The following is a 57,671-nucleotide window of genomic DNA, read 5'->3' as shown; positions in this document are numbered from 1 at the left end:
GCGGAGCGTATTTAAGCTCTTTTTCGGCTTTGGCAAAGCGTTCTTTTAGTTTTTCTTCACTATCGGTACCGCGACCGGTTAAACGCTCTATTAAAACTTCTAATGATGGTGGTTGTACAAATATGGCAAGTGCTTGTCCGTCGTATTTGCGTTTAAGGTGCATGCCGCCTTCTACGTCGATATCAAATATCACGGTTTTGCCTTTTGCCCAGATACGCTCAATTTCTGCACGGAGCGTGCCGTAAAAAGTGCCGGTGTAAACCTCTTCAAACTCAACAAATTGCTTTTTGGCAATACGGTGTGTAAACTCGGCCAGGCTGATAAAGTAATAGTCTTTACCATCTTCCTCATCGCCGCGTGCCTGGCGTGTTGTTGCCGAAATTGAAAATTCAAGCTCGGGCATTTTGCCAAGCAGGTGATGCACTATAGTAGTTTTACCCGCTCCAGACGGTGCCGAAAATATGATGAGTTTACCGTTAGGGTTCATTAGTTTATTAGCTCATTAGTTCATTGGGTTTTGGCGGCGCATAGTTACCGGCTTGCAACCAATGAACTAATGAACCAGTGAACCAATAAACTACAATACGTTTAACAGTTGTTCTTTAATTTTTTCAAGCTCTTCTTTCATGCCTACTACCAGCTTTTGGATAGTGGCATCGTTTGCTTTTGAGCCGAGGGTATTTATTTCACGACCTATCTCCTGCGATATAAAGCCCAGCTTTTTGCCATTGGCATCGGCATTTTTAAGAGTTTCAATAAAGTATTCGCAATGCGTTTTCAGGCGTATTTTCTCTTCGGTTATATCAAGTTTATCTATGTAATAGATCAGTTCCTGCTCAAAGCGGTTTTGGTCTATAGCCTCGCGGTTGGTAGCTTCGGCTAAAAAAGTATTTAGTCTTTCGCGTATCAGCGGAACACGTTTAGGGTCTTCCAGTTCAACCAGCTCCAGGTTTTTGAGGATGATGTTGATGCGGTATTTTACATCGTTTTCCAGTACGTTGCCTTCATCGGCTCTGAACTGCTGGAAAGCAGCCAATGCCTGCTGAAAGGTTTTTTCAACCTGTTTCCATTCATCTTCAGATACGGTTTCCTCGTCGTATTTTACTACTTCGGGTAAGCCAAGGGCAAGCTGCATAAGGTTAGTAGCGGGTTCGTTAAGTTCCTCGCTTACATCTTTCAGTTGCTTGTAGTAGTGTTTTAATAGTGTTTTATCAATGCCGGCAGCTTTTACAGAAGCATTTACCTGCTCAACATTTATAGATAGGTTCACTTTACCGCGCTCGATAAGCTTACTGCAATCATTACGCAGTTGAAATTCTTTTTCAGAAAATATTTTGGGCAAGCGAAGTGAAAGTTCAAGAAATTTGCTGTTCAGGGATTTGATCTCAACGGTATATTTAGTATTACCCGAGTCAAAACTGGCAATTCCATACCCTGTCATGGATTTTATCATGCGCAAAGATAGGGTTTTACTATTAAAGTTTGAAAAGTGGGAAAAAGTCCGGAAGTGGGAAAAGTCCGGGAAGTCCGAAAGTGAAAAAAACAAATCCAGAAGTAGATGCTAACTTTCGGACTTTTCGACTTCCGGACTTTCCGACTCCTCCCCTTTAACACTTTTTCACATTTTGTTTAAAATAGAGTGGCTATATTTACGTTCATATAATTGTTAATGCGATTTAGTTTATACCTGCTTATACTAATTTGCCTGTGCTTGTCTGTTACTGCATCTGCACAGGAATTTACCCTTAAAGGGGTTATCTCCAAAAAAAACACGCCCCAGCGCGTAGCACAGGTTTCCATCAAAAATCTTAATACCAAGGCCATAATTTTAAGCGACGATCTGGGTTGGTTTACTATAAAAGCTTCGGTGGGCGATACCTTAACGTTTTCGAAAGAAGATTATACACCTCAAAAGGTGGCTGTGCTCAACCAAAGCGATATGCCGATATACCTGCAGCCCATGATTGTTTTAAGCGAGGTGAAAATTGCGGGGCAATCAAAAAAACAGGAAATTAATGCCATAATGAATGATTACCGTAAGCAGGGTACGTTTTATGCAGGTAAGCCACCTGTACTATCCTTTATTACAAATCCCCTAACCGGTATTTATGAATTATTTGGTGCTACACCCAACCGGGCGCGCAGGTTTGCGCAGTTTTCAAAAGGCGAGCTGGAATTGGCCGAAATAAACAGGCGATACAACGTTGCCTTTGTAAAGCAGATCACCCGAATTCCATCTGATAGTTTGGCCCAGCGGTTTATGAATTATTATACCCCATCTTTTGAGGATTTAAAAGGATGGAATGATTATGACCTGGCAAAACACATCCAAAAATCATATGATTATTACAAGAAAAGCGATGAAAAAGATAGGCTGGAACTGCTAAATTCACCAACGTTTATTAAAAGCGACACTTTTAAACTATCACAACCAGGAGAGACGTTGAAAAATAATAAAAAACATTAACAACGACGTTCCTGAATCTGTCCGGAAAAGAAAACCGCTTAATAATTTCAGCAATAAAGTAAGATGGGGATTAAATAGCTAAAGCTTCGCAGGCTTTTTCAGCGGCAAGTTTTTCCGCATTCTTTTTGCTGAATTCTTTTCCGGCACCCATTACCTCGCCATCAACAAGGGCCTGCACGGTAAACAGCTTGGTGCTTTCGCCATCCTGGTTGGTTACCAGTTCAAAGGTAATATCACGGCCATGACGCTGGCACCACTCAATAAGTTTGCTCTTGAAATTGGTTTCGGTTTGCTCCAGCTTGTGAATATCAATATGCGATTTGATGATATGGTTTATCAAAAAATTCTTGGTAAAATCATACCCTTTATCCAGATAAACAGCACCAATTAACGCTTCAAAGGCATCACCAAGTAATGAGCCTTGCCGGCTGGAGTTTAGCATGCGGCTATCGTACTCAATCAATTTATCGAAGCCCAGTTTGCGGCCCAACTGGTTAAGGTTTACGCGGCTTACAATTTTTGAGCGTAGTTCTGTTAAAAAGCCCTCATCCTCATACGGATAAAGCTTAAATAAAACTTCGGCCACAACGCTGCCCAGTACGGCATCGCCTAAAAATTCAAGGCGCTCGTTGCTGTTTTTTACTCCCTTTTTTACGTTTTGGGCTACAGACTTATGCCTGAACGCCAAACGGTATAAAGACAAATTGCCCGGCACAAAACCGAGCAAATTCTTTAAAACCTTTACGTATTTTCTATTGGGCGATATATAGAGTTTGTAAAACCGACTGATAGGCATTAAACCACAATTAATCTTCGTATTTCTTAAATATAACAGAAGCATTATGGCCGCCGAAACCAAATCCGTTGCTTTGAACTATATTAATATCCCTTTTTTGTGCTTTGTTAAAGGTGAAATTAATTTTAGGATCAAATGATGGATCATCGGTAAAATGGTTAATAGTAGGGGGTATTATACCATTCTTTAAAGCAAGTATAGAGGCAATTGCTTCAACCGCGCCGGCAGCACCAAGTAAATGGCCTGTCATTGATTTGGTTGAGCTGATATTTATACGGTAAATATCGTCGCCAAAAACATCCTGTATAGCTTTAATTTCCTGCGGATCGCCAATTGGTGTAGATGTTCCGTGAACATTTACATAATCAATATCGGCAGGTGTAAGGTTGGCATCTTCAAGTGCTGATCGCATTACCAACGCTGCGCCAAGCCCATCCGGGTGTGGTGCTGTCATGTGGTAAGCATCTGCGCTCATTCCGCCACCCATCATTTCGGCATAAATTTTAGCGCCACGGGCCTTTGCATGCTCCAGCTCTTCTAAAATTATAGTACCGGCGCCTTCACCAGCTACAAAACCATCCCTGTCCAAATCAAACGGACGTGATGCCGTTGACGGATCATCATTACGGGTTGATAATGCGTGCATAGCGTTAAAACCACCAATACCTGCTTCATTAATGATTGCTTCAGAACCACCGCTTATAAACATATTAGCTTTACCCAAACGGATATAGTTAAATGAATCGATAAGTGAATTGTTTGATGAAGCACAGGCAGATACGGTTGAAAAGTTTGGCCCGCGCAAGCCATATTTGATAGATATGTGCCCGGGGGCAATATCAGCTATCATTTTAGGAATAAAGAACGGGTTAAAGCGCGGTGATCCATCGCCTTTGGCAAAGTTCATCACTTCGTCTAAGAACGTTTTTAAACCGCCTATGCCCGATCCCCAGATAACGCCTATACGGCTGGTATCAAGTTTTGAAAAATCCAAACCGGCATCCTTTACGGCCTCTTCTGTTGAGAAAAGGGCGTATTGAACAAACGGATCTAATTTACGGGCATCTTTCCGTCCCAAAAAACCGTCCGCATCGAAGCCTTTCACCTCGCATGCGAATTTAGTTTTGAACTTTGTGGTATCAAAACTTTTAATAAAGGCAGCGCCACTTACTCCATTGATTAAGCCGTTCCAGTATTCTGAAACGGTATTACCAATAGGAGTAAGTGCTCCAAGCCCGGTTACTACAACTCTTTTGAACTCCATTTAATCCAGTTAGGGAGTCTTATTTAACGTTTTTTTCAAGGTAAGCAACTGCCTGACCTACAGTACCGATAGTTTCAGCCTGATCGTCAGGAATAGCCACGTTAAATTCTTTTTCAAACTCCATGATTAATTCCACGGTGTCTAACGAGTCGGCACCAAGGTCGTTGGTGAAACTCGCTTCTGGTGTAACTTCACTTTCGTCAACACCCAGTTTTTCTACGATAATAGCTTTTACTCTTGAAGCGATATCAGACATAGTCTTTATAGTTTAATGATTAATAAAAATTCAGTGCAAAGAAAAATAAATTCTGTCAATAATCAAATCTAAAACTTTTACAATATATTTCGATAACAAAATTTTATTCAAACGGTTTGTATTTGTATTTTTGACGGCGTAAAAGTAATGATTTTGAACAGGAAATTTTTAAAGTTTGAGATCGATTTTGATTTTGTGTTGATTGCGGTAACAACTTCGCTTAAAGATTACCGTATATGTTATCTTATCAATAAGTTTTTAAACTTTAATTTTATTAAATCAGAAGATCTGGCCGTTGATATTTCTCAAGGGAGCGAGCCTGTTTTGTTTTCATTATACCATTATAATTGGGAAACAACAGAAACAGATTTCTATTTTATAGGTAATAAAGGCTCTGACGGCTATTTAGTGCCCGAAATTAAAAGCGCCGATTACTTTTTAATGATCAGGAATTATATTGATGATGACGACCTGGAAAGCCTGATTATGAGCCTTAATAAGATCCCTGAAATTGTTGCGGCGGTAAAGATTGATCCAAAAAAAATAAAATCACGCGAAAATCTGTTATTTTAGCGCAAAAATTTATAAAAAGTGTTGTTGGTACACTAATGAAAAAACAAGCCAGATTAACCAGAACAATATGAAATTATATTATAATCGTACTAAAATAGTAGCCACAATGGGCCCGGCATCTGCTAAAAAAGAAGTTTTATTAGCAATGATAAAAGCCGGTGTAAATGTTTGCCGCTTAAACTTTTCGCACGGCAGGCCAGAAGATCACAAAGCTGTAATTGATACCATTCGCGAAATTAACGAGGAATATAAAACAAACGTAGGTATCCTTGCCGATTTGCAGGGCCCTAAGATCCGTATAGGTTTGGTAAAAGATGGCGGTATTCATTTAGTTAATGGTACGCACATTAAAATTACTACCCAGGAGTGCATTGGTAACGACGAGCAGATCTACATTACTTATGATACCTTCCCGCAGGATGTACAGGCAAACGAAATTATTTTGCTTGATGACGGAAAGCTGCAGTTAAGGGTTCTTGAAACCAACAAAATTGATACGGTAATTTGCGAGGTAGTTCACGGTGGTATATTAACATCACGTAAAGGTGTTAACCTGCCAAATACCAAAGTATCTATCCCAAGCTTAACCGAAGAGGATTTAATAAACCTGCAATTTGCATTAAAATATGATGTGGAGTGGATTGGTTTATCATTTGTACGTACCGGTCAGGATATTATTGAATTAAAACATATCATAGCTCAAAGCGGATCTGCAGCACGTGTTATCGCTAAAGTTGAAAAGCCAGAGGCTATTGATAATATAGACGAAATTATTGCTGCTACCGACGGTGTAATGGTAGCCCGTGGCGACCTTGGGGTTGAAATGCCATTGGAAGAAGTGCCATTGCTGCAAAAAATGATCGCTCGTAAATGCCGTGCGGCTTCAAAACCGGTTATTGTTGCTACGCAGATGCTGGAATCAATGATCACCACCCCGCGCCCAACACGTGCCGAGGTTAATGACGTGGCCAACTCTGTACTTGATGGTGCCGATGCAGTGATGCTGAGCGGTGAAACATCAGTTGGTGAGTTCCCGGTTATTGTTATCGAAACAATGGCTAAAATTGTGCGTAATGTGGAAGAATTGGGTTATCCGTTTAATGCTTCAAAGGCAGATAACGTTGACCCGGCTTCGGCAAACTACCTGAGCAATGCACTTTGCGAATCGGCAGTTCATATTGCCGAGCATACCAATGCAGTAGGTATTGTATCTATGACCACATCTGGTTACACCGCTTTCCAGATTTCCAGCCACAGACCAAAGGCAAGTACTTATATATTTACATCAAACAAGCAATTGCTTAACGCATTGAGCCTGGTTTGGGGTGTAAGATCATTCTTTTATGATAAACTGGAAAGTACCGATCAAACCATTAGCGATGTAAACACCATACTTAAAGCCGAAGACCTGATAAAAACTGGTGACGTGGTTATTAACACAGCTGCCACGCCTATTATTAAACAAGGCAAAACCAATATGCTTAGGGTAAGCGTTATTGACTAATTGCTAAGGCTTATAATCTAATAGGTAGAAAAAAGAGGGTGATGCTTTAGCATCACCCTCTTTTTTTAGTTACTGCCGGATCTGCATAGCGGTTCGACTCACCCCGCCGGCACTTCGTGCGGCGACCCTCTCTGCGGCAAGCCGCAAAGAGGGTGAAAATACTTTTTCCTTGATTTGCAAATGCCAAATATATCCACTAATCCTGCCCCTCTTTCCAGCGAAGCTGAAGAGAGAGTGACCCAGCGCAGCGATGGTCGGGTGAGTAAACTCTGCGGTTAGCGAGCGAATTTACTTCGTTTTCTCATAACTCTTAGGATCAATAGCCGCCGGTGACCAATCTTTTAAAAAGCCCATCACTTTCTCTTTGCTATGGCCCTGGCCTTCTTCTAAATAGCCGGAATTTTGAGTATGTAGCCTATTGCCTTTACCGTCAAGCACAATAAATACGGGGAACCCAAAACGCTGCGGATAACCCAAGTCGGCCAAAACGGCTTCGTTTTTATTTTCCTGGCTATAGTTTACGTGTAAAACAACATAGTTATCGGTTAGGTATTTATTCAGGTCGGGGTCTGTTGTCACCAGGTTATTAAAGCGGATACACCATACGCACCAATTGCCTCCAATTTGTAAAAGCACATTTTTGTGATTGGCCGAAGCTTGTTTTACCGCGGCTTTTATCTCTGCCTTGGCATCGGCATCTGGGTTATAAATATGTGGTTTCTCCTGCGCTTTTACAGTTAATGCAAAAACACTGATGAGGGCTGCAAAAAATAATTTCTTCATGTTGATAGCTATCTAAATAAAATAATGCGCGGGTTATTGTCCTGTAGTGGTAAACGCAAGTTACATAAAATCGACTAAAAAGGTTATGGTTTAAATTTTCAACAGAATTAAGTTATTGTTAATCAATTATTTATATATCGTAAAGTCAAATATGATTACTTTTCACACAGGATGTGGAAAACTCCGAAGCAAATGATATTTAACAGAACAATAGATTTGATATAACGACTCCCTGATTGTTTTTATTCTATTAACTGCACATCTTATCTGAAAAACAATGGCTAAAAACATTACCAATAAAACACCCGGACATAAAGGAAAAGGCTTAAAAGCAGAACGCTATTTTAGCAAAGAAGGCATTGATGTATATGATTTGTTCAGGTACGAAAAACGTTCATCCGTTATCCGTAATCCATCGGGCGATGCTGTATTTGAAATGAACGATGTTGAAGTACCTGCCGCCTGGAGCCAGGTGGCAACAGATATACTTGCCCAGAAATATTTCAGAAAAGCGGGTGTTCCGCAGTCCGACGGTACTACCGGATCTGAAAAAAGCATAAAACAGGTAGCCCACCGCATGGCCAACTGCTGGAAGGACTGGGGCGTACGCTATGGTTACTTCGCTACCCCAAAAGATGCCGATATATTTTACGACGAAATAGTTTACACCATTGTTGGTCAGCTGGCTGCGCCAAACTCGCCGCAATGGTTCAATACAGGTTTGCACACATCTTATGGCATCACCGGGAAGCCGCAGGGGCATTACTATGTAGATCCGGTAACGGAGCAGTTAAGCAAATCAACATCGGCTTATGAGCGGCCGCAGCCGCATGCCTGTTTTATTCTTTCTGTAGATGATGACCTGGTTAACGAGGGTGGTATTATGGATCTTTGGGTTCGCGAGGCCCGCATCTTCAAATACGGATCGGGCGTGGGTACCAATTTTTCCAAGATCCGCGGCGAATGTGAAAAACTATCTGGCGGTGGTTATTCATCGGGCCTTATGTCGTTCCTGAAAATTGGCGACAGAGCTGCCGGGGCTATAAAATCGGGCGGTACAACCCGTCGGGCGGCCAAAATGGTTTGTCTTGATCTCGACCATCCCGAAATTGAAGGTTTCGTGAATTGGAAGGTTGAAGAAGAAAAGAAAGTAGCAGCGTTGATAGCGGCCGGTTATTCATCTGATTACGAAGGTGAGGCTTATCGTACGGTGTCTGGTCAAAATTCCAATAATTCGGTACGGATCCCCAATAGCTTTTTCAGGGCTTTAAAGGGCGGCACTAATTGGGATCTCATCAGCCGCATGAACGGCCGCACTATAAAATCAATTGCATCACAAAAGCTATGGGACGATATCGCTTTCGCGGCCTGGGCGTGTGCCGATCCAGGTGTGCAGTTTGACAGCACCATAAACGAATGGCATACCTGCCCGAAAGGTGGAAGGATCAACGCTTCAAACCCATGCTCGGAATATATGTTTTTGGATAACACGGCCTGTAACCTGGCATCTATTAACCTGGCGCATTTCTTTGATCCCAAAAGCCGTGTATTTGATGTAAAAGGTTTTGAACACGCCTGCCGTATGTGGACGATAGTACTGGAAATTTCTGTACTGATGGCGCAATTCCCGTCAAAAGAAGTTGCACAATTATCTTATGATTACCGCACCCTTGGCTTGGGTTATGCCAACTTAGGGTCGGCGCTGATGGTTAACGGCATCCCGTATGATAGTGATGAAGCCCGTGCCATTGGCGGTGCTATTACCGCTATCATGACCGGTACGGCTTATGCAACATCGGCAGAAATGGCCCGTGAATTAGGCACTTTTAGTCGTTACAATGATAATAAACAGCACATGCTGCGGGTAATGCGTAACCACCGTTATGCAGCCTACAACTCAACAGAAAATTACGAGGGTTTAGAAATTACGCCTCCGGGTATCGACCAAAAGCATTGCCCGGATTACCTGCTTTCGGCAGCCTGTAACGCCTGGGATAAGGCTGTTGAAATGGGTGAGAAGCACGGATACCGCAACGCCCAAACCACCGTTATAGCCCCAACCGGCACCATTGGTTTAGTGATGGATTGCGACACCACCGGTATTGAGCCCGATTTTGCACTGGTAAAATTCAAAAAACTATCTGGCGGCGGTTATTTTAAAATTATTAACCAGGCTGTGCCCGAAGCCCTGCGCAATTTAGGCTATCGCGAGCATGAAGTTATGGCGATAGTGAATTACGCCAAAGGATCGGCCAGTTTAAAGGGCGCACCTCATGTAAATGTTGATAGCCTGAAAGCGAAAGGTTTTACTGACGACGAATTAGAGAAACTGGATAAAGGATTAGTATCGGCATTTGAGATCAGCTTTGCATTTAATATTTGGTCGCTGGGCGAGGAATGTTTGAAACGCCTGGGCATAACCGCCGAGCAATACAACGCGCCCGATTTTAATGTATTGCGCACACTTGGTTTCAGCAAAAAGCAAATTGCCGAAGCCAACGAATACATCTGCGGTACCATGACCATTGAGGGCGCACCTTATTTAAAAGAAGCGCACTACCCTATATTTGATTGTGCCAACAAATGCGGTGCAAAAGGCGAGCGTTATATTCACGCACACGGCCATATAAAAATGATGGCCGCCGCGCAGCCATTCCTTTCGGGTGCTATATCAAAAACCATTAACCTGCCCAATGAGGCTAAGGTTGATGAGATAAAGGATTGCTATGAACTTTCATGGGCGCTGGGTTTAAAGGCCAACGCGCTTTACAGGGATGGCTGTAAATTATCGCAGCCACTATCAACCAAATCTGATGCTAAGGAAGAAGCCGATGATAAGCTGGATACGGTTGAAGAGGTTTTAGGCGAAGCAGCCAACGTAAAGCTAAGCGACCTAACATCCGAACAGGTGATCGAGGCAGCCATAGCCATCATGGAAAAATCAAAGGATACTAATTTTATGCGCCAGCTATCGCGCGTGGTGCAAAAGAAAAGTCTGCCGTTTAAGCGCCGTGGATTTACACAAAAAGCCAGTATAGACGGCCAAACCGTATTTGTGCGCACCGGTGAATATGAGGACGGTACCCTGGGCGAAATTTTTGTGGATATGCATAAAGAAGGGGCCACCTTCCGCTCATTGATGAACTGTTTTGCCATAGCCGTTTCGGTTGGTTTGCAGTACGGCGTACCGCTGGAGGAGTATGTAGAGAAGTTCACCTTTACCCGTTTTGAACCTGCCGGTATGGTGGTTGGCCATGCCAATATAAAAAGCGCTACCTCCATCATCGATTACATTTTCAGGATGCTGGGTTATGAATACCAAGACCGTACCGACCTGGTGCACATCATCACCGATAAGAACGGCATTTTAGGTAACCCCCAAATGGGCGATGAGGATTTTAATACCGACGAAACAAATGTATATCAGCCCGCTAATACCCCGGCATCAACAGAGGGCAACGTTAAAAGACAAGGCCTTTCATTTGACGTAAGTATGGGTGTGCAAAGTGATGCACCAAGCTGCAATGTTTGCGGTCATACCACCCTGCGTTCGGGCACGTGTTATAAATGCCTTAATTGCGGCAATTCCATGGGTTGCTCCTGATAAAGTGGTTTATTAAATTGTAGTTTTTCAATTATATAATAGTTAATGTGTTAAAAGTCCCGCGTAAGCGGGGCTTTTTGTTAAGTAAATGTTTGGCCTTTGTAACATTATTTAAACAACCCCTGTTTGCATCTCTCAAATTCAAAAACTTCACAAATTTCTCACGTTTTTTTCCGACATTTGCGCCATTAGAACTTTTAGTTATAGGCTATAACGAGCTGCTTGTATGAATTATACCATCAACAATTTACCCGAACGAACTACCAAACCCCGTGATAAAGGCATTACTATGGTGATGGATAAGGGCTTAAGTTTAAGGCAGGTTGAAGATTTTATTGAGGTAGGCGGTACGCATACCGATATTGTTAAATTAGGCTGGGCAACATCTTACGTTACTCCTAATCTTGATCAAAAATTAAAGCTCTATCGCGAAGCTGGTATCCCGGTTTATTTCGGCGGTACCTTGTTCGAGGCTTTTATTGTGCGTAACCAGTTTGATGATTATTGCCGTTTGCTGGATAAATACAAATTAGAGCATTGCGAAGTATCCGACGGTTCCATTACTATTGAGCACGATATTAAATGCGAATATATCCGCAAACTGGCCAAACAGGTAACGGTAATATCCGAAGTTGGATCAAAGGATGTGCAAAAGATCTTTGCGCCCTACAAATGGATAAAGCTGATGAATGCCGAAATTGAGGCCGGTTCATGGAAGGTTATTGCCGAAGCTCGTGAAAGTGGCAATGTGGGTATTTACAGGGACTCAGGAGAGGTAAGGCAGGGTTTGGTTGATGAGATCCTGACCCAGATACCCGAAGAAACCATCATTTGGGAAGCTCCGCAAAAAGCACAACAGGTGTGGTTTATTAAACTGATAGGTGCTAACGTAAGCCTGGGTAATATTGCCCCCTCGGATATTATCCCCCTTGAAACCCTGCGCCTGGGTATCAGGAGCGATACGTTCGACCACTTTATAAACTTGTAATTGACGACTGATCTTACTATATACTGCAAGCTCCCGACGAAATTCGGGAGCTTTTTTGTTGATATGTGAATTTTACATAGTTTTAATGACAAACATATTTAAATGAGTTTACAAGATCAGATCAGCAAGGCTGTTATAACAGAAATTGAACAGCAAAACTGGGGCGCTACTGAGCAATTTATGCAAATTCATGAGGTTGTTAAGGTTGATGAAAAACCAAAGGTGGAGCACATAGTAATCAGAGAGAATATTGCAATTGCTTATCTTCCTGTAAAAAATGAGCGCTTTCATTTGGCTATTCATTTTGATGTTGAACCCGAAATGGAAATAAGGTATGTTGGAACCGAAGATTATAATAAAGTATATTTAAGATCTACTTCTGATACCCTTACAGCCGGAGAAATTGCTGCCTTAACAACGCTAAGCGAAACTGAAACTTTTAATACCGGGGATAAAAAAACATTTGGTAAGGCTTTATATAAGTTTAGCGGCGCTAACTATGAACCCAACCCCGGGCCCGATAGTTTTGAAAACAAAATAGAGAAACTGCTTGATTACTTAGAACAAGACAGAGCCGGGGTAAAAGCGCTGGTAAATAATGCCAATGCCTGCATACAGGTAGATAAAGATATCCATAACGGGAACGGACTGATCGGTGGGCCTTATATCAATAAACAAATCATCAAACGAATGGCTGCACTGGATTTAGAAATAGCTTTCAGTCAGTATGCGGCCGGTAATTCATTTCAATAATTATCTTTGGCTGTTTTCTTGCTAATATTACACTATGAAACACTACGGACTTATAGGCTATCCGCTTTCGCACTCCTTTTCAAAAAAATACTTTACCGAAAAGTTTAAAAATGAAGGTATTGAGGATACTGTTTATGACATATATCCGCTGGAGCATATCAAGGATCTTCAGGACCTGCTTGACGAAAACCCCAACCTGCTGGGCCTTAACGTTACCATCCCCCATAAAGTAAATATTTTACCTTACCTGGATTGGATTGAGCACGATGCCCGTACCGCCGGTGCCGTAAATTGTATATGTATAAGCGCCGAAAGTCCGGTTCAGGCGGCTTTTACCGGTGAGGTTGGTGTTACCGGGCATGATTTCAGGCTGGAAGGTTACAATACCGATCTGTATGGTTTTGAGATGTCGATAAAACCTTTGATAAAAGACACCAACGCCGAGGCCCTTGTGCTTGGCGATGGCGGTGCTGCAAAAGCAGTAAAATGTGTGCTGGAAAACCTGGGCATTACCTACAAAACAGTAACCCGTAAACCACATCCCGATCAAATATTATTCAGCGACCTACAACCGCATCATATTAAACAGCATAAGATCATCATTAATACCACCCCGATTGGTACCTCGCCCAAAATTGATGAATGCCCACCCATACCGTACGAGGCTATAACCGATGAACATTTACTTTATGATCTGATCTATAACCCAGAAGAAACCCTGTTTTTAAGAAAAGGGCGCGAACAAGGGGCAGCTACAAAAAATGGTTACGAAATGCTGATATTGCAGGCCGAAAGATCATGGGAAATATGGAACTCGAAAGACAGGCGCGAATGAGAAATATAGTTTTACTGCTTATTTCGGTTTTGTTTTTTGCCGCATGTGGTAACAACCACGACTACTCGCCCAAGCCGCGGGGGTATTTCAGGATAGCATTCCCCAAAAAGGAATACCAGGATTACGCCACGGGCTGTCCATATACTTTCAGCTACCCCAAGTATGCCAGCATCGAGCCCGATAAAAGCCGGGGGGCAAAACCATGCTGGATAAATGTTCAGTTCCCGCAGTTTGGCGCAACGCTGCATTTGAGCTATCAGCCTATAACCTCAAAAAAGGTATTTAATCAACTGGTGGAGGATGCTCGTACTTTTGCGTTTAAACATACGGTAAAAGCCACCTCTATTGATGAAGGCGTCATCAGCTATAGCGACCGTAAGGTTTACGGGATTTACTACACCATCGATGGTAACGCAGCTTCATCTGCACAATTTTTCCTTACAGATAGCACCAAAAACTACCTGCGCGGTGCCCTCTATTTTAATACCGAGCCCCGGCTTGACTCCATCCAACCCGTACTTACTTTCGTAAAAAAGGATATGGAAGTATTAATAAAAAGCTTTAGGTGGAAGTAGGGAAGAATCAAGAATTAAGATGAAAAAGCATACTCCCGCGAGGTTAGCACAGCGCAACTCGTGGGTATAAGGGTTTCAGCTTTTAGCTGAATTAAGCCGAAGGCTTAAACCATGCGTCCCACTAGCTACAAGCTCTCGGGAGTTTGTATATTTTTGAATGACAAAGTGCTATTACCTAATACCCCAGCAATTTCGCCATACTTTCTTCCAGCCTTGCTTTTGCCAAAAACTGATCTTCCAATGCCTTATTCATGGGAATGGCGGTATCTAAACTTCCGCAGCGCATTACGGGGGCATCAAGGTGTTTAAAACAATGTTCGGCTATGTGGGCGGCTATTTCGGCACCAAAACCGCTCGTTAGCGTATCTTCATGCAGCACCAGGGCCCTGCCGGTTTTCTTTACGCTGTTTTCAACCGCTGTTGTATCCCAGGGTAATAAACTGCGCAGGTCGATAACCTCGATGGATAGTTCAGGGTGCTTGTCGGCAAATTCCAGTGCCCAGTGCACGCCCAAACCAAAAGTAATTATGGTGGCCTGGCTGCCTTGTTTTACTATGTTGGCCTTGCCAATCTCGATCATTACATCATTATCCGGTACTTCGCCGCTTGTGCTGCGGTACAGGTATTTATGCTCAAAATAAATCACCGGGTTAGGATCGTCAATTGCGGCCAGCAGTAAGCCCTTGGCATCTGCCGGGAAGGCAGGGTAAACAACCTTGAGCCCCGGGGTTTTCGTGAACCAGGCCTCGTTACTTTGCGAATGGAAAGGCCCCGCGCCCGTGCCCGCACCCGTAGGCATACGAATTACCATATCTACAGGCTGTGCCCAGCGGTAATGTGTTTTAGCAAGGTTATTAATGATCTGGTTAAAGCCGCAGGTAACAAAATCAGCAAACTGCATTTCAACAATGGCTTTGTAGCCATTGAGCGCCAAGCCCATACCCGCCCCCACAACGCCCGATTCGCAAATGGGGGTGTTGCGTACGCGGCCTTTGCCAAATTCTTCAACAAAGCCCAGGGTAATTTTAAACGCGCCGCCATATTCGGCAATATCCTGGCCCATAATAACCAGGTTATCGTGCTTGCGCATGCCCTGTCGCAGGCCATCGCTTATGGCATCAAGATAGCGTTTGGTGGTGGCAGATGTTACAGAAGGCTGGTCTGCGGGAAATTGATAGGGCATGTACATATCGCTCACCTCAGTAGCCATATCCGGCACAATATCGGCCTCGCTGTAAACCTTTTCAAACTCGGTTTCAATAAGCGTAGTAAACTCTTTGCGGATGATGGGGATCCATTCCAGTTTAAGTACCCCCTCGGCCAGTAAATATTTTTCGTAATTATCCAGCGGATCTTTCGATTTCCACCATTCAAACAAATTTTGCGGAACATATTTAGTACCCGATGCTTCCTCATGCCCGCGCATCCTAAAGGTCATGCACTCCAATAAAACAGGTCGCGGGTTTTCACGAATGCTTTTGTTAATATCTGTTATGGTATGGTAAACCTCCAGGATATTATTCCCGTCAATACGCCGGCCTTCTATTCCGTAACCTATGGCTTTATCAACCAATTGCTGGCAATGGTATTGTTCGTTTGTAGGGGTCGAGAGGCCGTAGCCGTTGTTTTCAATTAAAAAAATGACCGGTAAATTCCATACCGAGGCAATGTTAAGGGCCTCGTGAAAGTCGCCCTCGCTGGTGGCACCCTCGCCGGTAAATACCAGGGTTGATTTTTTTTGTCCCGATAAAACGTCGGCCAGTGCAATGCCATCTGCAAGGGCCAGTTGCGGCCCCAGGTGCGAGATCATCCCGATGATCTTGTATTCCTGCGTACCGAAATGGAACGAGCGGTCGCGCCCCTTGGTAAAGCCCGATGGTTTGCCCTGCCATTGCGCCATCAGGCGCGAAAGCGGGATATCCCGGGTAGTAAAAACACCCAGGTTGCGGTGCATGGGCAAAATATATTCGTCGGCCTGCATGGCCAGCGTACTGCCCACCGCAATGGCTTCCTGCCCAATTCCTGAAAACCATTTGCCAATGCGCCCCTGCCGCAAAAGTATCAGCATTTTTTCCTCAACCATGCGCGGTAGCAACAATTTTCGGTAAAAAGCAATTAAAGTGTCAGTATCAAGGTTTTTACGGTCAAAAATCATAACGTAAAACTACTGAAGTTTTTAAAACTTTGTATGTTTGATGATCCTATCTAAAAAGTATGAAACGTATTGGAATTGTGTTATTCGCGGGGTTAATGATTATTGGGTTTGCAGCTTCATCGCAGGATTATTTTTTGCTTCCCGAAAACTTTTATATGCACAAAGGTGATAAGCTGAACCTGCATTTGCTAAGCGGCAACCAGTTTGTAAAAGAGGGCGAGTACAAATATGAAAGCGGCAAGATCTCGAAGTTTATGCTGTACGAAGGTTCAAAGAAAACCGACCTCAGTAAAAATACTAAAGATACCGCCGCCAATGTGTTGAACTATAAATTGGAGAACAGCGGTCTTGCGATGATCGAACTGGTAAAAACCGAAGTTTTAGAATCGGAACGGAATAAATTCTTGAAAAACCTGGATGCCGAAGGATTAGGAAAAATTGCCGAGGATGCTAAAGCCAGCAATCAGCAATATTTTGTAGAAAAATCAAGCCGGTACCTTAAAACCCTTATTGCTGTTGATAAAGCCAATGGTAATTTTGATAAGCCACTTGGCGAGGATTACGAAATAGTTATTCAGCAGAATCCCTTTAAAGCCAGTTATGGCGATGATGTAACCGCACAGGTGCTTTTTAAAGGACAGCCAATGAAGGATGCAGTGGTTATTCAATACGTAAAAACTATAAACGGAAACATTTTTCCGCAAACGCTTACTGCGGATGGCAGCGGACTGGTGTTTTTTAAACTAAGCCGCGAGGGTATTTATATGCTAAGCTCAACCCATATAGAGGCATCGACTGATAAAAATGCCGATTTTGAAAGCTGGGGCGCCACTATGACATTTGCCTTTAGCAATGAAGATTCTATCCCTAATACTTACCGTGAATTTGGTTTCGGGAATAAGCACTAAGAAACTGTCTAAAAAGGAAAGTTATTCATTGCCGTTGACTTTAGTCAACGGTAATAAAAGGCATTATTACGGGCTTTAGCCCAATTATCCAAGCGATATTTGGGCTAAAGCCCTCGTTTTCTACTCATTATTCCGTTGACTAAAGTCAACGGCAATGAATTTTATAGGATACTCAATAGTTTAAATCAAATTTAGACAGTTTCTAAGAAAATTTAATTTATGGCGATGGGAGCCAGTTTAAAATTCAAATAAAAAAACCTTGCCAGTGTTACCGGCAAGGTTTTTTTATTTGAATTAAAGGTAATCTAAATGATTGTTCCGTTAGGGATAATAGCGCGTTTCTTAACAACTACAATACCATCCTGTACGGTGTGCGTGTCATAATCGCCATCGGGCAATAAATCGCCGCAATTGATGGAAACGTCATCGCCGATGTAGGTATTTTTGTCGATGATGGCGTTCTTGATCTTACACCTGTCGCCGATGCCCATAATTGGCGATTTGGTTAATTTAAGCTCGGCAATTTGCTCCAGCGTTTGGTAGTTGTCGCTACCCATTACATAACAGTTCTCGATGCTGGTTTCAACGCCTATACGGGTACGGATACCGATGATAGAACGGGTGATTTCCTTAGCCTGGATGATACAACCATCGGCAACGATAGATTTATTAAGCAACGTGCCGGATATTTTAGATGGCGGCAACATACGTGCACGGGTGAAAATATGATTTTCGCCAAAAAGGTTAAATTTAGGAATCTCATCAGTTAAGCCAAGGTTGGCATCAAAAAACGACGGGATAGTACCAATGTCTGTCCAGTAACCCTCATACTGGTAGCTTAATACTTTATGATCTGTTATTGATTGCGGGATGATCTCTTTACCAAAATCGGTACGGTCGTTACCTTCCAGCAATTCATATAATAGCTTGCGGTTAAAAATGTAGATACCCATTGAAGCCAGATACACCCTGCCCTCGGCCTGCATTTCGTCGCTCACTTCTGATGCCCAGCTTTCAAAATTTGATTTTGGCTTTTCAATGAAAGCCGTAACCATGCTGTTTGAATCGGTTTTAAGGATCCCAAATCCCGGTACATCGGCAGCATCAACAGGAATGGTAGCTATAGAGATCTCGGCACCGGCATCAATATGCTTGCTGATCATATCGTCAAAATCCATCTGGTAAAGCTGATCGCCGGATAGGATCAATACATATTCAAATTCATGTACCGCAAGGTGGTGCAAACTTTGCCTAACCGCATCGGCCGTACCCTGAAACCAGGCACCGCTGGTAGGGGTTTGTTCTGCTGCTAAAATATCAACAAAGGCATCGCTAAAACTGCTAAAGTGATAGGTGTTTTTGATGTGCTTATTTAATGATGCCGAGTTAAACTGCGTTAACACATAAATACGTGTAATACCCGAGTGCAGGCAATTTGAAATAGGAATATCAACCAAGCGGTACTTGCCTGCAATTGGAACGGCCGGTTTTGAACGGGTTGCAGTAAGCGGTGATAAACGACTGCCCTGGCCACCGCCAAGTACAATGGAAATTACTTTAGATGTCATATCGTAGGGTTTAAACTTTCATACAGGTCAATATATTCTTTTGCCGAGCGGTCCCACGAAAAATCGAGTTCCATCATGCGTTTGCGCAGCTGCTGCAGCTTTGCGGGTGTTTGATATAATACTTTAGCACGGAAAATGGCATAGCAAATATCATCAACAGAAACCTGGTTAAAGCGGATGCCGTAGCCCCCCTCATCACCAAAATCAATTACCGAATCAATAAGGCCGCCGGTGCTGCGTACCAGCGGCATGGTGCCATAACGTAATGAGTATAGCTGGTTAAGCCCGCATGGTTCAACCCGCGATGGCATCAGCAGGAAATCGGCACCGGCATAAATCAGGTGTGCCAATGATTCATCGTAACCGATAAATACATTGCATTGGCCGGGGTACTTATCCTTAAGTTCAAGCAATGCCGCTTCCATATCCTTATCGCCCGAGCCTAATATTAAAAAGCTAAGCTCGCCGGGATTCTCTTTAATGCTGCGTTCAACAGCTTCGGGCAGCAGGTCGGCCCCTTTTTCTATCACTAACCTGCCAATAAAAGTATACAGCGGTTTTTCTGGGTCGAGGCCGAAACGGGTACATATGGCATCTTTATTAACCTGCTTGCCTTTGGCCAGCAAGCGGGTGGTAAATTTGCCGGCTATCATGGCATCTGTTTTAGGGTTCCATACTTCGGTATCTATCCCGTTAATGATGCCATGGCCCTTTGCTCTTTCTATATAAAAAAGATATTCTAACCCATTAGAGTTAATGGTAAGCTCGCGCAGGTAAGTAGGCGACACCGTGGTATAGCTCCAGCAGCATTTAACTGCAGCAGCCAGCGGGTTTATTCCGCCCGCCCAATCAAGCAAACCGGTTTGGGTCAGATCAATCTCGGGGAGCAAAGCCAGGTGTTCCCAGCCGAAGGCGCCGTGATACTGGCCGTTATGGATAGTAAATACCGTTGGCACATTAGCCAGACGGGTATACAGTTTTGAATGATACAGCAGGAAAGGCACCAGGCCCGAGTGGTGATCATGGCAATGGATAATATCCGGCGTTTGCTGGGTGTAATTTATCCAATCTAAAAAAGCCAGTTGAAAGGCAATAAACTGCTCCCTTTCATCGGGGTAGCTGTATACCTCAGTACGATCAAGCAAACCCGGTATGCGTACCAGGTACAGCTCAAAACCAAGCTTATTAGTTTTTTCTTTCAGGATCTCAAAAAATAGCCTGCGGTTACCCAGCAGGGTTGCAGCGGCAAAAACAACGTCGAATTCGTTTTCCTGCGTAAACTTACGGTCGTAATAAGGCATGACAACAACTGCCTGCAAACCTGCCTGGTTTTGATATTTAGGCAGTGCACCAACAACGTCAGCAAGGCCGCCAACTTTAGCAACGGGGTAACATTCGGCACTCAGATGGAATATTTTCATTCAGGTTTTATTGGCTCAATTTAAGGAAAGATTACCAAAAGAGAAACCTATAATGATTAATATAGTTTTTGAAATTTAGCGGTAACATTGTAAAAATCTTAATAAGCTTTTACCGCTAACGTTGAAATTTTGGCAGCTAAATTACCCCATAATGAACATCTTAATTCCAGAAAAAAACATTTCAGGAATAAAATAACCGCCAAAATCTACCCGAAAACGCCCTGTTTTAGAGCGGGCTTTCGAAAGTAAGCAGCGAATGCTGCCCTGCCGTATGAAAATCGCGCCATACCTGGCTTATCTCGGTATCCGGGTTGGCCGCTTGCAAGCCGCAGTAAGGGTACAATTCATCAACACACTTACGCGCAGTAATGGCCAGTTTGCGGCTGGTTATGCTTACTTCTGCCAATTGCAAAGTATTATCCGCAAGATCTGTCTGCCATGATGCCTCTACAGCTTTGTGGAATTGTTCGCGTGTGTTGTGCAACAAGGCGCTTAGTTTTTCGAGGGTATTGGTAATCAGTGCTTTTTGTGTTAACGTTAACCGGGCGTTTTTTTGCCTTTCCTCAAATGCGGGCCCGCAGAGGTCAATAAAGTGTACGGCTATGCCGGATATGTTGGCAGCCAGCGTAGCTTCGGCTAATTGCAAAAACGGATATTGATATAGCGGCTCATTAATTACGGCGGCTGCGGCGTCAATCTTGAAACATCTGTCTTTAGCTACAAAAACGTCTTTTACGGTGTAGGCATCGCTGCCCGTAGCCATCATGCCTATGTATTTCCAGGCGGCGAACAATTGCACATCTTTACTATCGAAAATAAAAGGCAAGATAAGCGGTTTGCCATCGCTGTTTAATACAGTTTCTTCGCCGTTTTTGATGATGCAGTTGGCGGTAATATGTGTGGCATGGTGCGCACCGCTGGCATATTTCCAGGTGCCGTTTATGATATAACCGCCCTCGGTAATGGTGGCAGTACCGGTTGATGCGCCGCTGCCTGCCAAACAAAGGTATGGTGTGTTTAAAAGTTCATGGGCAATCCCCGGCGATAAAAAACCGCCGAACCAACCTGCTCCGGCACATAGCGTTACCACCCAGCCTAAACTGCCATTGGCCCAGGCCAGGCTTTCTTCCAGCTTAACCATATCTGGCAGGGGCAGTTGCAGACCCGAATACGCTTTGGGTACTAAAAATTTAAACCAACCCTGCTCATAAATAAGCGCCAGCTGATCCGGGTGCAGCATGGCCAGTTTTTCGGCCTCCGGTGCTGCATTACGGATTATATTTACCCATTCGGGTTTTAAGTTACTTGAAGGATGATCCATTTTTTAAGCTTAAAGCTAAAGGCCTAAAGCCTAAAGCAAATTATTAATCTGTTAAACGCTTTCGGCCTTCGGCTTTAAGCTTTTAGCCAATTCGGCTTCTTTCTTCCAATCGAAATATCCAAAAATGGCTACTACAAATAAAAACAAGGTGAGTATGGCAAACAGCGGCAGATGTTTGTAAAACAATATAGGTATGGCAAACAGGTTTGATACGTTTAAAAATACCCAGTTTTCTATTTTACGGCGTGCCAGCAGCCACATACCTGCCCATGCTGTTGACGATATCAGCGCATCCCAAATGGGCACGTTTGATGGGGTAAAGTATTTTGCAGGCAGGTTTTTAAGCAGCACATAGAAAAATACCCAGCCAACAACTGATATGGTAATGCTAACAATCCATTCTTTTTTGGTACTCCAGCTTACTTCTACGGGAGGCTCATCCTTCTTTTTTATCCAGTACACCCAGCCGTAAACGCTCATTACCACGTAATAAACACTCAGTATCGATTCGGCATACAGGTGGACATCCAACAGCAGATAAATAGAAATGAGCGTACCCAGGATACCCAATGGGTAAAGCCAGATGTTGTTTTTTCGCGCCAGCAACACTTCGGCAACACCCAGGGCAACGGCAAGCCATTGCACCCAGGTGGTTTCCTTTATTTGTTCCATGAACAGCGCTATAAGTGTTTGCATAGTCATGGTTAATTGTTTTGATTTTTGAGTTACTGTTTGTTAAAATCCCAAACTTAACGATGCCATAAAATTGCGCGGTGCCTGCGGGAAATAGGCATTGTAATTAACCCGGGTACCACCTTCAATGTCGCTGTAGGTATATCCGTTTGATGAATATTTTTCGCTGAACAAATTGTTTACCTGCAGCCCAATGCCAATGTTTTTAATGACGTTGGTTTTAAAGCTGTAATGCAGGCGTACGCTGTTTACAAAAAAGGCATTCAGTTTGCGGGTTTCGTTGGATGTATTATCCAGGTATTGTTTACCTACGTACTTGCTGATGAAAGCAATCTCCGCACCCTTAAGCGGCACAAAGTTCAACTCGCTTGAACCAACAAATGAAGGCGAAAAGGCAAGATTGGTGGTGCCGTATTTAACTTCATCCTGACCGCCGGTATCGGTATTGTCAATAAACTCAACAAAGTTCTTTACTTTATTTCTGCTTAACGATGCCGTTGCCGCCCAATAAAATTGTGGTGTAATACGCACCTTACCATCCAGTTCAACACCGGCGCGGTAGCTATCCTTCACATTGCTATGTATGAAGCCGCCCACGTCATTAATTTGTCCTGTTAACACCAGCTGGTTATTATAATCCATAAAAAAACCATTTATGCCGAAGTTAACACCTGCACTGCTATACCTGTAACCAGCCTCCCAGTCCTTCAGGTTCTCGGCTTTAGGGCGGCTACCCGGGGTTGATTGCGTAAAATCGTCCCTTGACGGCTCGTGGTTACCAACCGCGAATGACAGGTAGGCATTGCTTTGGTCGTTTAGTTGGTAGGTAATACCTGCTTTGGGATTATAAAAGCTAAACGAGGCGTTTTGCTGCACATTATTACGGTTACGGTCGTAACCTAAAAAGGAGTAATAAATATGGCGGTATTGCATATCGGCAAATAGCGTCACATCGTTCATCTTGATATCGGCCTTGGCAAAAATATTGAAGTCGTTTTTGCGGGCGTTATCACGTGAGTACTCATAATCGGGAGGGATGTTGGTGCTTTGCTGTGTCCACTCGATGTTATTGTAATGTGCTCCGCGATATTCGTTATAAGCACCACCCAAAGTAAAGTTGAGGTTTTGTTTAGGTGTGTAATTAAAGGCGTAGGTAAGGCCATAAAAATCATTATTGAGCCATAAACGACGAACCAGATCGGTAGTGGCAAAGGTTGTGCCCCCTATGGTTACCGGCGTTACACCATAATGTGAAAGCGAATCGGTGTTTTTATACTCTTCATAATAACCAAAGCCTTTGGTATAATGCAGCGCGCCATTGAAAGTAAGGTTATCAGTAACTTTTTGGGTGATAAGCGCCTGGGCGTAGTTTTGAGTATAATTATCAGTTTGATTATTATAGTAAGTTTTTCCGTCTGATTCTAACCCCAGTCCATTATAGGTTGGGTGAACTGCAACGGTATCTTCCGGTACGCCATTCCAGGCCTGATAGGTTTTTTCCTGACCCGAAAATACGTTTACCCTGATAAGGGTATTTTTGCCGTAGTAAGCACCGCTCAAAAAGTATGATTTAAGGTCGGATTTGGCACGGTCGATATAGCCGTCGGATTTAATTCTCGACAGACGGCCATCAAAAGTAAACTTACCACCTACTAATCCCGAACCCAGACTAACGGTATTTTTAAGCGTTCCGTACGAGCCTACAGAGTTGTTAAGCTCGGCATAGCCGGTATCGCGGCGGGTGGTGGTTTGTATGTTGATGCTGGCCCCAAAAGCGCCCGCGCCATTGGTTGATGTACCCACACCGCGCTGGATCTGGATATTATCAACAGATGAGGCGAGATCTGGCAGGTCGATAAAGTAAGCGCCCTGGCTTTCGGCATCGTTAAGCGGGATACCGTTCAAGGTAACATTGGTGCGCGTACCGTCAGATCCCCGGATGCGGATCCCTGTATAGCCTACCCCGGCCCCGGCATCAGATGTAACAACAGTTGAGGGGGTTTGGTTAAGCAGGTAAGGAAGATCCTGCCCGTAATTGTTTTTCTCCAACTCTTTTTTACTCAGGTTAGTAAAAGCAGTTGGCGATTTTTTACCGGCGCGGGTAGCGCTTACGGTAACTTCATCAGTAACCATAACTCCGTTGCCCAATGAAAAATTAACAGTTTGACTGGCAGTAAGGTTAATGTTTTTAGTAACAGGCTGATAGCCTATATAACTTGCCTTTAGAGAATAGTTACCGGGTTTAAGGTCATTAAAGCTGAACTTACCGGCAGCATCGGCAACAATATTTGCTGATGGATTTGTAATGGTGATGGTAGCTCCGGGCAGTACTTCGCCAGATGTGTTTGTGATCTTCCCGGATATGGAAAGTTGGGCCGATGCCAGGACAGGCAGCAGCAAAGCGGTGATAGCCGCGAATACATTTTTCAAAATTTGTAAAAAATAAATTAGTTAAACCATCTGCTCACCAGGGTACAATGGCAGTACACTTAACTTGTTACCTCTCCCTACGCCGGCATTACCCGGATCAGGTGCATGTTTTTTAAGTTTTGGGTTCTAAGTTTTGAGTTTTGAGTCGGGATTACGACTTTTTGACTTCTACTTTTGAATTTCGACTTATAAAAACAATGGGTTTGATCTCAGCCTGTCTTTCAGTTTGGTAAAAACGCTCTGCAGTTCGTTTTTTATTACACCAAAGCAAGGCACCCCTTGAGAATTATGGGGCAAAGATAGGATTTGATTTGGAATTTGCTATAACATCTGCTTAAAAGCATTTTTAACGGCATCTCTATTGTGCCGGGATATGGGAATTTTTATCAAATCTTTCATTAATAAGGCCCCGCCATCTTCCCTTAAATAGCTTTTTACAAAATGAATATTTACAAGGTGCGATTGATGGGTACGTATAAAATCGTGGGGCTGCAATAATTCAGCAAATTCCTTTAATGTTTTGCAAACCAGTATGCGCTCGCCGGTGGTTATGTAAAAAGTAGTGTAATTATCAGATGCCTCGCACCTTATTATTTCATCTATCTTCATATACCTTATCTCACTCATGGTAGGCAGCGCAATTTTGGGAAATTCATTCTTTCCTCGTTTTATATACTCAATTAAATTCTCCAGTTTTTGATCGCTGTTTTTTGCTGATATCTTTTGACGGGCCTTTTCAACAGCCAATTTTAATTCGGCAATATCTACAGGTTTCAGTAAATAATCAAGTGCCGAAAATTTGATAGCGCGTATACCATATTGATCATAAGCGGTTATAAAAACAACCTCGAACTTAGCGTTTGGAAAATCAATTAAAACATCAAATCCCGACTTTAGAGGCATTTGAATATCCAGAAACACCAGCTCGGGATCATGCTGCTTTATTGCTGCAACGCCATCATCGGCGTTATACGCAGTGGCTACAATATTTATATCGGGGCAATAGGCATGTAAAATAGTTGTTAAGTTTTGAATGTTATTAGGTTCATCATCAATTATAATACTGCGAATTTCCTGTGCCATTTTGTACGGTTATATGTTATGCCCAATTAGTAAGTACGATATTTATTTTAACACCGCTTATACTGTTGTTAATTTGCAGATCAATATGCTGGTCTTTATAAATTTGGTTTAGCAGTTGCACGCGGTCACGACTAAGTTTTAAGCCAAAGCCATTGTCGCCGGATTGAGCTTTAGCAAAGCCGGCTCCGTTATCTGTTATCGTAAATATCAGATCATTATTTTGCTTTGCAATAACAATTTCAATTTTACCATTAGTCTTTAAGGCACTTATGCCGTGTTTGGCAGCATTTTCAATAAACGGCTGCAATAGCATGGCCGGCACTTCGGTATTGGCCCGGCTTATGGTTTCATCAACCTCAATGCTATAATTAAAACCAAAGCGCAATTTTTCCATTTGCAGGTAATCATCAATTATACGCAGCTCGTCTTCCAGGCTAATGAGTTCGTTACCACTGCTTTTTAAAACCTGCCTGGTAAGGTTTGCAAATTTAGCAAGGTAATGATTGGTGCCTTCCTGATCATGCTGATTCATGAGGTTTTGGATAGAGGTTAGTGCGTTAAACATAAAATGCGGGTTTAACTGCGCACGTACCGAGTTTAATTTTAAGTTGGCAATATCCTTTTGTTGCGCGGCTTTTCGTAACCTGCGTTTGTTAAATAAATAGTATCCTGTAAAAACCAGTATCACCGTTAATAAGCCCGCTATTAAAAAGGGAAGTATTTGTTTAATGGTGAATTGTTTGGCGTGTAGTGCAGATGGCAATACTTTAAATTTGATGTGGGCTATTTGTGTGGCATCCCATTTAAATGGCGCGCGTACTGGCTGTATCAGCAATTCATATTTACCGGGCTTGTCATATTTGTTTTTGTTAAATGCATAAGTGTTATCACTTGTTTGCTCAAAAAATGATGTATCGGGCCGGGCGCCTGGTAATTCTTTAACGATATACAGGGAGTAAACAGTTGTTTCGTGATTTTTAAAATCGATATATATTGTTTCAATTTCATCCTGCCTGAATTTAAAATCAAGGGGTAATCCGCTGTCTTTATCAAATCTGGTGGCGTATTGATAATTATTTTTGCTGCCGTTTAAATTAAAAAAATCAGTTTTGTTGCTGATAGTTATTTGCGTAACCACCGGTTTAAAGCTGCTGCGCCAATCCAAAACGATGCCATCCCTTATGCTGTAATCCTTAATATTCACTACTTCGATAATCACTTGCTTACCATTACCTTTATAATTGCCTAAAAAGCCATACTTTTTTTGGGCTCCGTAGTTTTGCTGCAGTTTTGGTACCGACCATGGGATGATCTCGGCGCTGTCGTTAACAACTACATGATAACGATAGTCATTAACATTGCCGGCATTAATACCCATTGCTACCAGATCGGCAGCAGAATTATCATTGATCCTATACACAGGATAGTATTTTGAGGCAGATTTAAAACTACCCGATGATTGGTAATTTCGCAACCCGGGATTAAGCTTTATACCCAGCATAATGCTGCTGTTTGGGCGGCTTTCGGCATAATACGCCTTGGGATAAAGCTTTTGCAATGAATCTATTTTATGCTTGCTAAAGTTTAACATATTATAAACCTTGTACAAGGCGGTATCGCTAACCGCATAGTTTGACGTATTCCACAGCATTTTGTCTCTATCCAAAACAGCCCCCGCAAATAAAATAAAATTGCCAAAAACTTGTTCATCGTGTTTTTGGGTACGCGAGCCTACGGTATCAATAACTGTATCTTTTTTTGCGGCAGCGTTTCGTTTTTGGGCAGATGCAAAATATATCTGCCCGAAACATATGGCCATGACAAGTGCTGTAATTCTTTTTTTCATGATGTGCGGTATGAAGTTAAATAATTAGTTGAATGCAGCAGCGTTACCGTTTCCATTCTAAAACAACCCCCTCCTTTATACTTTCATCCTTGATGTTTTTCACCTCTACCTGCACCTGCTTTCCGGCATATTTATAAGTGCCTAAAAAAGCATAGGCCTTTTTCGCTCCGTAATTTTGCTGTAACTGTGGTATTAACCAGGTTGTAATTTCAGTACCATCACTTGCAACTACATGATAACGATAATCATTAACATTAGCGGCATTGATACCTAAGGCAATCAAAATAGCGTTGGAACTATCGTTAATAATATATTTTGCGTTAGGGCCTGCATCAGCGCTTAGGTATTGGGTTAATATGGGGTTAAGTTTTAGCCCAAGCATAACCTTACTTTTAGGCCTGCTTTCAACCATATATGCCACAGGGTAAAGCTTCTTTAGCGAATCAATTTTTTGCCTGTCCTTATTTATCATTTCAAAAGCTTCATATAAAGCTGTATCGCCTACCTTAAAGTTTGATTTTTCCCACACCGAAGATTCGGGATAAAGGCCAAAGCCAGTGAATAAAAAATAATTGCCAAATACCTCGGGAACAAGTTGTTGGCATGTAATAGGCTCCTTATTGGTTGGGCTGCTTTTTTGTACCTGGGCAACGGCCCATGCGCTAAACCCCAAAACGAATATCAGGGTGAGTAGTGAGATTTTCTTTTGCATGATGTGTTTTACTTTGTTTACAATGTAAAAGTGAAGCAATAGGTTTATCATAGCAATTTACATTGAGTATCCTGCACGTATTATTGAGTATCGGTGTGTTGTTGGAGGGGCAATATTATTTTACCTTTCGGCTTTCACCTCAAAAATGTACTTTTGCAAACTTTTATAAAACATTGCTATGCTTAGAACTCATACCTGCGGCGAATTAAATATCAGCAACTTAGGTCAAACAGTTATCCTGTGCGGCTGGGTACAAAAATCGAGAGATTTGGGCGGTACCACATTTATTGATGTGCGCGACCGTTATGGTTTAACCCAACTGGTTTTCAATACCGATACCGATGCCACCCTGCGCGAAAAAAGCCGTGAGCTGGGGCGTGAGTTTGTGATAAAAGTTACCGGCAAAGTACTGGAGCGCTCCAACAAGAACACAAAAATACCTACCGGCGAAGTTGAAATAGCTGTTGCCGATATAGAGATATTGAATGCGGCTAAAATTCCGCCGTTTATGATTGAGGATGATACCGATGGCGGCGAGGAACTGCGCGCAAAATACCGTTACCTTGATCTGCGCCGTGCACCAATACGCAATAACCTTATCCTGCGCCACAAAATGGCCCAGGAAATTCGCCGATATTTAAGCGATCTGGAATTTATCGAGGTAGAAACCCCGGTACTCATAAAATCTACCCCGGAAGGTGCACGCGACTTTGTGGTGCCAAGTCGCATGAATCCAGGCGAATTTTACGCGTTGCCGCAATCGCCGCAAACATTTAAGCAATTGCTGATGGTGAGCGGGTTCGACCGTTATTTCCAGATTGTTAAATGTTTCAGGGACGAGGATCTGCGTGCCGACCGCCAGCCGGAGTTTACCCAGATTGATTGTGAGCTTTCGTTCATCACACAAGAGGATATTTTAAACATTTTTGAAGGCCTAACCCGCCACCTGTTCACTACCGTTAAAGGTATTGACCTGGGCGATTTCCCGAGGATGCAATATGCCGATGCCATGCGTTTGTATGGATCAGACAAACCGGATGTACGGTTCGGGATGGAGTTTGTGGAGCTGAATGATATTGTTAAAGGAAAGGGCTTCGGTATTTTTGATAATGCCGAGTTGGTTGTTGGTATCAACGCCAAAGGTTTGGCAAGCTACACCCGTAAACAAATTGACGAGCTTACCGAATGGTTAAAACGCCCGCAAATTGGCGTAACCGGCATGATCTATTGCCGTTACAACGAGGATGGTACGCTTAAATCATCTGTAGATAAATTTTACAGCGAAGATGAGCTAACCAACTGGGCGGCTGCTTTTGAAGCCGAAAAAGGCGACTTAATGCTGATACTTGCCGGCCCTACAGATAAAGTACGCAAACAATTGAACGAACTGCGTTTAGAAATTGGCGGTCGTTTGGGCTTACGCGATAAAAATAAATTCGCTCCGCTTTGGGTGCTTGATTTTCCGTTATTAGAGTGGGATGAGGAAACCGAACGTTTCCACGCTATGCACCATCCTTTTACATCGCCTAAGCCGGAGGATATTGCACTGTTGGATACTGATCCTAAAAACGTACGTGCTAATGCCTATGACCTGGTTATCAATGGTACAGAAGTTGGCGGCGGCTCTATCCGGATTCATGACCGCGCTACACAATCATTAATGTTTAAGCATTTAGGATTTTCGGCAGAAGAAGCGCAAAAACAGTTTGGCTTTTTAATGGATGCTTTTGAATATGGCGCACCGCCGCATGGTGGTTTGGCATTGGGCTTTGATCGCCTGGTATCGATATTTGCGGGTTTGGATTCTATCCGTGATGTTATCGCGTTCCCTAAAAACAACTCGGGCCGAGATGTGATGATCGATTCACCATCTACAATTGCTGATATGCAGATGAATGAGCTTAAAATAAAAACAACAGTATAAATAAGTTTACAACGGTTGTAACGTTTGTTAAGACTTGGGCGTATTTCATTAAAATCGATTGATAATAGAATGGAAAAAAAACTTTTACTTTTATTTGCTGCTGTTGCCATCATCTTTTCTTCATGTGTTAAAGATTCGCAAAGTATAGTTGTTGGTCCTAAACCGGTTTATGATAGCTTAAAGTACGTAGCCATCGATAGTGCTTCAATAGCCACGTATCTTGTCAATCACCCGGAAATTTCTCCGGTGAAGGATACCTTGGGTATGAAATACCAGATAATTACCGAAGGCACGGGCGTTTATCCAACATTAGCCTCATCGGTAACCGTTGATTATACCGGAAAACTGCTCGACGGTACTCAATTTGGCACCGCAACTAACTATACTAATACGCTATCACTTTTAATTCAGGGATGGAGGGTGATAATTCCGCAGCTAAAGGTAGGTACTAAGTTTTTGCTGATCATCCCATCCGGACTTGCATACCGAGAAGCCGATACAGTTCCTAACGTTCCGCCAAACTCGGTGTTGATATTTACCATTACGTTAAAGGCCAGTAAATAAATATTAGTTGATAAAAATATTGAACAATAAAAAAGACCTTTTCCATTTGGGAAAAGGTCTTTTTTGTTAGTGATGGTACCCGGTTATTTAATCCGGCTGCTTAACTCGGCAAGTGGCATGGTAACCATGCGGCCTATCGGCTTTTTGCCTCTATAGGTAATTACTCTTAATGTCGTAGCATCCTTGGGAGCATCAATAGGGCCGGTGTATTTAGGATAAAAATTATCCGGGAACGAATTATCAAAGCTATAGTAAGTATCCAAACCAGAAACTTCATTGGTTAGGGTGATCTTTAATGTTTTATCGGCGTTGCGGGTGGCATTAAATGAAGGGTCGTAGGCGCTTGGCGCGTATTTGGTTTCTGATGCGTCAAAACGTTCAAATTGCTTCTCTACCTTACCAAAAAAGTAGTTCCAGTTTTTCTTCTCCTTCGGCGACCATACAATCTCGGCAATAGCCATTCCCCTCGGCCAGGTCATATATTCTGCCTGGCGAATATTGTACACCTGCTCCGTCCATAAATTAGCCTGACCGCCTTTTATCAGCTTGGAATCAACGCTATCGGGCACGGGCTCAAACTCATAAGTTTTACTCAGGCGAAGCGAGGCGTAAACATGGGTTTCGTTCACACGGTCGCTTTGCATATAATCAAGGTAAGCAAAGGTTGTTGGGCTCATTACAACATCATGGCCCAATTTAGCGGCTTCAATACCACCCTGAATACCGCGCCAGCTCATTACCGCTGCATTAGGACCTACACCGCCTTCCAGGATCTCGTCCCAGCCCATGAATTTTTTACCTTTCGATTCTACAATTTTTTCCACCCGTTTTTCAAAGTAGCTTTGTACTTCCTGCTGGGTTTTAAGATTTTCCTTAATCATTAATGCCTTAATGGCTTCGCTTTGCTCCCAGAAATTTTTGGCGCATTCATCGCCACCCATATGAATGTACGGAAAGGGAAATAATTGCGCTACCTCGGTAACAACTTTATCTAAAAACTCATATACGTTTTCGTTAGCGGGGCAAAGGGTATTATCAACAATGGCTTTGTTGTGCGGGCCATCCCAGTTCATAAAAGGTTCGCCAGAGTTAACCACATATTTATCTACAGGCTTGGTACATGAAAGTTCGGGATAAGCAGCCACTGCGGCAAGGCTGTGGCCGGGTACATCAATTTCGGGCAGGATGTTTACGAAATGCTCTTTGGCGTATTGTACCAGCTCTTTAATATCTTCCTGGGTATAAAAGCCACCATAATTGCGGGGCTCATCGGGTGTTGGCGGGGTAAACGTACCAAACTGACCAACCTTTTTAACGTTATAAGCGCCAACAGTAGTTAGCTTGGGTAAGCTTTTAATTTCTATACGCCAACCTTCGTCGTCGGTAAGGTGCAGGTGCAGCAGGTTAAGCTTGTATTTCACCATAGCATCTATATATTGCTTTACTTCGGCCTTGGTAAAAAAGTGGCGTGCCACATCAAACATTAAACCACGCCAAACAAAGCGAGGGTAATCGGTTATTTCCACGCAAGGGGCTGTCCATTTGATGCCTTTTACAAATTCTTTGCTTTCAATTTCTTTGGGCAGTAGTTGCATAAAAGTTTGCAAACCATAAAATACACCTGCAGGTTCATTAGCCCTTATCACCACCTTTTTTGCCGTTACCGAAAGGTTGTAACCCTCAGCACCTATAAGCGGATCGGCAACCTTATTTAAAACAAATTTTATTGATGCCGTTGGTGCAAGGCTTTTTACAGCAACCGCGGTACCGGCAGCGGTACTCAATTTAGTTTTAAGATAGGCAATAACCGGCGTAAGCTGCGGGTTGCTGCCTGCTTCAAGAACTACAATTTTGGGCAGGATAAAATTGCCTGTTTTGGTAGCAACCTTCACCGGCTCGGGAATTATGCCGAGGTTGTTGTTTGGCGCCTGACCAAAGGATAAAAAGCTTAAAAGGCAGCAACAAAATAGCAAAGATAGTTTTTTCATACAAGAAGTTGATTTAACAGGATGTTTTATGAGATCGGTACGCAAATTAAACTTTATAAATAATATTAAAAAGTTAAAGCCCGAAATTATATTGCTTTACGCATATAATTTCGGGCTTTGTATTATTGGGGCAGATCGTCTTGTTGCCGGCTTATACTAAAGCGGCCTTAAAATCTTCTATCAGGTCGTCCAGATCTTCGATGCCTACTGATAGGCGGATCATGCTTTCGGGAATCCCCATTTCGGCACGTTTATCGGCGCCTAACTCAAAAAATATGGTGTGGGCAACCGGGATAGCCAGTGTGCGGGTATCGCCAAGGTTACTTGATTTTACAACCAGTTGCAGTTTATTTAAAAATGCGAAGATATCAATGCTTTCATCAACTTCAATACTCATCAGCCCGCCAAATTTACTGAATAGTTTTGCTGCGCGGTCATGCTGCGGGTGGCTTTCCAAACCCGGGTAAAATACCTTTTTAATTTTCGGGTGCGATTCAAAATATTTGGCCAGTGCCAGCGCATTAGAGCAGGCGCGATCAAGGCGCAGGGCAAGGGTTTCTGATCCAACCGAAATAGAATGTGCAGCCTCAGGCGATAAAGTACCGCCGGCATCGCGCAGCCCTTTTTTGCGTACCTGTGTCATGCCCAATGCTTCGGGTTTAACTTGGCCCTTAAAGCTGGGAAAAATATTAGGGAATACTTCCCAGTTAAACAAACCGGTATCTGTAACGCTGCCGCCCAGCGCGTTGCCGTGGCCGCCAATGTATTTGGTTAATGAGTTAATAACTAATCCAGCCTTAACATTAATAGGGTTAAACAGGTATGGTGAGGTCATGGTGTTATCAACCATGTATATAATGCCTTTTTGCTGGCACAGGTCGCCAATAGCTTCCAGGTCGGCAATTTGCGTCGCCGGGTTGGCAATGGTTTCTACGAAAACCAGTTTAGTATTCTCTTTTATTTCGTTGCGAACATTTTTCACATCGGTAGCATCAACAAAGGTGATATCCAACCCCATATCAATATAGGTTTGAAAAATGCTGCGGGTGTTACCAAACAAAAATGAGCTGGCCACAATATGGTCGGTATGTTTTACAAGCGCCATAACTGTTGCCGAAATAGCCGCCATACCGGTAGAGAATGCTACGGACGATACGCCCTTTTCCATATTGGTAACTTTATGTTCCAACGCGGTAACGGTAGGGTTGCCCTGGCGCGAGTAAGCGTATCCTTTTTTCTTGTTCTGGAAAATGTCAACAAGGTCCTGCACATCCTCGTGCCCATAAGTTACCGAAGTGTGGATGGGTTTGTGTAATGAACCATGCTCAGGTTTGCCTAAACGGTCGGAGTGTAGCAGTGTAGTTGTAAAGCCTCTTTTAGTAGTCATCTTTTAAAACTTTGTAGCGGTTGCGAACTTAATTGTTTTTGAGCAAAAAGTGATGGTTTTATTGTCAGAAACAAGTTATAAGGCTTAAAAACCGTGTTGGCGATGGTTAATGCGATAAAAAAATCTTGTTTCTTTTCTCTCGCTGGTTACTTCTTATCTTGCCGCATTAAATCTTTACAATGAGAGCTGTACTGCAACGCGTTTCTGAAGCAAGCTGCCGGGTTGATGGCAAAATTACCGGGCAAATAGCCACGGGCTTCCTGGTGTTATTGGGTATTGAAGATGCCGATACCACCGAAGACCTTAACTGGCTGGCCAATAAAATTACCGGTATGCGCGTTTTTGGCGATGAAAACGGATTGATGAACAAGGCACTTGCCGATGTTGACGGCGACATCCTGCTTATTTCGCAGTTTACCTTGTTTGCCCAAACTAAAAAGGGGAACCGACCGTCGTTTATACGCGCGGCCAGGCCCGATAAAGCTATACCCTTATACGAGCAGATGATAAAAACGCTGGAAACTTTAACAGGTAAAAAGATAGCCACCGGTATTTTTGGAGCGGATATGAAAGTAAGCCTGGTTAATGACGGACCGGTTACTATTATAATGGATACAAACGACAAAGAGAACCACTAAAATTTATTTGAACAAATATTATGGAAATTAAAGAAGCGCAGCATCTGGTAGATAAGTGGATAAATACAATGGGCATCAGGTATTTTAATGAGCTAACCAATACCGCCATTTTAATGGAAGAGGTTGGCGAGGTAGCCCGGATCATGGCGAGGCAATATGGCGAGCAATCGTTCAAAAAATCGGATACGGAGGTTAACCTGGCCGATGAAATGGCAGATGTGCTATTCGTGCTCATTTGCCTGGCCAACCAAACGGGTATAGACTTGACAGATGCACTGGAAAAAAACATGGAAAAGAAAAGCATCCGCGATGCAGACCGGCATAAAAATAATGAGAAGTTAAAATAGTTTTAATGAAATATAATTTCAATAAAAATAAATAAACAAAATTTAATTCCGTTTATTTTAAATTTTCACAATTTAATAAGGTTTTGCTCGTTTATGTTCTATAAACTAAAACTCCTTATTATGAAAAGTTATTTGATCTCTTTTGCATTATTATCATTATTGCTCTCCTCTTGCGGGCGCACAAAAACAAAAAATGAGTTAAAAGATTCGGTACTGGATCTTGCATCTCCTGCCGTTAAATTAGATAAGGAAGTTCTTGAAAAAAATACTGCTCCTGTAGCAGTAGAACTTGCGGAGCCAAATTCAATTAGCAGCGATGAAGCATACGGAAATGTGGGAGGGGGTAATGATAAAGGTTACCGATATACAAATGCACCCCATGTCGTAACCGACACATCAAAAAAAATAGTTAAAGATGGCACTATTGCGTTTGAAACCAATAATGTTGCCATAGCACGTAAAAAAATACTGTTATCCGTAAAAAAATATGGTGGGTATGTTGACGAGGATGATCAGTCGACCAACAGCGACGAGAATAGAAAAGAGTATAATTTAAAAATTCGCATCCCAGCTAAATATTTTGATTTTGTGCTCGATTCTGTTTCGGCCTCGGCCGATAAGATAGATACAAAGAGCATTTCTATCACTGATGTAACTACCCGCTACATCGATATAAAAACCAGACTTGGTAATAAAAAGCTATTGGAAAACCGGTACCTGGAATTATTGAAAAAAGCTTCGAGGATAACTGATTTGCTTGAAATTGAAAACAAGCTGACAGAAATTCGCAGCGATATAGAATCAACCCAGGGGCAGCTCAATTATCTTAATAAACAAGTTTCCTACAGTTCATTGGATATTACATTTTATACCCGGCATGTTGAGAAAGCCGATAAAGGCGTAGGAATTGGCTACAAGTTTAAAATGGCACTGGTAAACGGGTGGATCCAACTGCAAAATATCTTCTTTACTATTATTACCCTTTGGCCTTTTATAGTAATTGGAGTTGCTGCAATATGGCTTTTTAAAGTATGGCGAAAAAGAAGAAAACTAAAACAGGCGCAGTAAGCTAAACGCCTATCGCTTCTTCCAGTTTCTCTACAGACATACTTATGCCATCAACAATATGTTGGGATTGCAGGTAAAAACCTTCGCGCTCGGCTAGTTTTCCGGTGATGAATTCTACCAGTTCATCACCTTTTTTACCTTGCAGTACGGGGCGAACGGTTTTGCTATGCTCTAACCTATCAGCAAGGGTTTTGGGCGAAAGTTGGATGTACAGGGTTTGGCCGTTGGCGTTCATCCAATCCATATTGTCGAAAAAGCAGGGCAGACCTCCTCCGGTAGATACTATTACATTTTCTGGGTAAGCCGTGTTTTTTAGCAGATCGGATTCCATTTGGCGGAAGGCATCTTCGCCAAAGCTCGAAAAATATTCGGCTATGCTCATGCCAACCTGTGCTTCAAGTGCATGGTCCAGATCAATAAATTCGTAGCCTAATTTGGCAGCCAGTTTGCGGCTCCACGTGGTTTTGCCGCAGCCCATGAACCCCACTAAAAAGTACTTCATAATATCAACTTAATTTAACCCGCGGATCTATCCAAACATAAATAATATCAACCAATATGCTTATCACCACAAAAATAAACGCGATGAAAAGGATGGAGCCCATCACTACCGGAAAATCCGACATTTCCAGGGCATCAACCGTAGCCTTACCCAAGCCATTATAACCAAAAATATACTCCACAAAAAACGACCCGGCCAGTAACGACGCGAACCAGTTGGCAATAGCAGTTATAACGGGGTTAAGTGCGTTTTTTAACGCATGGCGATAAATGATAGTGCGGTTACTTAATCCCTTAGCCTTTGCCGTGCGGATGTAATCCTGCCCTAAAACATCAAGCATAGCGTTACGGGTTAGCTGTACTATAATAGCCAGCGGCCGCAAACCAAGCGTTATCATGGGCAATATGAGGTTCCTTAATGTAAGTACCTCGCCCCGGAAAGGGTCGTAACTATATAAACTGCCAGACATATTGAGGCCGGTGTAGCGGCTTAACTCAAACCCAAAGATCCAGGCGATAATGATGCCTGCGAAAAACGATGGGGCAGAAATTCCCAGGGTAGAAAAACTAATGGCCAGCTTATCTATCCAGGTATCTTTATTAACCGTACTCAGCACACCCCAAAATACGCCTATAATTATAGCGAAGATCATAGCCGTAGCAGCCAGCACCAGCGTATTGGGGATAACCTCCATAAGCAGGCTGGCAACATCCTTACGGGTTTGGTATGATCGACGGAGGTATGGCCATTTGAGCGCCAGCACCTTTGCTTTGCTCACCGAAAATAATTTGGCGTAATGATAACGCTGCTGCTCTTCCGCAGTATTTAAATGGATGCCTATGGGCGATAGGTCATTAATATAATAAGCAAATTGGGTAGGCAGCGGCTTATCCAGGCCAAACTCCTTGCGTACGGCTTGTAATGATTGTACATCGGCACGCTGTCCCTGTGTCATCCGGGCAGGATCAACGGGCAGGATATTAAACAGGAAGAAAACCACCAGCACCACGCCCAGCATAACCGCCAGTCCGTAAAAAAATTTGCGGAGCAGGTAGCTGATCATGCTTATTGTTGCGGTTGAAAATATTTTTTAACCAGGATATCATACGTAGGCACCGAATGGTAATGCCATTTATTAATAACCACCCCGTTCTTCATCAATATTACACCCGGGCTTGAACGCACCATTGTTTTAAGCGGAACGCCATCGGCATAAAATATTTCACTTACCAGCTTATGCTCTTTGGTATAGGCCAGCGCATCCTGCGGCGAACTTGATGTGAGTATAATGGTATGGATATTATAATTATCAATAAGGCTTGCAGCCAGCGCGTTCAGGCGGTTCATTGCCTCGCCGTTGGTTGTATGCAAATCGTAAGCTACAATGAAAACGCTGTAGAATGGGCTCGACAGTAGCTCATCGTTAAATTTATTGCCTTGCGCATCCTGTATGGAAAGGTCGCGGATCTTGGGTTCAAAACCCTTTTTAATGAGGTGACTTTCCGGATCGCCCTGTACTTCCCAGTTAGCATCTTTCCATATGTTGGTTTTAAGATACTCCTTATCACTCATGGACTTTTTTTCGCCCGTCTTTTTGTTTTTTAAGTTATAGGTAAGCTCAAAAATATCGGAAGGCGCTCCAGTTGGGCGTTTCATTTCTTCCAGAATATTAGCGCCTATTTTATAAGGTAAAAAATCAATTACCGGTAAAAAATTATAGGTGTACAGCCCAAATCCTACCGAAACAATGGCAGCGCCGATAAGCCATTGGTCGCCACATTTTGCGCTAAACAAGGGTTTTATTGTTTTACGGTTTACAAATATTACAGCCACCAAAAGCAGCAGAACCATATCCTTGCTAAATGATTGCCAAGGCGTTAACGGTATGGCATCGCCAAAGCAGCCGCAGGTTTGTACTACTTTAAAGTAGGCCGAGTAAAAGGTTAAAAAGCCGAAGAATATAATGAGCAGCAATAATCCCCAGGCAACTTTTACCGGGCGGGCGCCAATAAGCAGCGCAAAACCCAACAGCATTTCCAGCGCGCATAATAATATAGCTATGCTAAGCGCAAAGCTGCTCAGGAAAGTGATGTTAAATACTTCGAAATATTCATCGAGTTTGTAGGAAAAACCCAGCGGGTCGTTAGCCTTGATCAGGCCGGAGAATATAAATAGCAAACCAACTGCTATCCTGCAAAACCATATCAGGCCGTTTTTCATTATAATCCAAGTTTTATGAGGGCAAATACCGAGTAGTTCAGCATGTCCTGGTAATTGGCTTTTACACCTTCCGATGCTTCGGTAAGGCCTTTATTATCTTCAATTTGTTTTACACGCAGCAGCTTCATCAATATCAGATCAGTTAATGAACTGATCCGCATATCGCGCCAGGCTTCGCCGTAATCATGATTTTTGGCAAACATCAGCTCCTTGGTTTCCAATACCTTTTCATTGAAAAGTCTTTCTACATGGTCAACTGCAAGTTCGGATGGTGTATCGGCACTGCAATCCAGCTGCATCATGGCTATAACGCAATAATTCACAATGCCAACATATTCGCCGGTAATGTCATCGCCTACTTTCGAGATCTTTTTTTCTTCCAGCGTACGGATACGTTGCGCTTTAATAAATATCTGGTCGGTGATAGATTGCGGACGAAGGATGCGCCATGCGGTACCATAGTCGCGGGTCTTTTTCATAAAAAGGCCCTTGCAATTGTTAATAACGGCGTCGTACTCTGCTGCTGTGTTGCTCAACTTATGTAAATGTTTTAATGTTGATTGTTTTAATTTTAATGCTGTTAAGGGTATATAAAGTTAATTTAACTTTGCATACGTAAACTATACGGCAATTAAGTAAAACAGTGGCTAAAGATACATTTTTTCATAAAAAGGTTACCCTAAATGCGGGCGGTAAACTTATCGACATATCAATCCCAAAAGTTATGGGGATCATTAACATTACGCCCGATTCTTTTTTTGCCGATAGCCGTAAGCCCGATGTTGACGGTGCGTTGCTACAAGCCCAAAAAATGCTGACCGACGGCGCTGCCTTCCTCGATCTGGGTGCTTATTCATCACGCCCCGGTGCCGAGGATATCAGCATACAGCAGGAAACCGACCGCTTGTTGCCTGTAGTTGAAGCGATTGTAAAGAACTTTCCCGATGCTGTTCTGTCTATCGACACGTTCCGTTCGCAAGTTGCCGAAACGGCGGTGAAAGCGGGCGCGCATATAATCAATGATATTTCGGGGGGGCAATTGGATGCGGATATGTTTACTACCGTTGCCCGCCTGCAGGTGCCATATATACTAATGCACATGAAAGGCACCCCGCAAAACATGGTGCAGCTGGCGCAATATGACGATGTTTTTACCGAAGTGCTCGATTATTTTGTGTCGAAATACCAGCAATTGAAACAACTGGGCATACATGATGTGATCCTCGATCCCGGCTTTGGATTTGCCAAAAAGCCCGAGCACGGCTATGCGCTAATGGCCCGGCTCCAGGATTTTGACATGCTTGGCCTACCCATGCTGGTAGGGGTTTCCCGAAAAAAAATGATCTACGGCTTACTTAACAATACGGCTATTGAAGCATTGAATGGTACCAGCGTTTTAAATACCATAGCTCTTACCAAAGGCGCCAATATTTTAAGGGTTCATGACGTAAAGGAAGCGGTAGAAGCGGTTAAGATCTGGAAAGCCTGCCAGCTTAATTAAAAGGTTATCGACAGCTGATCTCCCGGCCCGGTTTCTTTTTCTTCTTTCTGTTTGAGTGCGATATCGCCAAAGTTTGATAGCGAAATCCCCAGCAACCTAACTTTTACATCATCGGGATTGGTGGCGGCCATTAACTGTTTGGCTGTTTTGCAAATGGTTTCCAAATCATTAAAAGCCGTGGTGAATGACTGATTACGGGTGATCTGTTTAAAATTGCTGTATTTTACCTTGAGCGTAAGGGTGCGGCCTTTAAGGTTATATTTAAGCAGGCGATCATATACTATAACAGCGATTTTATCCAGCTCGGTTTCCATTTCGGCCAGTGTGGTAAGGTCGTAAGGGAAAGTATCTTCGGCACCCATTGATTTTGTTTCGCGGTGGGGCTGTACTTCCCGGTTATCAATGCCGCGCACAATCTGGTAATAAAACCTGCCTGCTTTGCCAAAATGCCGGGTGAGCTCATCTTCGGTAAGGTTTTTTAGGTCGGCTCCGGTATGCAGACCCATTTGTTTCATTTTTTGGGCGGTCACCTTACCTACGCCGAAGAATTTTTCTACCGGTAACCGTTCCATAAAATCTTCGATGCTGGATGGGCCGATGAATTTCAAACCGTCGGGCTTGTTAATATCCGATGCTATTTTGGCCACGAACTTATTGATAGATACCCCCGCCGATGCGGTTAAGTTCAATTCATCTTTTATAGCCTGTTTTATTTGTTTGGCAATATCTATTGCCGAGCCGATGTTCAGCTTGTCGTTAGTTACGTCGAGGTAGGCCTCATCCAATGAAAGCGGTTCTATCAGGTCAGTATAGCGGCTAAAGATCTCCCGTATTTTTTGCGATACCTCTTTGTAGGCAGCAAATCTAGGCCGTACAAACAATGCATCCGGACAAAGCTGCAAAGCCCTTTTTGATGACATTGCCGACCGGATCCCAAACTTGCGGGCCTCATAACTTGCCGTTGCCACCACGCCGCCGCGCCCTTGCGGCAAACCACCCACAACCAATGCCTTCCCCCGGTACTCTGGGAAATCGCGCTGCTCAACCGACGCGTAAAATGCATCCATATCAATATGGATAATTTTACGGATGATCTGTATGGGTTCGTTTTGCATTTGGTGCTATGCAAATATACGGAGAGGGTTTGCTAAAATGAATAGCTAATTATTGCAACATCAATTACCGATATGTCATTCTGAGCGTAGCGAAGAATCTGTTACTGCGCTATGCATATGCACGATTAGATCCTTCGCTACGCTCAGGATGACAAAATCGATTGTTTATTGTAGAGACGCATAATTGCGTCTCCCACTACGCAGGGTAGATTTGTATTTTGGAATTGCACTGGGAGACGCAATTATGCGTCTCTACATGAGCTGGATTTTCTAATCCTCCAGATCGGGCATAAACTGCAGCATTTTTTGGAAGTACAGGTTCCAGCTATTTTGCTGCACACGGTTGGTCATGTGTTCCGAATTATTGTCGTAATCTGTATTAAGCTGTTTGTACTTGGCGTCGATGCGGTTAAAGATAGCCATGGCCTCATATTGGTAATTGCGGGTAAAGCGGGTTTTGTTAATATTGCGCAGCAATTCTTGCTGTTCAAGGTAAGCTATGGTATAATGGCCCTGTTCGTGTATTAATATTTCTGCAAGCTGCTGTGGGGTTGTTACCCGGCTCCTGTCCAGCCATGATTTATTGCTGTTGAGTAGGAGTTGTACCAGCGCGTTCAGTACAAACCCGCCGTTGCGCCGGGTTACCTGGTATTTAAAATCAATAGTGCAATTGGTGTAGGCTACTACACCACGGGCGTTTGAACGGGGCACACCGGCAAAGTCGCTGGCAGTTAACTGATGATACTGCTGCTGTTGCTGTGCCGATGCGCCGACTGTTATTCCTAAAACCAGGGCCATAAGGCCTATCCACTTCACCAATCGTACGTTCATTTAAAAATGCGGGTTAAAACTTTTACTTTTTGACGTTGTCGGTATGTAAAAGGTTTAAAGCCATCATTTCTTTTAAAGTATGCTGCATCTGGTCGGTTGAACCATCAAGGAAAATTACGTTGCCCTTCGAGTTTTCTGAGAAGTGCTTGATAGATTCTGTCCACATGGTAAACAGGATCACCGAGGTATCCATATTGGCTCCGGCCATTTCTTTGGCGGCGACGGTCATACCACGAGCCACTTCCTCACGGAACAGTGCTATACCCTGCCCGCGCAGTTGCGCGGCCTCACGTTCGGCCTGTGCCGAAATTTTAATGGCGTTACCCTCGGCCTCGGCAGCTTTTGTTTTGGTGATCAACAAGGCCTGACCTTCATTTTCAGCAGCTGCTTTCAGGTTGTTTGATGCAACCACCTGGCTCATTGATTTCATGATCACATCATCAAAGGTGATATCATTCAACTGCAGATCCTGCAGGTGGTAGCCCCAGCCTTCAAGTATTACATCAAGTTGTTCCTTTACATGCTCCACAATATCCCGGCGGAGTATCAGCACTTCGCTTTGGCGTTTTGTAGCTACAAATGCGCGGATAGATCCTTCAACCGTGCGAATGAGGGCCTGCATGAGGTTGCGCTCATCAACAAATTTAAAGGCTACGTTTTTAATGGTTTCTTCCTGTTGATCCAAAACCGAGTACAATAGCATGGCCTTGAAATAAACATTGGCCTGATCAAAAGTTACGGCCTGAAATTCCAGTTCGACAGAGCGGTTTTGGATGGAAATCTTGGAGTAGACGTTTTCTATAAATGGAACTTTAAAATTTAGCCCTGGCGTAAGTATGCGGCGGTACTTGCCAAATACAGTTATTACCACTATAGTGCCCTGTTTTACAGACACAAAAGAGGTAAAGATAATAACCAGAATAATGAAAATAATAATAATAGTAGTGATTTCGCCTGTTCCCATAGTTGATTTGGTTTAATAAATAAATGTAGTATTATTTATTGGTGTGTTATTTGTTTTTATAAAAATGCTTTAACTAAACAACGCGCCTATCATGAACTTAAAACGTACTTTCGGAGCCATACTTACCGTGCTCGGTATCATCGGACTTATCTACACCGGTATTGATATTATTAATCATCATGGCCAAACCACTACACTGGTTGTAGTTGGTATTATATCGCTGCTGTTTTTCTTTACAGGAATTAGTTTGGTAAGAAACACAAAGGACGAGGCATAAGGCTTATGTCAGCTGAAAGCTGACACCATGGTTACCACGGGCTGAAAACTCGCGGTAGTAAATTATTTATAAAACAACACATGCAGCACTTGTGCTGCATGTGTTGTTTTATAATATTGTCATTTCGATACGAGGTACGAGTGAGAAATCTTCTACACTATGCATGTCGTATATGCATTACCTGCAAACAAAGGGGTATAAGATTTCTCGCTCGTGCCTCGCCACGAAATGACACCTTTCTATTCCTTAGCTTACCAATCCCGGGATTGCTACTAATTCGTTTACATCATCCTGGTAGTTTACGCCGGGAACGTCGAAGCCGAAAAGGTTTAGGAAATCGGTTTTGTAGCCTTTCAGATCGCCAAGCTCAACAAGGGATTCTGTATCGGCTTCCAGCCATAATTTAGCAACCTGAGCTTGCACGTCGTCGCGCATTTCCCAGTCGTCTACACGTACCCTGCCTTCGGCATCTGTTGGTATTTCGCCGCCGGTGTATAAACGTTCCTGGAATAAACGTTCTATCTGCTCAATACAGCCTTCGTGAATACCCTCTTGTTTCATCACTTTATACAACAATGAAATATATAAAGGTATCACCGGGATAGCCGAACTGGCTTGGGTTACCAATGCTTTATTTACAGAAATAAGTGCTTTACCACCAATGGCTGCCAGACTGTCGTTAATTTGTTTTGATGCGTTTTCCAGGTCTTTTTTGGCTTTACCGATAGTGCCTTTGCTGTAAACCCTCTCGGTTACTTCGGGGCCGATATAGGAATAAGCTACGGTAATAGCGCCATCTGCCAGTACACCGGCAGCTTTCAGGTCATCTATCCAGAACTTCCAATCCTCGCCACCCATTACGGCAACGGTATTGGCAATTTCTTCTTCAGTAGCCGGGTTAATAGAGATCTCAGATACTACGCCGGTATGAAAATCAACCGTTTTATTGGTAAATACTTCGCCTATTGGTTTTATTACTGAGTTGTGGGTAACGCCTGTTTTAGGATTTGTACGGCGTGGTGATGCCAGGCTATATATAATCAGATCAACCTGGCCAAGATCAGCTTTTATCAGGTCGATGGTTTTTTGTTTGATCTCGTCAGAGAAAGCGTCGCCGTTAATGCTTTTTGCATACAGACCGGCCTCTTGTGCCTGGGCTTCAAAAGCGGCGGTATTGTACCAGCCAGCAGATGCGGTTTTGCCTTCGGCAGGTGGTTTTTCAAAATAAACACCAATGGTTGCTGCACCGCTGCCAAACGCGCTGGTAATGCGCGATGCCAGGCCAAAGCCTGTTGAAGCACCTATCACCAAAACTTTTTTAGCGCCATCAATAGCTTTTTTTGATTTAACATAGGCTATCTGGTTCAGTACATTTTGTTTACAGCCTTCGGGATGAGCGGTTAAACAAATAAAGCCGCGTATTTTAGGTTCTATGATCATAAAATCATTATCGTTTTAAACAGTTATAATGGGACATATATAAGGAAACTTTTCTGGAAACGGTGAAATTTTTTGCGAAGTGCCCTCCAAAGCTACGCCATAACCGATACCATTTGCAGCACATGCTCGGCCAACCGGGTGTCGCCGGTGAGTTCAACGCTACCCCTAACTCCCTCCGGGCGAATGCTTTTTGAAAATAATTTCCACGAGGTTTGGGGCGAAATACTTACCGTGGCTGCAGGTACACCCGTTGGTTCGTCTTTTTGTAATTGCCAGTTGCTGGCTTGCTTTTGCAGGTACCAGTTACCGCCAAGCTGGGTGGTAACATTTATTTTAATTATGGTACCAAGCGGTGCACCAACCTTTCTGAAAGTATGCGGCAAAGCCCGGAAAAAGGAATCTATAAAAGGGTAGAAAAATTCGCGCGTCATGATACCATCCCGGCCGGTTGCTTCCCTTATTTGCTGCTGATGGTGCCATTTTTCGGTATACTCCCTGGCAAGATGCATCCAGTTGAGGCTTTCGGTTTCTCCGGCCCAATCAACCGGGAATATGGCGGGAGCATTTAAATCTAAAGACTGATAATAAGTGGTAACCAAATCGCGGGTAGCTTTGTGCAGTAATATCAGCACATCGGGACTGATACGTTTGGATGCCTTTATCCAGTCGGCATTAAGCCCGTTAAGCCAGCCAACCATATCCATATAAGAATTGCTTACCGGCGATTTCTCGCCAAAAAAATTATCCCGCTGGATAGATAGCGTGCGGATGTTGCCATCAAGCAGGTGTGATGCTACGTCTTTCACCGTCCAGGCTTTGGCAACGGTGTGCTTGTTCCATTCCTCGGGGCTTAATGATTCCAAAAGGTTGATCAACAGATCGTCCAACGGTTTAAAAAGATGTTTTACAGGGATAGGTGTATCAGGCATCATAGTATAAAATTAGGCAATTATTTCAATGCCAACCAAATACAAAATAGCCTACAGGTCGTATTTTTCTTTGAGCTGCCTGCTTACCACATAAGCGTCGTTAATAATATCCTGCGGATAGCCCAGACCCTGTAAAACCGCGATGCCGTTCTTATTCTTCAGCAGGCCCTTTTTTATTTTGTAATCAAACACAAGGCGATCGTCGCCGGCCATTTCCTCAAACGAGTAAACTGCGTACTCATTACCCAAAAGTTCGGCCAGTTCAAGGTCATGGGTAGATACAAATACAAAGTTTTTATTGGCGATAAGATAAGAGAGCACCGCCTTTGCAGCCGCTATCCTGTCGATAGTGTTGGTGCCTCTGAATATCTCATCAATAATTACCAGACTTTTTACGGGTTCGCTTACCGGGCAGTTTTTAACGATGTTTAAAACCGAAAGCGCTTCGGCCTGGAAATAACTTTTGTGGCCGCCCAGGTCGTCGCTCATGTCAATACTGGTAAATATTTTAAGCGGAGGGGCCTGGTAAACCCTGGCGCAGCTGGTATGGATGGTTTGCGATAGTAAAGTATTAATAGTAATGGCCCGTATAAAAGTAGTTTTCCCCGACATGTTGGAGCCTGTTATTAAAACACCCTGGCTATTGTTGCTGCTGATGGAATTGGGTATACAATCATCTATCAAGGGATGAAATAAGTCCTGTATAATTAGCTCTCCGCCGTCGGTAGTAAAATTGGGTTTACAATAGTAGGGTAATCCATCCCTTACAGATTGTATGCCGATAGCCACATCAACCCGTGCCACACACTCAAACAGCGTACGGATGTCGCTTCTATAATTATTGACTTTTTTTATGGAGGCAATAAAGTTACGCGGCTCTATCAGCAAGAACATATTAAGCCATTCCATTAAAAGATAGCTCATATCGGTTGGGTCGCTGGCTGTTAAGCCCTGCAGGTTGATAGAATTTAGCGATCTTTTTAGTTTGGCAATATTCGTGAGGCTTTGCCCGGCCGGGCTATCTTTCGTAAACAGATCTTCCTTAAAAAGCCATTTTCCTGTACTATATAAAAGCAGCAGCTGCGGTAACGACCGCGTGTAAACAATCACCTTGTTTTTATTTTGGAAATGCAGGCCAGTATTAATAAAAAGCACACCCAGCAGCAAAAAAAGCCAGATCTGATTAGTAGCAACCACCAGCAACGTAATGAGGGCTATAACAAACAAGAATGCTGTTTTAATATAAAGCTCAACCAACGGATGAAATAAGGATTGATGTGGCTTGGCAAACAGTTCGGGCAGGTAATAGGCATCGCCATTATTGAGCTTTGATAGTTTAAGCTGGATGGCTTCCCGGCGTTCTTTATTGGCGGTAAGTTTTGTTATCTCCTGTTCAAGTTGGGTAAAATGACCTTCGCCGTATTGCGGCTGGTGCAGCATTTTGTAAAGGTATTGCTCGCCGGGCTTTGAGCTTGTTCTGTCGATATATTCAAACACATTATCAAGGTCGATATCAGCGGCTGTTTCTATGGAGATATTGCTGTCGGTATCAATCCTTAAGTAAGCGCTTATCAATTTAAAATTCCGGGCTTTGGCCAGGACTTGCCCCCAAAGAGCTTTTATCTCGGCCAGTTTTTTTCGCTCCTGATTGCTGCGCTTGTAAAAGCTTGACATGGCGATTAAAGCGACAATAATAAATAGTATAAGCGGCCAGATCGTCATGGTTAAAAAATTGTTAGTTGGATGCAGTTACCGGCGTTAATTGAGGCGTTGCGGTTATTTCCCCGGTATCTGAAATATTCAATCCCGATTGCGGGAAATCTGCTGCTGTAAGGTTCCGTATCCTGATGGCAGCACGGTTAAGTGTATCAAGCACCAGGCCCTTATCGTGCGCTTGCCTCATAGATATAATACGGCCGCTTAAAAACTCCCCCTTTTTATTTATATATACTTTTAGCAACGGGGCCAATCCGCAAATGCCGGCAACGCTTACGCACCGGTAGGTACAAAAATTACCCAGGCTGTAAGCTATCAGTCGTTTGTTGTACAATTCCATAGCGCGGTTTACATGCGGACCGTTCCCCAGGATAACATCTGCACCTGCATCAATGGCGTTATGGGCAAAGGCGTATACATCGCCACGTTTTTCGCTGATGTATGATTCCATTGCGCGCGGCACATGCTCAAAGTCAACACCCTCGCCGCCACCGTGGAACGATACGATAACGATATCACAACGTTGTTTCAAATCGGAAATGATACGGGCGGCACCTTTAAGATCGAGGATAGAAACCGTATTGGCATTAGGGGCAAAGGAGCAAAAGCCATATTTAATGCCGTTCAGCTCAAATTCGGCAGAGGGCTTTACCTGCAAACCCGCATAATTGATGCCCAGGCTATCCAGTGTTTTCATGGTGCTTTTGCGTCCTTTTACATCAAAATCTCCCACATGGTTATTGGCCATGCTCAATAAATTAAACCCGGCATTCTTTAAAACAGCGCCATATTTAGTTGGCATCCGGAATAAATAAGCCTTGCTTTTTTGATGCAATTTATAATGAGCCGGATCGCCACTATCAAGTAGTGTCCCTTCCAGGTTGCCAAATGTAACGTCTGCACTTTTTAGTTTAGGGATGGCGGTTTTAAAGCTATTAATGGCACTGTCGGGCGGTAGCGTAGTACTATCAGGGTAGGATGTGCCCAGCATAATATCGCCAACGGCGGCAATGGCAATTGAATCATGTTGTGGCGGTGCAGGCTTTCGGGGCTGGGATTTGGCTACGATAGCTTCTTGTTTTTTTGCGGGAGTATGCCTTTTTATATAAGGACTTTCGCAGGATTGGATAATCAATACCGAATAAATCGCGATAGCACCGGCAAAAAATCTGATAGCAAAAAAAAATCCCCTCATGTTCATGAAGGGACTAAATTAAATATTTTATTGAACTTCTTAGTTATTATCAGGGTCGCCCGCGTCAGTGCTGGCACTGGCGCCGCTGCTTAGCTCGTCTTTAAATGAAGCTAATAAACGACCACCCTTGTAAAAATAACGGCTGTAGTAGTTGTCATCAAGACTGCTGATGGCAACACCTCTTGACGAAGCATGTGCAAATTTACCGCCGCCAAGATAAATTCCAACGTGTGAAATTCTGCGGCTGTGAATTTTAAAGAAAACCAGATCGCCTTCTTTCAAATCATCTTTACCAACAGGGTTAACCATGCTGAAGATATCACGTGAACTTCTTTTGATATCAAGGTTAAAAACCTCGCTGTATAATTCTTTGGTGAATGCTGAACAATCAATACCTTTTCTGGAGCTGCCACCGAAGTGGTACGGGGTGCCGATCCAATCGTAAACAAAATGAAAAAGTTTCATGTTTGATGTTGCCGACAATGCAACACCCATTATTTGTGATAAATATGTTTTGGCTAAACCCTCTTGTTCATCAGGGGCTTTATCATCTGTAGTAGTAACAGCTGGAACATTTTTTGTTTGAGCTTGTGACGCTAAAACGCTTAATGTTAGAGCAATAGCAAGGATAATTTTCTTCATTTAATCAGTTACTTTGTTGTTAAGGGTCAACAAATTGTTTATTAAATCAGACACTATGTCCATCGTTGAATACAAAACTATCCATATTTTTTAAAATTGCAAATAAATGGTGCTTTTTTTTCAAAAAATATAAAAAAAACCATCTTGCTAATAATATTATCAATTATTTAAGCGTTGGTAACAATTTTATAATTTTAAAGTCACATTTGACTGCCTGAATTAAGGCTTTAAACGCATATTTTACGCTTAAAGTTGTGCAATCCACACTTATTTTATCGCTGTTTTTCCTGTATTCTGGTCAGTAGGCTCAAAATCGCTTCGGAAAAATCTCAAATTGGCATTATAAAGTTTGGCTAAACAAACAAAACGCCCTCAACATTGCTTACATATCGTCCTTTACATAAAATAAAAAATAAATCTGCATAACAAACGATTGCAGTTTCGATATTTTGCAGGATATAATTAGATTTGCGCTTTACTCCAAGAAATTGATTGTTTAATACATGAGTTCAATTGAAATAAACAAGGACACTTACCTGATGTGGTACGAACAAATGCTATTGATGCGTAAGTTCGAAGAAAAAGCAGGACAATTATACGGACAACAGAAGATCAGAGGCTTTTGCCACCTGTACATTGGGCAAGAGGCCGTTTTGGCCGGAGCCATGTCTGTAATGAAACAGGAAGATAGCATGATCACCGCTTACCGCGATCACGCTCATGCACTGGCAAAAGGCGTTACGCCAAATTCCATCATGGCCGAGTTGTATGGTAAAGCTACCGGATGCTCAAAAGGCAAAGGTGGATCTATGCACATGTTTAGTAAAGAAAAACACTTTTATGGTGGCCACGGTATAGTTGGCGGCCAGGTGCCTCTGGGTGCCGGTATAGCCTTTGCTGAACAATATAAAGGTACCGAGTTTGTAAACATGGTGTACATGGGCGATGGTGCCGTGCGCCAGGGTGCACTTACAGAAACCTTTAATATGGCCGCGCTTTGGAAACTACCTGTAATTTTCATTTGCGAAAATAACGGTTACGCCATGGGTACATCTGTAGCACGTACTACCATCCAAACAGATATATATAAGCTGGGCTTGCCTTATGGTATCCCTTCATCTGCTGTTGATGGTATGGATCCCGCTGCTGTACACGTAGCAATGGACGAGGCTATTTCACGTGCCCGTGCAGGTGAAGGACCAACCTTCCTGGAAATGCGTACTTACCGTTATAAAGGTCACTCGATGTCTGATCCGCAAAAGTATCGCACCAAAGAAGAATTGGAAAGCTACAAAGCAAAAGATCCTATCGAGATAACCCGTCAGGCTATTGTTGAAAAGAAATATGCTGATGAGGCTTGGTTTGAAGAAATTGATGCCAAGATTAAAGCTATAGTTGATGAATCGGTTAAGTTTGCCGAAGAGTCGCCATGGCCGGAAGCTTCTGAGCTATATACAGACGTTTACGTTCAGCAAGATTATCCATACATTAGAGACTAAATACTAAGCCGAAGATCTAAGGGTAACATTCAGCATTTTGAATTTTACTTTTGAATTTCGACTTGTAAAACGTTGTACTAAAATTATAACACATATAAAAAGTATATGGCCGAAGTAGTTAAAATGCCTAAAATGAGCGATACCATGACCGAAGGGGTATTGGCTAAATGGCATAAAAAAGTTGGCGATAAGGTAAAATCCGGCGATGTATTGGCCGAGGTTGAAACCGATAAAGCTACCATGGATTTTGAATCGTATCAGGATGGCACCTTGTTGTTTATAGGTGTTGAAGAAGGTAGCGCCGTACCTGTTGACGAAGTTATTGCCGTTATTGGTAAAGAAGGCGAAGATTACAAAGCCGCGTTGGCCGATAGTGGAAGCAAACCAGCAGAAAAAACTGCCGAAGCCGCTCCTGCTAAAGAAGCCGCACCGGTTGCTGATAAAAAACCTGCCGCTACGGCAGCTCCAAAAGTCGACCTATCGAGCATTCCCGCTACAGTGATCCGCATGCCGGCACTTAGCGATACCATGACCGAAGGCGTTATTAACAAATGGAACTTTAAAGTTGGCGATAAAGTAAAATCTGATGATTCATTAGCTGATGTAGAAACCGATAAGGCTACTATGGAGGTTGTGGGTTATGAAGCCGGCACTTTATTATACATTGGCCCCAAAGAGGGCGAAGCCGCACCTGTAAATGGCATTATAGCTATTGTAGGTAAAGAAGGTACAGATATCACCCCATTATTACAAGATACCGGCGATACGCCTGCCCCTGCTGCTTCAACAGTAGAAGCCGCACCGGAAGCCGCAGCTGCAACTGCAGAAACTACCGCAGGCAGTTCATCATCAAGCGATGATAGCCGTGTAAAAGCATCACCGCTTGCCCGTAAAATTGCAAAGGATAAAGGCATTAACCTTAATGATGTAAAAGGCAGCGCAGAAGGCGGCCGCATCATTAAAAAGGATGTTGAAGAATTTACACCGTCTGCTAAACCAGCTGCAGCGCCTGCAGAAACTGCTGCTGCTCCATCATCAGCGCCTGCACCAGCCGCCGCGAAAGCTCCTATCGTATTGCCAACTTATACCGGCGAAGAGAAATTTACGGAAAGGGCAGTTACTCAAATGCGTAAAGCTATAAGCCGTCGCTTAAGCGAAAGCTTGTTTACCGCTCCGCATTTTTATGTAACCATGAGCATCGATATGGATCAGGCTATTGCAGCCCGTACCCGCATCAATGATGTTGCGCCTGTTAAAATATCGTTTAATGATTTTGTATTAAAAGCATGTGCCGTTGCCTTAAAACAACACCCTGCTATTAATTCTGCTTTCCTGGGCGATAAGATCCGCACTAACGAGCATATCCATATTGGTGTTGCCGTTGCTGTTGACGAAGGTTTGCTGGTTCCGGTTATTAAATTTGCTGATGGTAAATCATTAAGCCATATATCTGTAGAAGTAAAAGAATTTGCCGGTAAAGCAAAAGCTAAAAAATTACAACCTGCCGAAATGGAGGGCTCAACCTTCACCATATCAAACTTAGGTATGTTTGGTGTAGACGAGTTTACTGCTATTATTAACACACCAAACGCATGTATCCTTGCTGTAAGCGGTATACAAGCCGTACCGGTTGTTAAAAACGGTGTAGTAGTACCAGGTAATGTTATGAAGGTAACGCTAAGCGCCGACCACCGCGTGGTTGACGGCGCAACAGCCGCAGCCTTCCTGCAAACATTAAAATCATTATTAGAAGAACCTGTAAGATTACTGATCTAAGGTTTTTGGATAAAGGACTTTAGGATCAAGGATAAAAGACAAAAGAGCGATGGATAACCCCATCGCTCTTTTTGTTAATACAGAAAAGCTTTCCAAGCAGCCATTTAAATTTCAGTAAGATTAATTTGCCTCAATATAAATTCATTGCCGTTGACTTTAGTCAACGGATAATGAGTGTAAAAAGGTGGCTTTAGCCAAATCCTGTCTGGATAGTTGGGTTGAAGCCGGGAATAACGTTTTCCTAAACCGTTGACTAAAGTTAACGGTAATGAATAAGCTTTCGTTAAACAGTTTCTAACAAAAGGCCTTCAGAATAATAATCCGAAGGCCTTTTTAAATTGACGTAGAGATAAACTATTTTTTCTCCGGCATTAATATCAGCTTGATGAGATTCTTCTCATTGAGATATTTAGTGGCAGCTTCCTTAGTGCTTTGTGGGGTGATCTGCTCCAGATTGCTTACATGTTTTAAAATATCATCAGGGTTTTCATTATTTTGTGATGCGGATGCAAGGAATCCAGCCCAAAAAACATTTTCTTTCATTTGCTGCTGGGTACTGCGGGCTTCCTCGGCTGCAAACTTCTGAATATCTAACGGTAAGGCACCGTTAAGTTTTAGTTTGCCTATTTCCTCAATGGTTGCATTAATCAATTTGTCAACATTCTCAGGGGCGCATCCAAAAAAGATAGTGATGGTATATCTGCCATTAGGGATTTTTTTGTAGCTGGCCCTTACACCCGGCGCGTATACGCCACTTTCCTGCTCACGTAAGCGTTCTATCAGCTTAATGTTCAACACTTCTTCAAGCGCGTCCATTTGCAGGTTGTTAGCTTCGTTATAATCATATGCGCCGCTAAAAACCATTTGAACGGTACTTTTTTCAGCCACCCCTTTGTTAACAATTTTGGTTATCGAACCTGCTGCCGGATGGATATCAAGGTTTTTATAAGTTTCTTTGCTGTTGGTTGATGGCAATGCACCCAGGTAATGCTCCAGGTACGGCTTTATTTCTTCTACATTAAAGTTACCTACCAGCGTAAACGTAAAGCCGCTGGCATCGGCAAAACGGCTTTTGAAAAAGGCGTATGCCTTGTCAAGCGTGGCAGCATCTAAACGCTCGGGTTTGGTAACCATTGCCCTGAAATTATAATTACTCAGTACGGCAGAAACGGTATCCTGGTACACACTTACAGGATCAAGACCGCGATTGGCCAATACTGATTTTGTTTGGTTAATATTTGACTGCCATATATCGTTATCCTTGCGCGGATCGGTAAAATACAGGTATACAAGTTGCAGCGCGGTTTCAAAATCGGCAGGGGATGAATTGCCCGAGATGCCTTGTGTAAACTCGCTGATGTAAGGTGAAACAGTGATGTTACGACCGGCCAACTTTTTATCAAGCATGCCCTGGTTAAATTTAGAGATCCCGCTACCGCTGATTATTGAGGCCGCCAGGTTTGCCGACGTGAAGTCATCATCGCTGGCTAAGGAAGTACCACCTAAAGCGTAACCGGTTATCATGATTTGGTCGTTCCTGAATTGGGTAGGTTTACAGATCACTTTAACGCCGTTGCCTAAAGTTAAAGTAGTTGTACCAAGTGCATCATCCTTAACCTCGTTGGTGACTTTAGTACCCTCGGGCAATTTGCTCATCAACGGCTCGGATGATACATTATCAACATAAGCGGTTAGGCCTTGCCCGGCCGTGCTTATCCATTGCAGTAAGGTGCTTTCTGTTGGCAATTTAGCTTTTTCCTTATCAGGGGCTTCAACTATCACAACACGGTTCTGATCGCTTATAAATTTTGACGCTAAGGCGTTCATCTGGTCGAGCGTGATTTTGCCGATGTTGCTTACGTAAAAATTGTATTCATAGTCGATACCCGGAATGGCTTCGCCAGATAGAAAATGCTGTTGGTATTCGTTCACAAAATTTACCGAAGGTGTTTTGTCTTTTTCGCGGTAAGCATTACCCATTTGCACCAGGGCATCCTGTTTGGCACGTTCCAGCTCGGTAAGTGTGAAGCCGAATTTACGGGCACGTTCAGTTTCTGCAACAACAGCTTTAACGGCGCCTTCAAGCTCACCGGGTTTAGCCACGGCTATAGAAGTAAATGCATCCTGCTCGCCAATAAAAGGAGCATATGTCGACCGGCCAAATAGGAATGGCGGCGTAGCCTTTTGGAGTAACTCACCCAATCTTGCATTCAGCATCTGGTTAAAAAGCTGTACACGCACATCATTAAGGTAGTCGGTTGTGTTACGAGTAATGGTAGCAGGGTGTTTTACAACAATCTCTGCAAGAGTATACGGAAACTCCGGATCGGTAGCTATTTTAACTACGGTGCCCGGTGTTGGCGGTACTGTATATTTTACACGTGGTTTTTCGCCGGCAGGGTTTTGTAACGATGAAAAATTCTGTTTTATCAGTAATTCTACCTGTTTAGGATCGAAATCACCTACGGCAATAACCGCCTGCAGGTCTGGACGGTACCAATCATGGTAAAAGCTCTTGATGGTTTCGGGTTTAAAGTTTTTCAGGATATCCTCTTTCCCGATAGGGATGCGTGTTGCGTACCTCGAGTTATTAAGTAACGCAGGGAAAACTTGCTGCTGTAAACGCTCCTGAGCGTTTTTACCGCGTAAACGGGCTTCTTCTAAAACAACACCGCGCTCTTTGTCGATCTCTGTAGGGTCGAACGTTAAATACCCTGCCCAGTTGGCCAGTATTTTAAAACCGTTTTGGAATGTTTGAGCGCTGTCTGTAGGTAGGGGTAACTGATAAACAGTTTCGTTGAATGAGGTATAGGCATTAAGATCGGCACCAAATTTTACACCCGATTTTTGAAGATAATCAACCATCTGGTTTTTGGGGAAGTCGCGCGTGCCGTTAAAGGCCATGTGTTCGGTAAAGTGGGCCAAACCTTGCTGATCTTCATTTTCCAGTACCGAGCCGACTTTATTTACAAGGTACAATTCAGCCCTGTTTTTAGGTTCGGCATTTTGCCTGATATAGTAGGTTAGGCCGTTTGGCAATTTGCCTATGATAACATCTTTATCAATGGGCAAAGGATCGCCCTTTACCAGTAATTGAACCGGAACGGGTTTGCTTTTAGGGGATACAACAGGCTTTTTTTTTACCTGCGCAAATACGCTTCCTGATGCTATGATAAAGGTGATAGCTGCTACAGAAAGTTTTCTGTTTAAGTTCATATATTATTAGGGAATATTTATTGCTAAGATGCTAAACGAAATGATTAGTTACAAATTGTAATTAAGTATATTTTTGATAAAGAAACAGTTATAGTGCTGCGGTTATATTTTGATGAAAATCTTTTTAATATATAGTATCCACATCACCAACCATAAAATAGCCACCGTAAATATGGCGCTTACCAATGAAGCGTTTACAGGCGAAAAATACGGTGCGAATAGAATTTGGTAGAGTGATTGACCGCCCAAAGTTATTTTATTTATATAATGCGGAATAAAGCCCGAGAGCACATAGGCCGTAATTGCATTGGCACCAAAAACCACAAATGGATAGGTGAACCTTTTACGCCCCTGTATATCAATAAGCCAGTAGCAAATAGCGAGGCCGATGGTTGCAAGGCCACCTGTGTAAAGCACAAATGAGCTTGTCCACAAAGCTTTGTTGATGGGGAAAACCAGGTCCCATATAAGCCCGAGTACAACGGCAATTACACCGTAGGTAAACATCCAGCTCACTTTAATACTGTCGTCCCTGTCTTTTCGTTTTAGCCAGGTACCTACCCTTATGCCAAATAAACCGGTAGCTAAGGCCGGTAAAGTACCCAAAATCCCCTCGGGGTCCCAGGTGTGAGATTCTCGCCATAGATGATCGGGGGTGAATACCAATCTGTCGAGCCAGGCACCTAAATTAGTTTCGGGTTCGAGATTGGCATAGCCTGTGCCGGGTACCGGGATGCAGGTCATGATGATAAAGTAACCGATGAGCGCTCCCACGAAGATCCAGTCGCGGGTTTTTTGAGATGTTTTTAGATATAGTACGGTACAGATAAAATATACCAATGCAATCCGCGGTAACACGCCCGGTAACCGCAGGTGTGATAAGCCGCCATCAGGATGAAAGATGAGCTGCGTGATCCAGGGGATAAGCAGTAATATACACGTACGGCGTAATGCTGTTAAAATAAGTTTACCATGCGGCATGGTTGCCTTTTTGCTTTCCATAGCATACACTACAGATACCCCAACCATAAACAAAAAGAAAGGAAACACCAGATCGGTAGGTGTGCAGCCATTCCATTTTGAATGCTCTAACGGTGCATAAATATGCCCCCAATCGCCGGGGTCGTTTACCAATATCATGGCGGCTATGGTAACACCTCTAAAAACATCGAGAGAGAGTAAACGCGGGCTTTGAATTTTGGGTGCTGTATTTTGCATATTGAAAGTATCCTTTACTTATTTATACATAAGTGAAAGCGTTATTGCTTTTAAAAAATATATCGTTTAAACGCTTCCATAGCCTCATATTCAGCAAGGCCAAGTCGGTCATATCTTTGCGCGGTATCACGGGTGCGGTCTTCGGCACGTACCCAAAACTCACGGGCATCATCACCGGG

Annotated in this window: 49 protein-coding genes and 1 pseudogene (1 of these 50 running past the window's edge); 18 read left to right on the top strand and 32 right to left on the bottom strand. The window is 43.1% G+C overall.

Annotation, left to right across the window (positions count from 1 at the left end; genetic code table 11):
• Positions 1-487, bottom strand: partial view of a guanylate kinase gene (gene gmk, locus BLS59_RS29310; protein ID WP_091156995.1) — the 5' portion only. It extends 83 nt beyond the left edge of the window; the window shows 487 of its 570 coding nt (coding positions 1-487); its start codon is at positions 485-487; its stop codon lies off the left edge, out of view.
• A 90-nt stretch (positions 488-577) separates the two neighbouring features.
• A complete protein-coding gene (locus BLS59_RS29305; RefSeq protein WP_240315377.1) occupies positions 578-1,453 on the bottom strand; it encodes a YicC/YloC family endoribonuclease in 876 nt (291 codons plus the stop codon).
• A gap of 216 nt (positions 1,454-1,669) precedes the next feature.
• On the opposite strand from BLS59_RS29305, the gene BLS59_RS29300 reads away from it, so the two are divergent.
• Entirely contained in the window at positions 1,670-2,467 is a 798-nt protein-coding gene (locus BLS59_RS29300; protein WP_143014275.1) for a hypothetical protein, read from the top strand.
• 70 nt (positions 2,468-2,537) lie between these two features.
• On the opposite strand, the gene rnc is transcribed toward BLS59_RS29300, so the two are convergent.
• The 3 genes from rnc to BLS59_RS29285 are packed head-to-tail and all read right to left on the bottom strand — an operon-like array spanning position 2,538 to position 4,783.
• A complete protein-coding gene (gene rnc, locus BLS59_RS29295; protein WP_091156985.1) occupies positions 2,538-3,263 on the bottom strand; it encodes a ribonuclease III in 726 nt (241 codons plus the stop codon).
• 10 nt (positions 3,264-3,273) lie between these two features.
• On the bottom strand, positions 3,274-4,527 hold the full coding sequence (gene fabF, locus BLS59_RS29290; protein ID WP_091156982.1) for a beta-ketoacyl-ACP synthase II: 1,254 nt from the start codon (positions 4,525-4,527) through the stop codon (positions 3,274-3,276).
• 19 nt (positions 4,528-4,546) lie between these two features.
• Complete coding sequence (locus BLS59_RS29285; RefSeq protein ID WP_031266521.1) at positions 4,547-4,783, bottom strand: acyl carrier protein; 237 nt, start codon at positions 4,781-4,783, stop codon at positions 4,547-4,549.
• 153 nt (positions 4,784-4,936) lie between these two features.
• Here BLS59_RS29285 and BLS59_RS29280 point away from each other — a divergent pair, with 153 nt between their 5' ends.
• Positions 4,937-5,356: an IPExxxVDY family protein gene (locus BLS59_RS29280; protein WP_091157015.1), complete on the top strand. Its 420-nt coding sequence runs from the start codon at positions 4,937-4,939 to the stop codon at positions 5,354-5,356.
• 67 nt (positions 5,357-5,423) lie between these two features.
• Positions 5,424-6,860, top strand: coding sequence for a pyruvate kinase (pyk, locus tag BLS59_RS29275; RefSeq protein ID WP_091156978.1), 1,437 nt, complete (start codon positions 5,424-5,426; stop codon positions 6,858-6,860).
• Positions 6,861-7,148: 288 nt separating this feature from the next.
• On the opposite strand, the gene BLS59_RS29270 is transcribed toward pyk, so the two are convergent.
• On the bottom strand, positions 7,149-7,643 hold the full coding sequence (locus BLS59_RS29270) for a thioredoxin family protein (RefSeq protein WP_091156975.1): 495 nt from the start codon (positions 7,641-7,643) through the stop codon (positions 7,149-7,151).
• A gap of 277 nt (positions 7,644-7,920) precedes the next feature.
• On the opposite strand from BLS59_RS29270, the gene BLS59_RS29265 reads away from it, so the two are divergent.
• From BLS59_RS29265 to gldD, 5 genes are all read left to right on the top strand, one after another.
• A complete protein-coding gene (locus BLS59_RS29265; RefSeq protein WP_091156972.1) occupies positions 7,921-11,247 on the top strand; it encodes a vitamin B12-dependent ribonucleotide reductase in 3,327 nt (1,108 codons plus the stop codon).
• A gap of 226 nt (positions 11,248-11,473) precedes the next feature.
• Positions 11,474-12,235: a phosphosulfolactate synthase gene (locus BLS59_RS29255; RefSeq protein WP_091156964.1), complete on the top strand. Its 762-nt coding sequence runs from the start codon at positions 11,474-11,476 to the stop codon at positions 12,233-12,235.
• A 102-nt stretch (positions 12,236-12,337) separates the two neighbouring features.
• Positions 12,338-12,988, top strand: a complete 651-nt coding sequence (locus BLS59_RS29250) for a DUF4279 domain-containing protein (RefSeq protein ID WP_091156961.1) — start codon at positions 12,338-12,340, stop codon at positions 12,986-12,988.
• Between the two features lie 34 nt (positions 12,989-13,022).
• Positions 13,023-13,823 (top strand): shikimate dehydrogenase family protein, encoded by an 801-nt coding sequence (locus tag BLS59_RS29245; RefSeq protein ID WP_091156957.1) that lies wholly within the window; start codon positions 13,023-13,025, stop codon positions 13,821-13,823.
• The gene (gene gldD / locus BLS59_RS29240) at positions 13,820-14,398 is read left to right on the top strand and encodes a gliding motility lipoprotein GldD (RefSeq protein WP_162842808.1); all 579 of its coding nucleotides are present in this window, start codon (positions 13,820-13,822) and stop codon (positions 14,396-14,398) included. The genes BLS59_RS29245 and gldD overlap by 4 nt, the downstream gene beginning before the upstream one ends.
• A gap of 175 nt (positions 14,399-14,573) precedes the next feature.
• Here the strand turns inward: gldD and BLS59_RS29235 are convergent, their stop codons facing one another.
• Positions 14,574-16,553, bottom strand: coding sequence for an alpha-ketoacid dehydrogenase subunit alpha/beta (locus tag BLS59_RS29235; RefSeq protein ID WP_091156950.1), 1,980 nt, complete (start codon positions 16,551-16,553; stop codon positions 14,574-14,576).
• 59 nt (positions 16,554-16,612) lie between these two features.
• On the opposite strand from BLS59_RS29235, the gene BLS59_RS29230 reads away from it, so the two are divergent.
• Positions 16,613-17,461 (top strand): DUF4198 domain-containing protein, encoded by an 849-nt coding sequence (locus BLS59_RS29230; protein WP_091156946.1) that lies wholly within the window; start codon positions 16,613-16,615, stop codon positions 17,459-17,461.
• Positions 17,462-17,766: 305 nt separating this feature from the next.
• Here the strand turns inward: BLS59_RS29230 and BLS59_RS29225 are convergent, their stop codons facing one another.
• The 8 genes from BLS59_RS29225 to BLS59_RS29190 form a co-directional block, all read right to left on the bottom strand.
• Positions 17,767-19,029 (bottom strand): glucose-1-phosphate adenylyltransferase, encoded by a 1,263-nt coding sequence (locus BLS59_RS29225; RefSeq protein WP_091156942.1) that lies wholly within the window; start codon positions 19,027-19,029, stop codon positions 17,767-17,769.
• On the bottom strand, positions 19,026-20,450 hold the full coding sequence (locus BLS59_RS29220; RefSeq protein ID WP_091156938.1) for a glycogen synthase: 1,425 nt from the start codon (positions 20,448-20,450) through the stop codon (positions 19,026-19,028). The genes BLS59_RS29225 and BLS59_RS29220 overlap by 4 nt, the downstream gene beginning before the upstream one ends.
• 226 nt (positions 20,451-20,676) lie before the next feature.
• On the bottom strand, positions 20,677-21,771 hold the full coding sequence (locus BLS59_RS29215; protein ID WP_091156935.1) for an acyl-CoA dehydrogenase family protein: 1,095 nt from the start codon (positions 21,769-21,771) through the stop codon (positions 20,677-20,679).
• A gap of 51 nt (positions 21,772-21,822) precedes the next feature.
• Positions 21,823-22,473 (bottom strand): nicotinamide riboside transporter PnuC, encoded by a 651-nt coding sequence (gene pnuC / locus BLS59_RS29210; RefSeq protein ID WP_240315375.1) that lies wholly within the window; start codon positions 22,471-22,473, stop codon positions 21,823-21,825.
• 33 nt (positions 22,474-22,506) lie between these two features.
• Complete coding sequence (locus BLS59_RS29205; protein WP_240315374.1) at positions 22,507-24,894, bottom strand: TonB-dependent receptor; 2,388 nt, start codon at positions 24,892-24,894, stop codon at positions 22,507-22,509.
• Between the two features lie 321 nt (positions 24,895-25,215).
• Complete coding sequence (locus tag BLS59_RS29200; protein ID WP_091156932.1) at positions 25,216-25,977, bottom strand: LytR/AlgR family response regulator transcription factor; 762 nt, start codon at positions 25,975-25,977, stop codon at positions 25,216-25,218.
• Between the two features lie 16 nt (positions 25,978-25,993).
• On the bottom strand, positions 25,994-27,823 hold the full coding sequence (locus BLS59_RS29195; protein WP_091156928.1) for a sensor histidine kinase: 1,830 nt from the start codon (positions 27,821-27,823) through the stop codon (positions 25,994-25,996).
• 43 nt (positions 27,824-27,866) lie between these two features.
• Entirely contained in the window at positions 27,867-28,535 is a 669-nt protein-coding gene (locus BLS59_RS29190) for a hypothetical protein (protein WP_143014274.1), read from the bottom strand.
• A 178-nt stretch (positions 28,536-28,713) separates the two neighbouring features.
• Between BLS59_RS29190 and aspS the strand changes: the two genes are divergently transcribed.
• Together aspS and BLS59_RS29180 are read left to right on the top strand one after the other, a co-directional pair.
• On the top strand, positions 28,714-30,459 hold the full coding sequence (gene aspS, locus BLS59_RS29185) for an aspartate--tRNA ligase (RefSeq protein ID WP_091156923.1): 1,746 nt from the start codon (positions 28,714-28,716) through the stop codon (positions 30,457-30,459).
• 69 nt (positions 30,460-30,528) lie between these two features.
• Positions 30,529-31,023 (top strand): FKBP-type peptidyl-prolyl cis-trans isomerase, encoded by a 495-nt coding sequence (locus BLS59_RS29180; protein ID WP_091156919.1) that lies wholly within the window; start codon positions 30,529-30,531, stop codon positions 31,021-31,023.
• 83 nt (positions 31,024-31,106) lie between these two features.
• Here BLS59_RS29180 and BLS59_RS29175 read toward each other — a convergent pair whose 3' ends face one another.
• Both BLS59_RS29175 and BLS59_RS29170 read right to left on the bottom strand, forming a co-directional pair.
• The gene (locus tag BLS59_RS29175; RefSeq protein WP_091156915.1) at positions 31,107-33,011 is read right to left on the bottom strand and encodes a beta-N-acetylhexosaminidase; all 1,905 of its coding nucleotides are present in this window, start codon (positions 33,009-33,011) and stop codon (positions 31,107-31,109) included.
• Between the two features lie 151 nt (positions 33,012-33,162).
• Positions 33,163-34,398, bottom strand: a complete 1,236-nt coding sequence (locus BLS59_RS29170; RefSeq protein WP_091156912.1) for a cystathionine gamma-synthase family protein — start codon at positions 34,396-34,398, stop codon at positions 33,163-33,165.
• A 179-nt stretch (positions 34,399-34,577) separates the two neighbouring features.
• On the opposite strand from BLS59_RS29170, the gene dtd reads away from it, so the two are divergent.
• The 3 genes from dtd to BLS59_RS29155 all read left to right on the top strand — a co-directional run bounded on the left by dtd (position 34,578) and on the right by BLS59_RS29155 (position 36,451).
• On the top strand, positions 34,578-35,036 hold the full coding sequence (gene dtd / locus BLS59_RS29165) for a D-aminoacyl-tRNA deacylase (protein WP_091156909.1): 459 nt from the start codon (positions 34,578-34,580) through the stop codon (positions 35,034-35,036).
• Between the two features lie 20 nt (positions 35,037-35,056).
• Positions 35,057-35,383 carry a nucleotide pyrophosphohydrolase gene (locus BLS59_RS29160; protein WP_091156906.1) on the top strand — a complete coding sequence of 109 codons (327 nt, stop codon included), beginning with the start codon at positions 35,057-35,059 and terminating at the stop codon, positions 35,381-35,383.
• A 120-nt stretch (positions 35,384-35,503) separates the two neighbouring features.
• Positions 35,504-36,451 (top strand): DUF4349 domain-containing protein, encoded by a 948-nt coding sequence (locus BLS59_RS29155; protein WP_162842807.1) that lies wholly within the window; start codon positions 35,504-35,506, stop codon positions 36,449-36,451.
• Position 36,452: 1 nt separating this feature from the next.
• On the opposite strand, the gene BLS59_RS29150 is transcribed toward BLS59_RS29155, so the two are convergent.
• Genes BLS59_RS29150 through BLS59_RS29135 form a run of 4 tightly spaced genes read right to left on the bottom strand, consistent with a single transcriptional unit; the run spans position 36,453 to position 39,652 of the window.
• Entirely contained in the window at positions 36,453-36,953 is a 501-nt protein-coding gene (locus BLS59_RS29150; RefSeq protein ID WP_091156900.1) for a shikimate kinase, read from the bottom strand.
• Positions 36,954-36,957: 4 nt separating this feature from the next.
• Complete coding sequence (locus BLS59_RS29145) at positions 36,958-38,016, bottom strand: ABC transporter permease (RefSeq protein ID WP_091156897.1); 1,059 nt, start codon at positions 38,014-38,016, stop codon at positions 36,958-36,960.
• A 2-nt stretch (positions 38,017-38,018) separates the two neighbouring features.
• The gene (locus tag BLS59_RS29140; protein WP_091156893.1) at positions 38,019-39,173 is read right to left on the bottom strand and encodes a BT_3928 family protein; all 1,155 of its coding nucleotides are present in this window, start codon (positions 39,171-39,173) and stop codon (positions 38,019-38,021) included.
• Positions 39,173-39,652, bottom strand: a complete 480-nt coding sequence (locus BLS59_RS29135) for a DUF1599 domain-containing protein (protein WP_091157005.1) — start codon at positions 39,650-39,652, stop codon at positions 39,173-39,175. Before BLS59_RS29135 ends, BLS59_RS29140 begins: the two co-directional genes overlap by 1 nt.
• A 164-nt stretch (positions 39,653-39,816) precedes the next feature.
• Between BLS59_RS29135 and folP the strand changes: the two genes are divergently transcribed.
• Complete coding sequence (folP, locus tag BLS59_RS29130; RefSeq protein WP_091156891.1) at positions 39,817-40,674, top strand: dihydropteroate synthase; 858 nt, start codon at positions 39,817-39,819, stop codon at positions 40,672-40,674.
• Here folP and dinB read toward each other — a convergent pair.
• From dinB to BLS59_RS29115, 3 genes are all read right to left on the bottom strand, one after another.
• A complete protein-coding gene (gene dinB, locus BLS59_RS29125; RefSeq protein ID WP_091156887.1) occupies positions 40,671-41,789 on the bottom strand; it encodes a DNA polymerase IV in 1,119 nt (372 codons plus the stop codon). The two genes, folP and dinB, sit on opposite strands and share 4 nt — an antisense overlap.
• Before the next feature lie 270 nt (positions 41,790-42,059).
• Positions 42,060-42,620, bottom strand: coding sequence for a DUF922 domain-containing protein (locus BLS59_RS29120; protein ID WP_143014273.1), 561 nt, complete (start codon positions 42,618-42,620; stop codon positions 42,060-42,062).
• A 22-nt stretch (positions 42,621-42,642) separates the two neighbouring features.
• On the bottom strand, positions 42,643-43,584 hold the full coding sequence (locus BLS59_RS29115; RefSeq protein WP_091156878.1) for an SPFH domain-containing protein: 942 nt from the start codon (positions 43,582-43,584) through the stop codon (positions 42,643-42,645).
• Positions 43,585-43,675: 91 nt separating this feature from the next.
• Here BLS59_RS29115 and BLS59_RS29110 point away from each other — a divergent pair, with 91 nt between their 5' ends.
• The gene (locus tag BLS59_RS29110; protein WP_091156873.1) at positions 43,676-43,861 is read left to right on the top strand and encodes a hypothetical protein; all 186 of its coding nucleotides are present in this window, start codon (positions 43,676-43,678) and stop codon (positions 43,859-43,861) included.
• A gap of 246 nt (positions 43,862-44,107) precedes the next feature.
• Here the strand turns inward: BLS59_RS29110 and fabV are convergent, their stop codons facing one another.
• From fabV to BLS59_RS29085, 5 genes are all read right to left on the bottom strand, one after another.
• Entirely contained in the window at positions 44,108-45,301 is a 1,194-nt protein-coding gene (gene fabV / locus BLS59_RS29105) for an enoyl-ACP reductase FabV (protein ID WP_091156869.1), read from the bottom strand.
• A 92-nt stretch (positions 45,302-45,393) separates the two neighbouring features.
• Positions 45,394-46,233, bottom strand: coding sequence for a maleylpyruvate isomerase N-terminal domain-containing protein (locus tag BLS59_RS29100; RefSeq protein WP_091156867.1), 840 nt, complete (start codon positions 46,231-46,233; stop codon positions 45,394-45,396).
• A 48-nt stretch (positions 46,234-46,281) separates the two neighbouring features.
• Entirely contained in the window at positions 46,282-47,952 is a 1,671-nt protein-coding gene (locus tag BLS59_RS29095) for a MutS-related protein (RefSeq protein ID WP_091156864.1), read from the bottom strand.
• Positions 47,953-47,965: 13 nt separating this feature from the next.
• Positions 47,966-49,141 carry a CapA family protein gene (locus BLS59_RS29090; protein WP_091156860.1) on the bottom strand — a complete coding sequence of 392 codons (1,176 nt, stop codon included), beginning with the start codon at positions 49,139-49,141 and terminating at the stop codon, positions 47,966-47,968.
• Between the two features lie 39 nt (positions 49,142-49,180).
• Positions 49,181-49,783, bottom strand: a complete 603-nt coding sequence (locus tag BLS59_RS29085; protein ID WP_091156855.1) for a C40 family peptidase — start codon at positions 49,781-49,783, stop codon at positions 49,181-49,183.
• A 503-nt stretch (positions 49,784-50,286) separates the two neighbouring features.
• Here BLS59_RS29085 and pdhA point away from each other — a divergent pair.
• On the top strand, positions 50,287-51,282 hold the full coding sequence (gene pdhA / locus BLS59_RS29080; protein WP_091156851.1) for a pyruvate dehydrogenase (acetyl-transferring) E1 component subunit alpha: 996 nt from the start codon (positions 50,287-50,289) through the stop codon (positions 51,280-51,282).
• 105 nt (positions 51,283-51,387) lie between these two features.
• Positions 51,388-53,058 carry a pyruvate dehydrogenase complex dihydrolipoamide acetyltransferase gene (locus BLS59_RS29075; protein ID WP_091156847.1) on the top strand — a complete coding sequence of 557 codons (1,671 nt, stop codon included), beginning with the start codon at positions 51,388-51,390 and terminating at the stop codon, positions 53,056-53,058.
• A gap of 354 nt (positions 53,059-53,412) precedes the next feature.
• On the opposite strand, the gene BLS59_RS29070 is transcribed toward BLS59_RS29075, so the two are convergent.
• From BLS59_RS29070 to BLS59_RS32355, 3 genes and pseudogenes are all read right to left on the bottom strand, one after another.
• Positions 53,413-56,274, bottom strand: coding sequence for a M16 family metallopeptidase (locus BLS59_RS29070; protein WP_091156843.1), 2,862 nt, complete (start codon positions 56,272-56,274; stop codon positions 53,413-53,415).
• 102 nt (positions 56,275-56,376) lie between these two features.
• Entirely contained in the window at positions 56,377-57,492 is a 1,116-nt protein-coding gene (locus BLS59_RS29065) for an acyltransferase family protein (protein WP_091156839.1), read from the bottom strand.
• 50 nt (positions 57,493-57,542) lie between these two features.
• Positions 57,543-57,671: pseudogene (locus BLS59_RS32355) on the bottom strand (PIG-L family deacetylase); the annotation flags it as partial.

The sequence above is a fragment of the Mucilaginibacter pineti genome, assembly GCF_900101875.1.
Lineage (GTDB): Bacteria > Bacteroidota > Bacteroidia > Sphingobacteriales > Sphingobacteriaceae > Mucilaginibacter > Mucilaginibacter pineti.
This window is presented reverse-complemented; position numbering and strand designations above follow the sequence as displayed.

What these genes read in the sequence shown, in the direction of transcription:
- pyk (WP_091156978.1), top strand. Translation starts at nt 5,424, where the DNA reads ATGAAATTATATTATAATCGTACTAAAATAGTAGCCACAATGGGCCCG.
- fabV (WP_091156869.1), bottom strand. Translation starts at nt 45,301, where the DNA reads ATGATCATAGAACCTAAAATACGCGGCTTTATTTGTTTAACCGCTCAT.
- BLS59_RS29100 (WP_091156867.1), bottom strand. Translation starts at nt 46,233, where the DNA reads ATGATGCCTGATACACCTATCCCTGTAAAACATCTTTTTAAACCGTTG.
- BLS59_RS29175 (WP_091156915.1), bottom strand. Translation starts at nt 33,011, where the DNA reads ATGAAAAAACTATCTTTGCTATTTTGTTGCTGCCTTTTAAGCTTTTTA.
- BLS59_RS29145 (WP_091156897.1), bottom strand. Translation starts at nt 38,016, where the DNA reads ATGATCAGCTACCTGCTCCGCAAATTTTTTTACGGACTGGCGGTTATG.
- BLS59_RS29065 (WP_091156839.1), bottom strand. Translation starts at nt 57,492, where the DNA reads ATGCAAAATACAGCACCCAAAATTCAAAGCCCGCGTTTACTCTCTCTC.
- BLS59_RS29195 (WP_091156928.1), bottom strand. Translation starts at nt 27,823, where the DNA reads ATGAAAAAAAGAATTACAGCACTTGTCATGGCCATATGTTTCGGGCAG.
- BLS59_RS29070 (WP_091156843.1), bottom strand. Translation starts at nt 56,274, where the DNA reads ATGAACTTAAACAGAAAACTTTCTGTAGCAGCTATCACCTTTATCATA.
- BLS59_RS29225 (WP_091156942.1), bottom strand. Translation starts at nt 19,029, where the DNA reads ATGACATCTAAAGTAATTTCCATTGTACTTGGCGGTGGCCAGGGCAGT.
- BLS59_RS29285 (WP_031266521.1), bottom strand. Translation starts at nt 4,783, where the DNA reads ATGTCTGATATCGCTTCAAGAGTAAAAGCTATTATCGTAGAAAAACTG.
- BLS59_RS29160 (WP_091156906.1), top strand. Translation starts at nt 35,057, where the DNA reads ATGGAAATTAAAGAAGCGCAGCATCTGGTAGATAAGTGGATAAATACA.
- BLS59_RS29265 (WP_091156972.1), top strand. Translation starts at nt 7,921, where the DNA reads ATGGCTAAAAACATTACCAATAAAACACCCGGACATAAAGGAAAAGGC.
- BLS59_RS29140 (WP_091156893.1), bottom strand. Translation starts at nt 39,173, where the DNA reads ATGAAAAACGGCCTGATATGGTTTTGCAGGATAGCAGTTGGTTTGCTA.
- BLS59_RS29090 (WP_091156860.1), bottom strand. Translation starts at nt 49,141, where the DNA reads ATGAGGGGATTTTTTTTTGCTATCAGATTTTTTGCCGGTGCTATCGCG.
- BLS59_RS29270 (WP_091156975.1), bottom strand. Translation starts at nt 7,643, where the DNA reads ATGAAGAAATTATTTTTTGCAGCCCTCATCAGTGTTTTTGCATTAACT.
- BLS59_RS29190 (WP_143014274.1), bottom strand. Translation starts at nt 28,535, where the DNA reads ATGCAAAAGAAAATCTCACTACTCACCCTGATATTCGTTTTGGGGTTT.
- BLS59_RS29170 (WP_091156912.1), bottom strand. Translation starts at nt 34,398, where the DNA reads ATGACTACTAAAAGAGGCTTTACAACTACACTGCTACACTCCGACCGT.
- BLS59_RS29220 (WP_091156938.1), bottom strand. Translation starts at nt 20,450, where the DNA reads ATGAAAATATTCCATCTGAGTGCCGAATGTTACCCCGTTGCTAAAGTT.
- BLS59_RS29230 (WP_091156946.1), top strand. Translation starts at nt 16,613, where the DNA reads ATGAAACGTATTGGAATTGTGTTATTCGCGGGGTTAATGATTATTGGG.
- BLS59_RS29215 (WP_091156935.1), bottom strand. Translation starts at nt 21,771, where the DNA reads ATGGATCATCCTTCAAGTAACTTAAAACCCGAATGGGTAAATATAATC.
- BLS59_RS29305 (WP_240315377.1), bottom strand. Translation starts at nt 1,453, where the DNA reads ATGATAAAATCCATGACAGGGTATGGAATTGCCAGTTTTGACTCGGGT.
- pdhA (WP_091156851.1), top strand. Translation starts at nt 50,287, where the DNA reads ATGAGTTCAATTGAAATAAACAAGGACACTTACCTGATGTGGTACGAA.
- BLS59_RS29085 (WP_091156855.1), bottom strand. Translation starts at nt 49,783, where the DNA reads ATGAAGAAAATTATCCTTGCTATTGCTCTAACATTAAGCGTTTTAGCG.
- BLS59_RS29075 (WP_091156847.1), top strand. Translation starts at nt 51,388, where the DNA reads ATGGCCGAAGTAGTTAAAATGCCTAAAATGAGCGATACCATGACCGAA.
- BLS59_RS29255 (WP_091156964.1), top strand. Translation starts at nt 11,474, where the DNA reads ATGAATTATACCATCAACAATTTACCCGAACGAACTACCAAACCCCGT.
- BLS59_RS29110 (WP_091156873.1), top strand. Translation starts at nt 43,676, where the DNA reads ATGAACTTAAAACGTACTTTCGGAGCCATACTTACCGTGCTCGGTATC.
- BLS59_RS29245 (WP_091156957.1), top strand. Translation starts at nt 13,023, where the DNA reads ATGAAACACTACGGACTTATAGGCTATCCGCTTTCGCACTCCTTTTCA.
- dtd (WP_091156909.1), top strand. Translation starts at nt 34,578, where the DNA reads ATGAGAGCTGTACTGCAACGCGTTTCTGAAGCAAGCTGCCGGGTTGAT.
- pnuC (WP_240315375.1), bottom strand. Translation starts at nt 22,473, where the DNA reads ATGACTATGCAAACACTTATAGCGCTGTTCATGGAACAAATAAAGGAA.
- fabF (WP_091156982.1), bottom strand. Translation starts at nt 4,527, where the DNA reads ATGGAGTTCAAAAGAGTTGTAGTAACCGGGCTTGGAGCACTTACTCCT.
- gldD (WP_162842808.1), top strand. Translation starts at nt 13,820, where the DNA reads ATGAGAAATATAGTTTTACTGCTTATTTCGGTTTTGTTTTTTGCCGCA.
- BLS59_RS29200 (WP_091156932.1), bottom strand. Translation starts at nt 25,977, where the DNA reads ATGGCACAGGAAATTCGCAGTATTATAATTGATGATGAACCTAATAAC.
- BLS59_RS29250 (WP_091156961.1), top strand. Translation starts at nt 12,338, where the DNA reads ATGAGTTTACAAGATCAGATCAGCAAGGCTGTTATAACAGAAATTGAA.
- BLS59_RS29095 (WP_091156864.1), bottom strand. Translation starts at nt 47,952, where the DNA reads ATGACGATCTGGCCGCTTATACTATTTATTATTGTCGCTTTAATCGCC.
- dinB (WP_091156887.1), bottom strand. Translation starts at nt 41,789, where the DNA reads ATGCAAAACGAACCCATACAGATCATCCGTAAAATTATCCATATTGAT.
- BLS59_RS29300 (WP_143014275.1), top strand. Translation starts at nt 1,670, where the DNA reads ATGCGATTTAGTTTATACCTGCTTATACTAATTTGCCTGTGCTTGTCT.
- BLS59_RS29115 (WP_091156878.1), bottom strand. Translation starts at nt 43,584, where the DNA reads ATGGGAACAGGCGAAATCACTACTATTATTATTATTTTCATTATTCTG.
- aspS (WP_091156923.1), top strand. Translation starts at nt 28,714, where the DNA reads ATGCTTAGAACTCATACCTGCGGCGAATTAAATATCAGCAACTTAGGT.
- BLS59_RS29135 (WP_091157005.1), bottom strand. Translation starts at nt 39,652, where the DNA reads ATGAAAAAGACCCGCGACTATGGTACCGCATGGCGCATCCTTCGTCCG.
- BLS59_RS29155 (WP_162842807.1), top strand. Translation starts at nt 35,504, where the DNA reads ATGAAAAGTTATTTGATCTCTTTTGCATTATTATCATTATTGCTCTCC.
- BLS59_RS29120 (WP_143014273.1), bottom strand. Translation starts at nt 42,620, where the DNA reads ATGAACGTACGATTGGTGAAGTGGATAGGCCTTATGGCCCTGGTTTTA.
- BLS59_RS29150 (WP_091156900.1), bottom strand. Translation starts at nt 36,953, where the DNA reads ATGAAGTACTTTTTAGTGGGGTTCATGGGCTGCGGCAAAACCACGTGG.
- BLS59_RS29235 (WP_091156950.1), bottom strand. Translation starts at nt 16,553, where the DNA reads ATGATTTTTGACCGTAAAAACCTTGATACTGACACTTTAATTGCTTTT.
- BLS59_RS29180 (WP_091156919.1), top strand. Translation starts at nt 30,529, where the DNA reads ATGGAAAAAAAACTTTTACTTTTATTTGCTGCTGTTGCCATCATCTTT.
- rnc (WP_091156985.1), bottom strand. Translation starts at nt 3,263, where the DNA reads ATGCCTATCAGTCGGTTTTACAAACTCTATATATCGCCCAATAGAAAA.